54 protein-coding genes and 2 pseudogenes (1 of these 56 only partly in view) are annotated in these 57297 nt (G+C 63.4%); 32 read left to right on the forward strand and 24 right to left on the reverse strand.

Features of this window, described 5'->3' with window-relative positions; all coding sequences use genetic code 11:
- A pseudogene (locus tag AC1DWA_RS11800) lies at window positions 1-306 on the forward strand (ABC transporter ATP-binding protein); the annotation flags it as partial.
- Complete coding sequence (locus tag AC1DWA_RS11805; RefSeq protein ID WP_020908473.1) at window positions 306-1064, forward strand: ABC transporter permease; 759 nt, start codon at window positions 306-308, stop codon at window positions 1062-1064. The pseudogene AC1DWA_RS11800 and the gene AC1DWA_RS11805, both read left to right, overlap by 1 nt.
- A 9-nt stretch (window positions 1065-1073) precedes the next feature.
- Here the strand turns inward: AC1DWA_RS11805 and AC1DWA_RS11810 are convergent, their stop codons facing one another.
- Together AC1DWA_RS11810 and dapD are read right to left on the reverse strand one after the other, a co-directional pair.
- Complete coding sequence (locus AC1DWA_RS11810; RefSeq protein ID WP_020908472.1) at window positions 1074-2456, reverse strand: amino acid permease; 1383 nt, start codon at window positions 2454-2456, stop codon at window positions 1074-1076.
- Window positions 2456-3409, reverse strand: a complete 954-nt coding sequence (gene dapD / locus AC1DWA_RS11815; RefSeq protein ID WP_019749368.1) for a 2,3,4,5-tetrahydropyridine-2,6-dicarboxylate N-succinyltransferase — start codon at window positions 3407-3409, stop codon at window positions 2456-2458. Before dapD ends, AC1DWA_RS11810 begins: the two co-directional genes overlap by 1 nt.
- 49 nt (window positions 3410-3458) lie before the next feature.
- On the opposite strand from dapD, the gene dapE reads away from it, so the two are divergent.
- From dapE to AC1DWA_RS11865, 10 genes are all read left to right on the forward strand, one after another.
- On the forward strand, window positions 3459-4529 hold the full coding sequence (gene dapE, locus AC1DWA_RS11820; RefSeq protein ID WP_021332795.1) for a succinyl-diaminopimelate desuccinylase: 1071 nt from the start codon (window positions 3459-3461) through the stop codon (window positions 4527-4529).
- Between the two features lie 16 nt (window positions 4530-4545).
- Entirely contained in the window at window positions 4546-5349 is an 804-nt protein-coding gene (locus AC1DWA_RS11825; RefSeq protein WP_003945176.1) for an LOG family protein, read from the forward strand.
- The gene (locus tag AC1DWA_RS11830) at window positions 5343-5900 is read left to right on the forward strand and encodes an LOG family protein (protein WP_317830699.1); all 558 of its coding nucleotides are present in this window, start codon (window positions 5343-5345) and stop codon (window positions 5898-5900) included. Before AC1DWA_RS11825 ends, AC1DWA_RS11830 begins: the two co-directional genes overlap by 7 nt.
- A 112-nt stretch (window positions 5901-6012) precedes the next feature.
- The gene (locus AC1DWA_RS11835) at window positions 6013-7785 is read left to right on the forward strand and encodes a long-chain-acyl-CoA synthetase (protein ID WP_019749365.1); all 1773 of its coding nucleotides are present in this window, start codon (window positions 6013-6015) and stop codon (window positions 7783-7785) included.
- A 30-nt stretch (window positions 7786-7815) separates the two neighbouring features.
- Window positions 7816-8715 carry a dihydropteroate synthase gene (gene folP / locus AC1DWA_RS11840; protein WP_317830700.1) on the forward strand — a complete coding sequence of 300 codons (900 nt, stop codon included), beginning with the start codon at window positions 7816-7818 and terminating at the stop codon, window positions 8713-8715.
- Complete coding sequence (locus AC1DWA_RS11845) at window positions 8712-9653, forward strand: glucosyl-3-phosphoglycerate synthase (protein WP_019749363.1); 942 nt, start codon at window positions 8712-8714, stop codon at window positions 9651-9653. Before folP ends, AC1DWA_RS11845 begins: the two co-directional genes overlap by 4 nt.
- Before the next feature lie 32 nt (window positions 9654-9685).
- Window positions 9686-10063, forward strand: a complete 378-nt coding sequence (locus AC1DWA_RS11850; RefSeq protein WP_019749362.1) for a DivIVA domain-containing protein — start codon at window positions 9686-9688, stop codon at window positions 10061-10063.
- Window positions 10063-10632, forward strand: coding sequence for a DNA-3-methyladenine glycosylase I (locus AC1DWA_RS11855; protein WP_477845791.1), 570 nt, complete (start codon window positions 10063-10065; stop codon window positions 10630-10632). The genes AC1DWA_RS11850 and AC1DWA_RS11855 overlap by 1 nt, the downstream gene beginning before the upstream one ends.
- A gap of 151 nt (window positions 10633-10783) precedes the next feature.
- Window positions 10784-10951, forward strand: coding sequence for a DUF3117 domain-containing protein (locus AC1DWA_RS11860; protein ID WP_003945169.1), 168 nt, complete (start codon window positions 10784-10786; stop codon window positions 10949-10951).
- Window positions 10952-11066: 115 nt separating this feature from the next.
- Window positions 11067-11906 (forward strand): putative RNA methyltransferase, encoded by an 840-nt coding sequence (locus tag AC1DWA_RS11865; RefSeq protein WP_133727819.1) that lies wholly within the window; start codon window positions 11067-11069, stop codon window positions 11904-11906.
- A 6-nt stretch (window positions 11907-11912) separates the two neighbouring features.
- Here the strand turns inward: AC1DWA_RS11865 and glgA are convergent, their stop codons facing one another.
- Window positions 11913-13085, reverse strand: a complete 1173-nt coding sequence (gene glgA / locus AC1DWA_RS11870; protein WP_133727818.1) for a glycogen synthase — start codon at window positions 13083-13085, stop codon at window positions 11913-11915.
- 132 nt (window positions 13086-13217) lie between these two features.
- On the opposite strand from glgA, the gene glgC reads away from it, so the two are divergent.
- On the forward strand, window positions 13218-14432 hold the full coding sequence (gene glgC, locus AC1DWA_RS11875) for a glucose-1-phosphate adenylyltransferase (RefSeq protein WP_003945185.1): 1215 nt from the start codon (window positions 13218-13220) through the stop codon (window positions 14430-14432).
- Here the strand turns inward: glgC and AC1DWA_RS11880 are convergent.
- Window positions 14429-15064 (reverse strand): O-methyltransferase, encoded by a 636-nt coding sequence (locus tag AC1DWA_RS11880; protein ID WP_007736091.1) that lies wholly within the window; start codon window positions 15062-15064, stop codon window positions 14429-14431. The genes glgC and AC1DWA_RS11880 overlap by 4 nt on opposite strands.
- 330 nt (window positions 15065-15394) lie before the next feature.
- Between AC1DWA_RS11880 and sigE the strand changes: the two genes are divergently transcribed.
- The 4 genes from sigE (at window position 15395) to tatB (ending at window position 18446) form a co-directional block, all read left to right on the forward strand.
- Complete coding sequence (gene sigE, locus AC1DWA_RS11885) at window positions 15395-15991, forward strand: RNA polymerase sigma factor SigE (protein ID WP_029255812.1); 597 nt, start codon at window positions 15395-15397, stop codon at window positions 15989-15991.
- 52 nt (window positions 15992-16043) lie between these two features.
- On the forward strand, window positions 16044-16403 hold the full coding sequence (locus AC1DWA_RS11890) for a hypothetical protein (RefSeq protein WP_042952454.1): 360 nt from the start codon (window positions 16044-16046) through the stop codon (window positions 16401-16403).
- A gap of 97 nt (window positions 16404-16500) precedes the next feature.
- Entirely contained in the window at window positions 16501-17979 is a 1479-nt protein-coding gene (locus AC1DWA_RS11895; RefSeq protein WP_477916668.1) for a S1C family serine protease, read from the forward strand.
- A gap of 74 nt (window positions 17980-18053) precedes the next feature.
- Window positions 18054-18446 (forward strand): Sec-independent protein translocase protein TatB, encoded by a 393-nt coding sequence (tatB, locus tag AC1DWA_RS11900; protein ID WP_003945177.1) that lies wholly within the window; start codon window positions 18054-18056, stop codon window positions 18444-18446.
- 17 nt (window positions 18447-18463) lie between these two features.
- Here the strand turns inward: tatB and AC1DWA_RS11905 are convergent.
- From AC1DWA_RS11905 to AC1DWA_RS11925, 5 genes and pseudogenes are all read right to left on the reverse strand, one after another.
- Window positions 18464-19474, reverse strand: a pseudogene (locus AC1DWA_RS11905) (Mrp/NBP35 family ATP-binding protein); the annotation flags it as partial.
- A 24-nt stretch (window positions 19475-19498) separates the two neighbouring features.
- Window positions 19499-20350, reverse strand: a complete 852-nt coding sequence (locus AC1DWA_RS11910) for a lytic transglycosylase domain-containing protein (RefSeq protein ID WP_477845793.1) — start codon at window positions 20348-20350, stop codon at window positions 19499-19501.
- 145 nt (window positions 20351-20495) lie between these two features.
- Window positions 20496-21920 (reverse strand): lytic transglycosylase domain-containing protein, encoded by a 1425-nt coding sequence (locus AC1DWA_RS11915; protein ID WP_477916649.1) that lies wholly within the window; start codon window positions 21918-21920, stop codon window positions 20496-20498.
- A gap of 115 nt (window positions 21921-22035) precedes the next feature.
- Complete coding sequence (locus AC1DWA_RS11920) at window positions 22036-22578, reverse strand: DUF1003 domain-containing protein (RefSeq protein WP_003945067.1); 543 nt, start codon at window positions 22576-22578, stop codon at window positions 22036-22038.
- Window positions 22575-23861: a magnesium transporter MgtE N-terminal domain-containing protein gene (locus AC1DWA_RS11925; protein WP_019749352.1), complete on the reverse strand. Its 1287-nt coding sequence runs from the start codon at window positions 23859-23861 to the stop codon at window positions 22575-22577. Before AC1DWA_RS11925 ends, AC1DWA_RS11920 begins: the two co-directional genes overlap by 4 nt.
- Before the next feature lie 72 nt (window positions 23862-23933).
- Between AC1DWA_RS11925 and AC1DWA_RS11930 the strand changes: the two genes are divergently transcribed.
- From AC1DWA_RS11930 to AC1DWA_RS11955, 6 genes are all read left to right on the forward strand, one after another.
- Window positions 23934-24896: an HpcH/HpaI aldolase/citrate lyase family protein gene (locus tag AC1DWA_RS11930; protein ID WP_020908461.1), complete on the forward strand. Its 963-nt coding sequence runs from the start codon at window positions 23934-23936 to the stop codon at window positions 24894-24896.
- A 106-nt stretch (window positions 24897-25002) separates the two neighbouring features.
- Window positions 25003-25497, forward strand: a complete 495-nt coding sequence (locus AC1DWA_RS11935; protein ID WP_003945065.1) for a general stress protein — start codon at window positions 25003-25005, stop codon at window positions 25495-25497.
- 227 nt (window positions 25498-25724) lie between these two features.
- Window positions 25725-27062, forward strand: coding sequence for an ABC transporter substrate-binding protein (locus AC1DWA_RS11940; protein ID WP_264614592.1), 1338 nt, complete (start codon window positions 25725-25727; stop codon window positions 27060-27062).
- Window positions 27063-27142: 80 nt separating this feature from the next.
- Window positions 27143-28024: a carbohydrate ABC transporter permease gene (locus AC1DWA_RS11945; protein ID WP_044480569.1), complete on the forward strand. Its 882-nt coding sequence runs from the start codon at window positions 27143-27145 to the stop codon at window positions 28022-28024.
- Window position 28025: 1 nt separating this feature from the next.
- Complete coding sequence (locus AC1DWA_RS11950; protein WP_019749348.1) at window positions 28026-28856, forward strand: carbohydrate ABC transporter permease; 831 nt, start codon at window positions 28026-28028, stop codon at window positions 28854-28856.
- A gap of 4 nt (window positions 28857-28860) precedes the next feature.
- The gene (locus AC1DWA_RS11955; protein WP_019749347.1) at window positions 28861-30030 is read left to right on the forward strand and encodes an ABC transporter ATP-binding protein; all 1170 of its coding nucleotides are present in this window, start codon (window positions 28861-28863) and stop codon (window positions 30028-30030) included.
- 3 nt (window positions 30031-30033) lie between these two features.
- On the opposite strand, the gene AC1DWA_RS11960 is transcribed toward AC1DWA_RS11955, so the two are convergent.
- Window positions 30034-30270: a hypothetical protein gene (locus tag AC1DWA_RS11960; RefSeq protein ID WP_477845794.1), complete on the reverse strand. Its 237-nt coding sequence runs from the start codon at window positions 30268-30270 to the stop codon at window positions 30034-30036.
- A gap of 126 nt (window positions 30271-30396) precedes the next feature.
- Here AC1DWA_RS11960 and AC1DWA_RS11965 point away from each other — a divergent pair, with 126 nt between their 5' ends.
- Window positions 30397-31650, forward strand: coding sequence for a sensor histidine kinase (locus tag AC1DWA_RS11965; RefSeq protein ID WP_477845795.1), 1254 nt, complete (start codon window positions 30397-30399; stop codon window positions 31648-31650).
- 23 nt (window positions 31651-31673) lie between these two features.
- The gene (locus tag AC1DWA_RS11970) at window positions 31674-32780 is read left to right on the forward strand and encodes a winged helix DNA-binding domain-containing protein (protein ID WP_069146316.1); all 1107 of its coding nucleotides are present in this window, start codon (window positions 31674-31676) and stop codon (window positions 32778-32780) included.
- Here AC1DWA_RS11970 and AC1DWA_RS11975 read toward each other — a convergent pair.
- Entirely contained in the window at window positions 32773-33636 is an 864-nt protein-coding gene (locus AC1DWA_RS11975; RefSeq protein ID WP_003945080.1) for a hypothetical protein, read from the reverse strand. The genes AC1DWA_RS11970 and AC1DWA_RS11975 overlap by 8 nt on opposite strands.
- Window positions 33626-34324, reverse strand: a complete 699-nt coding sequence (locus tag AC1DWA_RS11980) for a metallophosphoesterase family protein (RefSeq protein WP_003945097.1) — start codon at window positions 34322-34324, stop codon at window positions 33626-33628. Before AC1DWA_RS11980 ends, AC1DWA_RS11975 begins: the two co-directional genes overlap by 11 nt.
- Window positions 34325-34395: 71 nt before the next feature.
- Here AC1DWA_RS11980 and AC1DWA_RS11985 point away from each other — a divergent pair, with 71 nt between their 5' ends.
- Window positions 34396-34980 carry a suppressor of fused domain protein gene (locus AC1DWA_RS11985; RefSeq protein WP_019749342.1) on the forward strand — a complete coding sequence of 195 codons (585 nt, stop codon included), beginning with the start codon at window positions 34396-34398 and terminating at the stop codon, window positions 34978-34980.
- A 25-nt stretch (window positions 34981-35005) separates the two neighbouring features.
- On the opposite strand, the gene AC1DWA_RS11990 is transcribed toward AC1DWA_RS11985, so the two are convergent.
- Both AC1DWA_RS11990 and AC1DWA_RS11995 read right to left on the reverse strand, forming a co-directional pair.
- Entirely contained in the window at window positions 35006-35452 is a 447-nt protein-coding gene (locus AC1DWA_RS11990) for an SRPBCC family protein (RefSeq protein ID WP_007736117.1), read from the reverse strand.
- Between the two features lie 133 nt (window positions 35453-35585).
- Window positions 35586-36656 carry a magnesium and cobalt transport protein CorA gene (locus AC1DWA_RS11995; protein WP_019749341.1) on the reverse strand — a complete coding sequence of 357 codons (1071 nt, stop codon included), beginning with the start codon at window positions 36654-36656 and terminating at the stop codon, window positions 35586-35588.
- A 158-nt stretch (window positions 36657-36814) separates the two neighbouring features.
- Between AC1DWA_RS11995 and AC1DWA_RS12000 the strand changes: the two genes are divergently transcribed.
- The 4 genes from AC1DWA_RS12000 to AC1DWA_RS12015 all read left to right on the forward strand — a co-directional run bounded on the left by AC1DWA_RS12000 (window position 36815) and on the right by AC1DWA_RS12015 (window position 40244).
- Window positions 36815-37669, forward strand: a complete 855-nt coding sequence (locus AC1DWA_RS12000) for a PHP domain-containing protein (RefSeq protein WP_019749340.1) — start codon at window positions 36815-36817, stop codon at window positions 37667-37669.
- Window positions 37666-38280, forward strand: coding sequence for a MarC family protein (locus tag AC1DWA_RS12005; protein WP_164490628.1), 615 nt, complete (start codon window positions 37666-37668; stop codon window positions 38278-38280). Before AC1DWA_RS12000 ends, AC1DWA_RS12005 begins: the two co-directional genes overlap by 4 nt.
- Window positions 38281-38283: 3 nt before the next feature.
- Complete coding sequence (locus tag AC1DWA_RS12010; RefSeq protein ID WP_020908450.1) at window positions 38284-38658, forward strand: hypothetical protein; 375 nt, start codon at window positions 38284-38286, stop codon at window positions 38656-38658.
- A 392-nt stretch (window positions 38659-39050) separates the two neighbouring features.
- On the forward strand, window positions 39051-40244 hold the full coding sequence (locus tag AC1DWA_RS12015; RefSeq protein WP_003945072.1) for an NAD(P)-dependent malic enzyme: 1194 nt from the start codon (window positions 39051-39053) through the stop codon (window positions 40242-40244).
- 70 nt (window positions 40245-40314) lie between these two features.
- On the opposite strand, the gene AC1DWA_RS12020 is transcribed toward AC1DWA_RS12015, so the two are convergent.
- From AC1DWA_RS12020 to AC1DWA_RS12035, 4 genes are read right to left on the reverse strand one after another with little or no spacing between them, the layout of a single operon-like run.
- Window positions 40315-41004: an ABC transporter permease gene (locus AC1DWA_RS12020; RefSeq protein ID WP_003945081.1), complete on the reverse strand. Its 690-nt coding sequence runs from the start codon at window positions 41002-41004 to the stop codon at window positions 40315-40317.
- Window positions 41001-41684, reverse strand: coding sequence for an ABC transporter permease (locus AC1DWA_RS12025; RefSeq protein ID WP_019749338.1), 684 nt, complete (start codon window positions 41682-41684; stop codon window positions 41001-41003). Before AC1DWA_RS12025 ends, AC1DWA_RS12020 begins: the two co-directional genes overlap by 4 nt.
- A 4-nt stretch (window positions 41685-41688) precedes the next feature.
- The gene (locus AC1DWA_RS12030; protein ID WP_020908449.1) at window positions 41689-42834 is read right to left on the reverse strand and encodes an ABC transporter ATP-binding protein; all 1146 of its coding nucleotides are present in this window, start codon (window positions 42832-42834) and stop codon (window positions 41689-41691) included.
- A gap of 4 nt (window positions 42835-42838) precedes the next feature.
- Complete coding sequence (locus AC1DWA_RS12035) at window positions 42839-43777, reverse strand: ABC transporter substrate-binding protein (RefSeq protein ID WP_019749336.1); 939 nt, start codon at window positions 43775-43777, stop codon at window positions 42839-42841.
- 203 nt (window positions 43778-43980) lie between these two features.
- Here AC1DWA_RS12035 and AC1DWA_RS12040 point away from each other — a divergent pair, with 203 nt between their 5' ends.
- Window positions 43981-44865 carry an ABC transporter substrate-binding protein gene (locus AC1DWA_RS12040; RefSeq protein WP_477845796.1) on the forward strand — a complete coding sequence of 295 codons (885 nt, stop codon included), beginning with the start codon at window positions 43981-43983 and terminating at the stop codon, window positions 44863-44865.
- Window positions 44866-44942: 77 nt separating this feature from the next.
- Here AC1DWA_RS12040 and AC1DWA_RS12045 read toward each other — a convergent pair whose 3' ends face one another.
- From AC1DWA_RS12045 to AC1DWA_RS12055, 3 genes are all read right to left on the reverse strand, one after another.
- Window positions 44943-45884, reverse strand: coding sequence for an alpha/beta hydrolase fold domain-containing protein (locus tag AC1DWA_RS12045; protein ID WP_195790697.1), 942 nt, complete (start codon window positions 45882-45884; stop codon window positions 44943-44945).
- A gap of 63 nt (window positions 45885-45947) precedes the next feature.
- On the reverse strand, window positions 45948-46778 hold the full coding sequence (locus tag AC1DWA_RS12050) for an SDR family NAD(P)-dependent oxidoreductase (protein ID WP_019749333.1): 831 nt from the start codon (window positions 46776-46778) through the stop codon (window positions 45948-45950).
- Window positions 46775-48349, reverse strand: a complete 1575-nt coding sequence (locus AC1DWA_RS12055) for a flavin-containing monooxygenase (protein WP_113683135.1) — start codon at window positions 48347-48349, stop codon at window positions 46775-46777. The genes AC1DWA_RS12050 and AC1DWA_RS12055 overlap by 4 nt, the downstream gene beginning before the upstream one ends.
- Window positions 48350-48420: 71 nt before the next feature.
- Between AC1DWA_RS12055 and AC1DWA_RS12060 the strand changes: the two genes are divergently transcribed.
- A complete protein-coding gene (locus AC1DWA_RS12060) occupies window positions 48421-49050 on the forward strand; it encodes a TetR/AcrR family transcriptional regulator (protein ID WP_477916651.1) in 630 nt (209 codons plus the stop codon).
- Between the two features lie 99 nt (window positions 49051-49149).
- Here the strand turns inward: AC1DWA_RS12060 and AC1DWA_RS12065 are convergent, their stop codons facing one another.
- The 3 genes from AC1DWA_RS12065 to AC1DWA_RS12075 form a co-directional block, all read right to left on the reverse strand.
- Entirely contained in the window at window positions 49150-52911 is a 3762-nt protein-coding gene (locus AC1DWA_RS12065; protein WP_019749330.1) for a multifunctional oxoglutarate decarboxylase/oxoglutarate dehydrogenase thiamine pyrophosphate-binding subunit/dihydrolipoyllysine-residue succinyltransferase subunit, read from the reverse strand.
- A gap of 175 nt (window positions 52912-53086) precedes the next feature.
- Entirely contained in the window at window positions 53087-56896 is a 3810-nt protein-coding gene (locus AC1DWA_RS12070; RefSeq protein ID WP_069146310.1) for an ABC transporter ATP-binding protein, read from the reverse strand.
- Between the two features lie 36 nt (window positions 56897-56932).
- A protein-coding gene (locus AC1DWA_RS12075) for an ABC transporter permease (protein ID WP_477845798.1) crosses the window boundary here: on the reverse strand, window positions 56933-57297 show its final stretch. Its footprint extends 409 nt past the window's final position; 365 of the gene's 774 nt are visible here — the last part of the coding sequence; the start codon falls outside the window, past its right edge; it ends in the stop codon at window positions 56933-56935.

A 57297-nucleotide genomic window follows, 5' to 3' on the forward strand; every position in this document is an offset into this window, starting at 1 on the left:
TGCGTGCGTAGTCCTCAGCTCGATGCGTTGCGCAGTGTGTTGCTCTCGCAGGGGTTGACGGTGCGTGAGGACGGTTCCGGTGTTGCGCCGGCGTTGGTGGTCGTGGATTCGACGACTGATGTGATCGGTGGTTTGGCTGGTTCGCAGGGAATCGTGTTGTACGAGTTGGCGTCCCAGCAGGGGTCGCTCGAGGATGCGTTCATGAAGTTGACCGGAGACGATGTCCAGTACCACGCATCCGGTATCGAAGCAGTCCCCGAAACTCAGAACGCATACACACAGAAGGCTATGGGAGGTGCACTGTAATGGCTGTTCTCAGTGCTGAACGTATCAAGATCACCACGACCAAATCACCGTTGTGGTGCACGATCATCATCATCGTGCTCGGGTTGGGACTCGCTACGGTTTTCGGACTGAGCGCCAAGTCGTCGCTCAGCAGCCCCAATGGTGCAATGATGCCGACAGTGTCGGGGGCGCTCAGTGGAGTGACCGGCTTCGGTGTGTTGGTTCTGATGATCATGGCGGCTCTCGCGATCACCAGCGAATATCGCTTCGGGACCATCCGCACCACCTTCCAGGCAGTTCCGAACCGCGCTTCGGTGCTCATCGCCAAAGCGGGCCTCATCGGTGGTTTCGGAGCGGTACTGACTCTCGTATTGTCTTTCGGCGCTTTCGCTCTCACGAAGGCCACATCAGGTGACGCCGGAAGATTCCTGACTCTGTCTGGCGACGATAACTGGCGGGTCGTCTACGGAACACCGATCTACGCGTTCTTCTGCGTAGTTCTAGCCGTAGGAGTGGGTGCGTTGCTCCGGCAGTCTGCGGGTGCTATCGCATTACTGCTGTTGTGGCCCTTGCTGATCGAGAATCTGTTCAACCTGTTCGGAAGTATCGGCGAGAAGATCATGCCGTTCCTGCCGTTCATGAACGCCAACAACTTTCTCGGTTCCGGCGGTAGCGTCGACTTCCACTGGGGACCCTGGGGCAGCCTGGTCTACTTCGCCCTCTTCGTGCTCGTCGTATTCGGCCTCAGCATCGTCGTCGTGAACAGGCGGGATGCATAGGCGAACGGATCAGGCGGGCTGATTCTGCTTACGCCAACGGGCGTTCAGGAAACCCAATGCCGCGATCACGAGGAACAACACGGTGGTCGAGATCAACTGTGCACGGGCATCGGCGTCGAAGAGCATGAGGACGACGAAGACGCCAAGCATCGCGAGAGTCGCGTAGCTCAGATACGGGAACAGCCACATACGAACTGTCAGCTTGCCCGACGCTTCGAGTTGTTTACGCAGTCGCAGATGCGAGACGACGATGAAGATCCAGATGACGAGCAGCGCGGCGCCGACTGCGTTGAGCAGGATGCCGAGCAGGTCGTCGGGGAGCAGCCAGTTGAGCAGGACGCTGACGAAGCCGAAGAACACCGACAGCAGAACGGCATTGGTCGGAACTCCGGTGCTCGACAGTTTCGCCATGAAAGCGGGTCCGTCGCCGCGGCGCGAAAGTGAGAACGCCATCCGGGAGGTGCCGTAGATGTTGGCGTTGAAGGCTGAAAGCAACGCCACCACTACGACGAGTTCCATGAACCCGGCAACACCCGGAATGTTCGCCTTGTTCAAGACGGCCACAAACGGGCCGCTCTCGAGTTCGGGGTCGTTCCAGGGCAGCACCAGAACCATGATGGAGATGGCACCGATGTAGAAGACACTGATGCGCCACACGACGCTTCGCACAGCGACGGCGATGGAGCGTTCCGGATTCTCGGATTCGGCTGCCGCGATGGTGACGATCTCGATCCCACCGAAGGCGAACGCCACGACGAGCAGTCCTGCGGCAATGCCGGACAACCCATTGGGCATGAAGCCGCCCTGCCCGAACAGATTGCTGGTACCGACCGGATCGGTATCGGGGAGGATGCCGAACACCAGCAGGACGCCGATGACGAGGAAGGCGATGATGACGGTGACTTTGATTGCGGCGAACCAGAACTCGAACTCACCGAAGTTGCTGACCTTGGCCAGGTTCACCACGGCGAAGAACACCACGAATACCAGGGCGACAACCCATTGCGGGATCGACGGCACCCAGTCGTTCACGATCGCCGAGGCTCCGGTGATCTCGGCGCCAAGCACCATGATCAGCATGAACCAGTAGAGCCAGCCCATCACGAAGCCGGCCCACTCGCCGATCCCCAGGCGCGCGTAGTGAGAGAAGGAACCGCTGGCCGGGATCGCGGCTCCCATCTCACCGAGCATGCGCATCACGAACACCACGACGGCGCCCGCAAGGATGTAGGAGATCAGGACGGCCGGGCCGGCCTTGGCGATACCGACGCCGGTTCCGAGGAACAGGCCGGCGCCGATGGCCGAGCCCAGGCCCATCATCGTCAGATGGCGGACCTTGAGACCGTGGCCGAGAGCAGTGGTTGTTCCGTCGGAGACGTCGGTGTCAGTCATCAGTCGTTGGCGTGCAAAGCAGCGTTCAGTTCGACGCCGGTGCCCTTCCACGGCACGACCTCGACGGCACCCGAGACCGAGTTACGACGGAAGAGAAGGTTCGACTTGCCGCTGAGTTCCTTGGCCTTGACGACGGTTCCGTCCGGGCCGGTGACCTTCGTGCCCGCGGTGACGTAGAGGCCCGCTTCGAGGACGCAGTCGTCGCCGAGTGAAATACCGAGGCCGGCGTTGGCACCGAGGAGGCAGCGCTTGCCGAGGGAGATGGTTTCCTTGCCGCCGCCGGAGAGGGTGCCCATGATGGAGGCGCCGCCGCCAACATCGGATCCGTCGTCGACGACGACGCCCGCGGAGATGCGGCCTTCGACCATGGAGTTACCGAGGGTGCCGGCGTTGAAGTTGACGAAGCCTTCGTGCATGACGGTCGTTCCGCTGGCGAGGTGCGCACCGAGTCGGACACGGTCCGCGTCACCGATACGCACTCCGGACGGCACGACGTAGTCGACCATGCGGGGGAACTTGTCGACGCTGAACACGGTCACGACGCCGCGGATGCGCAGACGTGAGCGAACTTGCTCGAAGCCTTCGACGGCGCACGGGCCGAAGTTGGTCCACACGACGTTGCTGAGCAGGCCGAACTGGCCGTCGAGGTTGACGCCGTGGGGTGCGACGAGACGGTGCGAGAGGAGGTGGAGGCGCAGGTAGACGTCGTGTGCGTCGACCGGTGCCTTGGAGAGATCGGCGATGGTGGTGCGGACGACGACCTGCGAGACCTCGCGAGCGTCGTCAGTGCCTGCCAGCAGTGCAAGATCGGAAGGAATGTCTGTTCCCTCGACGTTCTCAGTACCGGTCTTGTCGAATGTTCCCAGCTCCGGTGCCGGGAACCAGGTGTCGAGGACGGTTCCGTCCGCGGTCACGTTGGCGATACCTACTGCTGTTGCTCCCTGTGCGCTCACGGGACTAGAGATTACTGGGTGGTGGGTGCACCGGCCTAGGCTGGTGCGTGTGAGCATCCTCGATCTTGCTTCGGACCCCATCGACTTGACGGCCGCCCTGGTCGACATCCCCAGCGTCTCGCACGACGAATCCGTCATCGCGCAGGCCGTCGAGGATGCGCTGCGTGAGCAGACTTCGGGCTTCGAGATCATCCGCAACGGCAACGCCGTGTTGGCGCGGACCTCGCGTGGTTTGCCCAGTCGCGTCATGCTCGCCGGACATCTGGATACGGTGCCCATCGCGGACAACGTTCCTTCGCGGCGTGACGGCGACATCCTGCACGGCTGCGGGACCGTGGACATGAAGTCGGGCGATGCGGTCTTTCTGCACCTGGCGGCCACCATCGAGAACCTGGCCCACGATCTGACCCTGGTTTTCTACGACTGCGAAGAGATCGCCGCAACCTTCAACGGCCTGGGACGGATCGAACGCGAGATCCCGGAATGGCTCGCGGCCGACGTCGCAATTCTCGGTGAGCCGACGGCCGGTTTCATCGAGGCCGGGTGCCAGGGCACGATGCGGGTTCGGTTGACGGCTTCGGGAACTCGCGCACATTCGGCCAGGTCCTGGCTGGGGGACAACGCCATTCACAAGTTCGGCGGTGCGTTGGAGCGGTTGTCGAGTTACCAGCCGCGCTCGGTCGACATCGACGGTTGCGGCTACCGCGAAGGTTTGTCGGCGGTGCGGATTTCTGGCGGGGTCGCCGGAAACGTCGTCCCGGACGAAGCCGAGATGGACGTCAACTTCCGATTCGCGCCCGATCGCAGCGAGGCGCAAGCCGAGTCGCACGTGCGCGAAGTGTTCGACGGTCTGGGCCTCGGATTCGAGGTCACCGACTCCTCACCCGGCGCGCTGCCTGGCTTGGCGAACCCGTCCGCTGCCGCCCTGATCGAGGCGGCCGGTGGTCAGTTCCGCGCGAAGTACGGGTGGACCGACGTGTCCAGGTTCTCGGCGCTCGGCATTCCTGCCGTGAACTACGGACCGGGTGATCCGAACCTCGCACACAAGCGCGACGAGCACGTTCCGGTGCAGCAGATCACCGACGTCGCGGCCGTGCTGAGGAAGTATCTGTCGGCCTGACCGTTAGCCTTGCCGCATGGCACCAGAGAAGAATTCGGCTTCGAAGAAGCAGAGCTCGTCGATCAAGCACCGCGGGCCCGTTCAGCTTCGACGCAAGCGCAAGGACGAGAAGACCACGACCGATCAGCGCTTGCTCGACAAGCGCGGACCCACGGACTGGGTACACACCGATCCGTGGCGTGTGCTGCGTATCCAGAGCGAATTCATCGAAGGTTTCGGCGCACTCGCCGAGGTCCCGCGTGCGGTGACGGTGTTCGGTTCGGCCCGCACCACGGTCGATCATCCCGAGTATCAATCCGGCCGTGAGCTGGGAACGGCGTTGGCCGAAGCCGGATACGCTGTCATCACCGGCGGTGGACCGGGAGTCATGGAAGCTGCCAACCGCGGTTGCAGCGAGGCCGGCGGATACTCGATCGGTCTGGGCATCGAGCTGCCGTTCGAGCAGGGACTCAACGAGTGGGTGGATCTCGGAATCAACTTCCGGTACTTCTTCGCACGCAAGACGATGTTCGTGAAGTACTCCCAGGCATTCATCTGCCTGCCGGGTGGCTTCGGAACACTCGACGAGCTGTTCGAGGCACTGACCCTGGTGCAGACCCACAAAGTCACGCGCTTCCCGATCGTCCTGTTCGGTACCGAGTACTGGTCCGGACTCGTCGACTGGATCCGCGGCACCCTCGAGCGCGACGGAAAGATTTCCGAAGGTGACGTGAACTTGCTGCACGTCACCGACAGTGTGGAAGAAGCAGTACGAATCGTCCTCAACGCCGACAAGGGCGTCGACGAGGCCGCAGATCTGGGGAAAGAAGAAGAATGGTGACCGATTCCGGCAAGAAGTACTCGATCTGCGTCTACTGCGCGTCCGGTCCGGTGGACGAATCGTTCCTGGCGTTGGCGTCAGAAGTGGGAACCGCGATCGGTCGACGCGGATGGCAGTTGGTCTCGGGCGGTGGCAACGTCTCGATGATGGGCGCTGTCGCCGAGTCCGCTCGCGCGGCGGGCGCATGGACCGTCGGCGTCATTCCGAAGGCCCTGGTGCACAAGGAAGTAGCCGACGTCGATGCCGACGAGCTGATCGTCACGGACACCATGCGCGAGCGCAAGAAGCTGATGGAAGATCACGCCGACGCGTTCATCACGCTGCCGGGCGGAATCGGGACGCTGGAAGAGCTGTTCGAGACGTGGACCGCCGGCTACCTCGGAATGCACGAGAAACCAGTGGTGATGCTCGATCCCGTCGGGCACTTCACCGGCCTGCTCGAGTGGTTGAACAAGCTCGACGGGACCGGCTTCGTCGGGCGTCAGGCGTTGGTCACTCTGTTGGTGCGGACGGACGTCGAGGCTGCGCTCGACGCGTGCGTCAGATCCTGATCAGACGCCTGCGTGAAACCCTGACCTGGGGCATGGCGGGCTTTATTACCGTGAAGTAAGGTGGCCGCAGACTGGGCGGCCGAATGGGCGCCGGATACGTGTTAGGGGAGCCATGAGTTCGGAAGCCCGTTCGACCGTCGGCCTGCTGGATCTGGCGGCAAAACTGCCGTCGATGATCACTGAGGTGCCGATCCTGGCGCGGGGGGCCGCCGGGCTCACCCGCAAGCCTTCGGCCAAGGAATCGATCGGGTTGATCTTCCAGAAGGCCGCGCACGCGCACCCGTCGCGCCCGTTCATCCGGTTCGAGGGCCACGCGACCAGTTACGCGGAGGCCAACGAACTGGTGAACCGCTACGCCGACGTCCTCCGCGGACGAGGAGTCGATCGCGGAGACGTCGTCGGAGTGCTGGCAAAGAACACCCCCGAAGCCCTGCTGATCGCGTTGGCCGCCGTCAAACTCGGCGCGGCTGCGGGCATGTTGAACTACAACCAGCGCGACGACGTTCTGGCACACAGCCTTACGCTGCTCGACGCGCGCGTCCTGGTGGTCGCCGACGAGTGCGAAGAGGCCCTCGAATCCTTGCCGGCGGGGTTTACCGGACCGAAGCAACTTCTCGTCAGTGAACTCGCGGATCTGGCGAAGACGGCTGATGCCGCCAACCCGGCGGTCACCGCCGAGGTGCTCGCGAAGGAGAAGGCGTTCTACATCTTCACCTCGGGTACCACGGGAATGCCCAAGGCCAGCTTGATGACTCACTTCCGTTGGCTGAAGTCGATGTCGGGCCTCGGGTTGATGGGCGTGCGCTTGCGCGGCTCGGACACTCTGTACTGCTGCCTGCCGCTCTACCACAACAACGCGTTGACGGTCTCGTTGTCCTCGGTGCTCGCGTCCGGTGCGACAATCGCGATCGGTCGTCAGTTCTCCGCCTCGCGGTTCTGGGACGACATCGCACTCAACAAGGCGACCGCGTTCACCTACATCGGCGAACTGTGCCGCTATCTGCTCAACCAGCCGGTCAAGCCGACCGACAGCGACAATGCTGTTCGGCTGATGGTGGGTAACGGTCTGCGCCCGGAGATCTGGGCCGAATTCACCCAGCGCTTCGGCATTCCCCGCGTCGCCGAGTTCTACGGTGCCAGCGAATGCAACATCGCGTTCGTCAACGCACTCAACGTCGACAAGACGGCCGGCATCTGTCCGTTGCCGCACGCCGTCGTGGAGTTCGACGAGGACACCGGAAAAGCGTTGCGTGGAGCCGACGGTCGCCTTCGCAAGGTGTCCACGGGTCAGGTCGGGCTCCTGCTGTCGAAGGTCACCGACCGAGCGCCTTTCGACGGTTACACCGACGAAGCCGCGAGCAACAGCAAGCTGGTGCGCGGCGGATTCAAGGACGACGACACCTGGTTCGATACCGGAGACCTGGTGCGCAAGCAGGGATGGGGCCAYGTCGCCTTCGTCGACCGTCTCGGCGACACCTTCCGTTGGAAGGGCGAGAACGTTGCCACCACGGAGGTCGAGGGCGCGCTGAGTTCGCACCCGGCCGTCGAGGAAGCAGTTGTCTACGGCGTCGAGATCCCGGGCACCGACGGTCGCGCGGGCATGGCGGCGGTGAAGCTACGGGACGGTCAGAGTTTCGAGGGCAGCGAAGTCGCGGCTCACCTCTACGGCAAGCTCCCCAACTACGCGGTCCCGCTGTTCATCCGCATCGTCGACTCACTCGAACACACCAGCACTTTCAAGTCGCGCAAGGTGGAATTGCGCAACGAGGGTTACGACGTCGGCGCCGACACTCTGCACGTTCTCGAAGGCCGCGAGGGTGGTTATGTGGACTCGTACGACGAATACGTCGGAAAGGTCGCGGCAGGCTCGGTACCCAAGGGCTAGACCGAGTTCCGTCATGCCAGTATGAGTGGCATGTCTTCACTCTCCGGTTCTACCGCGCAGCCAGGTCCGGCGCCCACCCTGTGTGGGCGTCCGGTCGCGGTCGACCGTGCACTGGTGATGGCGATCGTCAACCGCACTCCCGATTCCTTCTACGACCAGGGCGCGACGTTCTCGGATTCGGCAGCGATGGCCGCCGTCGACAGGGCCGTCGACGAGGGCGCCGATCTGGTGGACATCGGGGGAGTGAAAGCCGGGCCAGGTGACCTCGTCGACGCCGACGAGGAGGTCAGGCGAGTCGTTCCGTTTGTCGCCGCGATCAGAGCCAAGTACCCCGAGCTGATCATCAGCGTCGACACCTGGCGGAGCGGCGTCGCGAGGTTGGCACGCGACGAAGGCGCCGACCTGATCAACGACACGTGGGCGGGTGCGGATCCGGAACTCGTTGTGGTTGCCGCCGAGACTGGTGCCGGGATCGTCTGCTCGCACACGGGTGGCGCGGTTCCGCGCACCCGCCCGCACCGTGTCCGCTACGACGACGTCGTCACAGATGTGGTCACCGAGGTCGTGTCGGCGGCAGAACGCGCCCTGGCACTCGGAGTGCCGCGTGACGCGATTCTGATCGATCCCACTCACGATTTCGGTAAGAACACCTTCCACGGGCTCGAGTTGTTGCGAAAAGTGGACGTTCTTGTAAACACCGGGTGGCCAGTGCTGATGGCGCTGAGCAATAAGGACTTCATCGGGGAGACTCTTGGTGTGGAGCTTTCCGAGAGGTTGGAGGGAACATTGGCAGCGACAGCAATGGCCGCGGCTGGCGGCGCCCGGGTGTTCCGTGTTCACGAGGTGGCGTCCACCCGTCGAGTAGTCGACATGGTGGCCGCGATCCAAGGACGCCGTGCCCCGGTACGTACGGTTCGAGGTCTGGCATGAGCATCACCGGTGCGGGCCCGACCCGCGTATGGGCAGAAGCCAACAGTTGGGACCATCCGAGTTGGACGGTCGCCGAACTCGAACGGGCGAAGGGTGGCCGAACCGTCTCGGTGGTGTTGCCCGCGCTCAACGAAGAGGACACCGTTGCTGCGGTGGTCGACACCATTCATCCGTTGCTCGGTGGTTTGGTCGACGAGCTGATCGTTCTCGATTCCGGTTCGACCGACCGTACCGCCGAGCGTGCTCGCGCGGCGGGGGCGACGGTGATCAGTCGTGAGAGCGCAGTCCCGTCCATCCCGCCGACCGCGGGCAAGGGTGAGGTGCTGTGGCGTTCGGTCGCCGCAACGACCGGCGATCTGATCGCATTCGTCGACTCCGATCTCATCAATCCCGATCCGGCGTTCGTGCCCAAACTGCTGGGGCCGCTGCTCACGGTGGACGGCATCCATCTGGTGAAGGGCTACTACCGCCGTCCGCTGCGCGTGAGCGGCACGGAGGACGCCAACGGCGGCGGACGAGTCACGGAATTGGTTGCGCGGCCCATGTTGGCTGCGCTGCGGCCCGAACTCACGTCGGTACTGCAACCATTGGGCGGTGAATACGCGGGCACCCGTGAGCTGCTGTCCGCTGTCCCGTTTGCGCCCGGCTACGGCGTCGAGATCGGCCTTCTGCTCGACACGTACGACACGTTGGGGCTGGCGGCGATCGGTCAGGTCAATCTCGGTGTGCGCAAGCATCGCAACCGGCCGCTCGCCGACCTCGGCGTGATGAGCCGGCAGATCATCGGAACGATGCTCCGGCGGTGCGGGATCGAGGATTCGGGTGCCGGGTTGACCCAATTCCTGGTCGACGGCGATTCTTTCGTGCCCGAGACCACTGAGGTTTCGCTACTCGATCGACCCCCGATGAATTCGATAGTGCGCACCGCGGGGGTCTGACCGCTCACACTCGGGTATGGGAGTATCGGTTCATGATGACGATCCTCCTGTACCTGATTGTCATGGCACTGGTCGGCGCGATGATCTTCCTCGCCGCCAGCGCTGTGTTCGGGCGCTCGGAAGAGCTGCCGCCGCTGCCTCCTGGCACGACGGCGACCGTACTCCCGGCAGAGGACGTCACCGGGGCGGATGTCGACGCTCTGCGTTTTCAGCAGGTGTTGCGTGGATACAAGGCGAGTGAAGTGGATTGGGCCCTGCATCGCCTCGGGTTGGAAATCGATTCTCTGCGTGCACAACTGGGCCGTGACGAGAAGTCCGAGGTTCTGGTGAAGGCGGATGCTCCGGCCAAGGCCGAAGCAACGCAGGAGGCGCCTGAGACCGAATCCGAAGCGAAGGATTCCCAGGGCTGATGGCAGACGGACTGGTTCGGTGCGGCTGGGTGGTCGAGACGCCCGGTGACTCGCTGTACCGCGACTATCACGACGAGGAGTGGGGGCGTCCGCTGCACGGGCGCGACGAACTGTTCGAGCGGCTCGCCCTCGAAGCATTCCAATCGGGGCTTGCTTGGATCACGATTCTGCGCAAACGCGAGGCGTTCCGCGAAGCCTTCGACGGGTTCGATCCGGACAAGGTCGCAGCGTACGGAGTTGCGGATGTGGAGAGATTGCTCTCCGATGCCGCGATCGTCCGCAATCGCGCGAAGATCGAGGCGACGATTTCCAACGCCCGAGTGCTCGTGAATTCACCCGATCTGGACCTCGATTCGTTACTCTGGTCGTTCTCGCCGCCTCGACGCACCAGACGACTGACATCAATTGCAGAGGTTCCGGCGGTCACTCCCGAGTCGACTGCCATGGCTAAGGAACTCAAGCGACGCGGGTTCAAGTTTGTGGGTCCTACCACGGCTTATGCGCTCATGCAGGCTACCGGAATGGTCGACGATCACGTGGCTGATTGCTGGGTTCCGGCGCAGGTGTGACGGTCGACTGAACACCCCTAAATGTGACTCAGATTCCCGGTTCCTGCATCCATAGGGAACAATGGAGGGTACGAGCCTCGCTGATTGTTGGCGGGGCGCACCGTTAGTCGAGGCGCAGAGCAATGCAGCGCAGATCTGGAGGGAGCAGAGGATGGCGGCCATGAAGCCCCGGACCGGGGACGGTCCCCTCGAAGCAACCAAAGAGGGACGAGGAATCGTCATGCGGGTTCCACTCGAGGGTGGCGGACGCCTCGTCGTCGAGCTGACCCCGGATGAAGCTGCAGCGCTCGGTGTGGAACTCACGAACGTCACCAGCTAGTCGGGTCCAGGTTGTAGCAGTACGAACGACAGCACGTGATTGCACGCAGGCTCCGTATCCGTTTCGGTACGGGGCCTGAAGTGTGCGCACCGCCGGTAGCCGAAAGGACGGATCAATGCTTGCCGCCGTGGTCGATCTACTGTCCTGCCCGCAGTGCGCTGCTGAGTTGGAATTGGTGGACGGCGCCGCCGAGTGCGATCGCGGACATCGATTCGACGTGGCTCGCCAGGGTTACGTGAGCCTGATCAGTGGCGGTGCCACGAAGTTCACCGGCGACAGTGCCGAGATGATCGCCGCGCGTGCACGACTTCTCGGCGCCGGCCACTTCGGCCCGCTGATGGATGCCGTTTCCCGGGCCTGCGCGACGACGGCAGGGGCGGATCCTGCGCGGATCGTCGAAATCGGTGCAGGCACAGGACAATACCTCGCACACGTCGTGGATTCGCTGCCTGATTCTCGGGCAATAGCCTTGGACGTGTCCAAGTTCGCGGCACGGCGAGCGGCGAAGATCCACGAAAGGATCGGCTCGATCGTCGCGGAYGTCTGGCAACCACTTCCGATTCGAGACGGAGCGCTCTCCCACGTGCTCTGTGTGTTCGCTCCACGCAACGGTCCGCAGTCCCATCGAGTTCTCGCCGATGACGGCGTTCTGGTGGTCCTGACGCCCACCGACAGGCATCTGCGCGAGCTGATCGACATTCTCGAGATGGTCAAGGTCGACGATCGCAAGGTGGAACGTCTCGAATCGTCGATGGCCGGCTTGTTCGAGCGCGTGAGCAGCGACGAGGTCGAGTTCACGATGTCACTCTCACACCAGGACGTCCTCGACTTGGTGGGGATGGGACCGTCGGCGAGGCACCTGGCGCCGGCCGATCTGGCTGCCGCCGTGGCGAAGCTGCCGCAGCCGAGCACCGTCACCGCGTCGGCTACGGTCTCGACCTATCGCAAGATCTGACGCGGATCAGCGTCTCGTGACGGCGTCCGCGTAGACCTCGAGCGTCTGCTTGGCGATTTCGGCCCAGGAGAACTCGTCTATCGCACGGATTCTGCCCGCACGACCCATCGCGTCGGCGCCTTCTCGGTCGGCGACAACGGCATTGACGGTGGCAGCGAGTGATTCCTCGAATGCGTTCGGCTCGTAGGCATTGTAGTGCACGAGTCGTCCGGTGACGCCGTCGGCGACCACCTCGGGGATACCGCCGACATCGGAAGCGACCACGGCGGTCTCACACGCCATGGCTTCGAGATTGACGATTCCGAGGGGCTCGTACACCGAAGGACAGACGAATACCGTTGCTGCCGAGAGTATTTCCCTGATCTGCTCGGTCGGGAGCATCTCGCGTACCCAGTAGACATTGCCCCGATGTCTGGCGAGTTCGGCCACTGCCTTCTCCGTTTCGGCGGCGATCTCCGGGGTATCGGGAGCGCCGGCGCACAGCACGAGCTGAATCTCCGGGTCGAAGTGGTGCGCTGCCGCGACGAGGTGCCCGACGCCCTTCTGCCTCGTGATCCGTCCGACAAAGGCCACGATGGGTTTTGCGGGGTCGACGCCGATCGACGCGAGTGCGGACGGCGCTCCCGGCGCAGATCCCCCGGGATGCCATACCTCGGTGTCGATTCCGTTGCGCACTACGTGAACGCGACTCGGATCGACAGCGGGGTACGCGTCGAGGACGTCGAGTCGCATACCTGAACTGACGGCGATGATCGCGTCTGCGTGCTCGACGGCGTTGCGTTCGGACCACGACGAGATCCGATAGCCGCCGCCTAGCTGTTCGGCCTTCCACGGGCGTCTGGGCTCGAGTGAGTGCGCGGTGAGGATGTGCGGCACGTCGTAGAGAGCCGACGCGAGATGTCCGGCCAGTCCGGTGTACCAGGTGTGGGAGTGGACGATGTCGACACCGGCCGCGGCGTCCGCCATCCGCAGCTCGGTGGAGAGCGTCGTCAAGGCGGGGTTGGATCCGTCGAGAGCGGGGTCGGGAGAGTGGACGATCGCGCCTTCGCGCGGGGCGCCCATGCAGTGCACGTCGACTTCGCACAACCGCTTCATCTGAGCGACGAGCTCGGTTACGTGTACTCCTGCGCCGCCGTAGATCTCCGGCGGGTATTCCTTGGTCATCATTGCGACTCGCACGCGCTAAACCTAACCGCCCGTGGTCGATCCGGCTACCGATCGCGTCATCCCCGACCGTTCGGAGGGGGACACGATCGGACCTCTCGGACTGCTTCGCTAGCGGGAGTTCACCAGTGCGGATAGGTTAGCGGTGTGAGAAGCCAGCCGCATGTGCTTGGAATCGTGCTCGCCGGGGGCGAGGGCAAACGCTTGTATCCGCTGACCGCGGACAGAGCGAAGCCCGCAGTGCCCTTCGGAGGTGCATATCGACTTATCGACTTCGTGTTGAGCAACCTTGTCAACGCGGGATATCTGCGTATTTGTGTGTTGACGCAATACAAGTCACATTCACTCGACCGTCACATTTCGCAGACGTGGCGATTGTCCGGGTTTGCGGGTGAGTACATCACTCCGGTCCCGGCCCAGCAGCGTCTCGGGCCGCGCTGGTACACCGGCAGTGCCGACGCAATCCTGCAGTCGCTCAATCTCGTTTACGACGAGGACCCCGAGTACATCGTGGTTTTCGGTGCCGACCACGTGTACCGGATGGATCCGGAACAGATGGTGCAGCACCACATCGAATCCGGGGCAGGCGTGACGGTCGCGGGTATTCGTGTACCGCGAAGTGAGGCTTTCGCTTTCGGCTGCATCGACAGTGACGAGTCCGGACGCATCACGCAGTTCCTGGAAAAGCCCGCCCATCCTCCCGGCACACCGGACGACCCAAATTCCACGTTCGCGTCCATGGGTAACTATGTGTTCACCACCAAGGTGCTCGTGGACGCCATCCGCGCTGATTCCGAGAACTCCGATTCCGACCACGACATGGGCGGAGACATCATTCCCGCCTTGGTCGCCGCGGGTGAGGCGTCGGTCTACGACTTCAAGGACAACGTCGTTCCCGGCGCCACCGATCGAGACCGCGGTTACTGGCGTGACGTCGGTACCCTCGACGCCTTCTACGACGCTCATATGGACCTCGTGTCGGTGCACCCGATCTTCAATCTCTACAACCGTCGCTGGCCCATCCGCGGCGCCACCGAGAATCTCGCGCCCGCCAAGTTCGTGAAGGGTGGACTCGCGCAGGAATCGGTGGTCGGTGCGGGGTCGATCCTGTCCGCGGCGACCGTGCGCAATTCGGTACTCAGTTCCAACGTGATGATCGAGGACGGTGCGACCGTCGAGGGCAGCGTGCTGATGCCGGGTGTGCGCATCGGCAAGGGCGCCGTCGTGCGGCGCGCGATCCTCGACAAGAACGTCGTGGTCGGTGACGGCGAAATCATCGGCGTCGATCTCGAACGTGACCGCGAACGATTTGCCGTCAGTCAGGGTGGCGTCGTCGCCATCGGTAAGGGCGTCTGGATCTAGAGCTTGCTCGCGCAGAGGAGGCCGTCGCCGAGGGGGAGGAGGACTCGAATGAGTCGCTCGTCCTCGGTCACGGCCTTTGCTGCTTCTCGGACCGCAACCGTTGTCGCGTCGCGAGCGGAGCTGTCGGCAACGCGGCCGTCGGCCAGGGCGTTGTGCAGAACGATGACACCGCCGGAGCGCAGCAGGCGGACACCTTCGCGGACGTAGTGGGGGTGGTCGATCGCGGCGCAGTCGACGAACACCAGGTCGTAGCCGCCGTCTGCGAGCCGGGGAAGTACGTCGAGAGCCCGTCCGTTGATCAGGCGAGTGCGTGCCGGAGCGATTCCGCTTTCGCGGAAGGTCAGCTTGGCCGCCCGCTGGTGTTCGGGTTCACTGTCGATCGTGGTCAGGACGCCGTCGTCGCGCATTCCGTGCAGAAGCCACAGGCTGCTCACGCCGGCTCCGGTACCCACCTCGACGGCCGTCTTCGCGTCGAGCATCCTCGCGAACATCGCGAGCGTCGCACCGACGGCGGGCGTCACCGGATGGGCTCCGAGATCCAGCGCTCGATCTCGCGCCGCGGTCAAAATCTCGTCCTCGGAAACTACGTCCTCGACGTGGCGGAGTATCTGTTCGGCGTGGGTCACGCTCATGAGGTTATCGGGCGGTTCGGATTGTCGCTGCAAGGCGCGCAGTCACCAGGATTCTCAGGAATCCCTCAGGCTCCTCATATGGCGTGCACACCGCGATGAGAAAAGGTGTATACATCGCCGGATCGAAGATCGCACGGCGGTATCGATTTTTACCAAGTTGGTCTTTCGCAGCTCGGTGATCGGGAACAAATCACAGCAACGGCTGGTTCTCCCGAATATCGCGCATTACGTGATTCGGACAACGCGGTGATCGAACTACGCGATCCCGAGCAGGAGGATCAACTTATTTACCAGGTCAACGACGAGCCTCGCCCTCGAGAGTCGGAAGTTTTGACGACGGAATCGGCTGTGGATTCCGAATTGATCGGCACTGCTGTGTTCGATGCAACTGGTGAGAAGTCCTCCATGCCGTCTTGGGACGAACTCGTGCGTCAGCACGGTGACCGGGTGTACCGCCTGGCCTACCGGTTGTCAGGCGATGCCCAGGACGCCGAGGACTTGACGCAGGACACCTTCATTCGGGTGTTCCGCTCGCTCTCCGATTATCAGCCCGGAACTTTCGAGGGCTGGCTGCACCGCATCACCACAAACCTGTTCCTCGACATGGTTCGCCGACGCAACCGTATCCGTATGGAAGCGCTGCCCGAGGACTACGACCGCGTTCCCTCACCCGGTCCGGACCCCGAGCAGATCTACCACGACGCGCGCCTCGACGCAGGTCTGCAGGCCGCACTCGACTCACTCGCACCTGAATTTCGCGCCGCTGTTGTGCTCTGTGACATCGAAGGTCTGTCGTACGAGGAAATCGGTGCCACACTGGGAGTGAAGCTCGGAACGGTTCGTAGCCGTATCCATCGTGGGCGACAGGCGATTCGCGATCATCTGGCAGCGCAGCGCGCAGCCGAATCCGAACTCGTCGGTTTCTGACGGTCGGGTTCGAGCTACAGAGCGGGACGTGGTCAATCACCTGGAGGGACGAATGACGGAGGCGCGGGCACATCGCCAGTTCGGTTCGACCGAACATCTGGCCAGCGAGGCAATCGCTGCCTACGTCGACGGAGAACTCCGAATGCAGGCCTACTTGCGGGCCTCGCATCACATCTCGATCTGCGCCGAGTGCGCTGCGGCCGTCGATGCTCAGCAGCAGGCACGTGGTGCGCTGCGTCGAAGCGGCGAGATGACGATGCCGTTGTCCCTGGTGGGACTTCTCAGTCAGATTCCCTCGTGCAACAGTCCGACCACCGGACCCAATTCGGAAAACACCGACGGTTCCGTCGGCAATCAGCCCGCAGGCTTTTCCACCATCAGCAAGCGGTTGTCCCGTCGCTGGCGCAAATGACACCGCGCGCTGGCGCAAATGACGCCGCGCGCCAGCTTCCCGGCACGGATCAGTGATACTGGACAACGTGACTGACGGAAAGAGGGGGCACTCCGGAGTGAGCTCGGATTCTTCGGCAAGCGGTTCGGCGGATCGACCGGCAGATGCGCCGGTGCTCGACCCCCGGCCGGTGTACCGACCTCAGATCGATCCGGCCTCGCGCCAGGTGTTCGGTCGACCGAGTGGAGTCGAGGGCTCGTTCACTCCGATTGCCACGCGATCGACCCCGTCTTCCGACGTCGTGATCGGGAATCCGGACCCGGTTCTGGCCGAAGCGTTCGGTCGACCCGCAGACGCCACCGAGTCGATCGGTCGCGATCCCGAGGCGTCGGCGAACAACACACCCGACGAAGAACCCCCGCGTGATCCGTGGCGCGATCMTGAATCCGAGGTCTCGCTGGGCAAGCCTGCAGAGTCCGAGGCGCCGGTGCAGTTGCCTCCCGCCCAGAAGCTCGACGTGCGTGAGCTGTTGTTCGGTCGCAAGGTCGCCCCCTCAGCACTGGCCGCGCTTGCGGGCATGGCACTTGTCATCGCTCTTGTCGGTGGCTTGCTCGCCACTGTCATCACCGCCGATCGCAGTTCACTCACCAGCTCACGTGTCACGCTCGTTCAATCCGGCGGCGGTGAACAGCCGGAGTCGCAGGTGGCGAAGGTCGCCGACGCAGTGCTGCCTTCCGTGGTGTCGATTCAGGTCGCCGTCGGTGACCAGGGAAGTACCGGCTCCGGTGTGGTCATCTCGGGTGAGGGGTACATCGTCACCAACAACCACGTGATCTCCTCGGCAGTACCGCCCGCTCAGGACGCGAAGATCCAGGTGATCTTCTCCGACGGAACCAAGACCGATGCCCAGATCGTCGGACGTGACGTCAAGACAGACCTCGCGGTGCTCAAGGTGTCGGCCAACAATCTGACGGTCGCTCAGCTCGGAAAATCCGAGGATGTTCAGGTCGGCGACGACGTCGTCGCCGTCGGCTCACCGCTCGGATTGAGCAAGACTGTCACCCGCGGAATTGTCAGTGCGCTGAACCGGCCTCTGCGTTTGTCGGGTGAAGGCACCGACACCAACGCCGTCATCGACGCCGTACAGACCGATGCGGCGATCAACCACGGCAACTCGGGTGGTGCACTCGTCGACGACGAAGCCCGCGTCATCGGTATCAACACGGCCATGCTCAGCGAGTCCGGTGGTTCGGTCGGGCTCGGCTTCGCGATTCCGATCGATACGGTCACCGAGGTGGCGCAGACCATCATTCGCGACGGCAAGGTTCATCACCCCGACATCGGCGTGAATGCCCGCACCGCGGTCAACGACGCGACCAGCGGTGCTGCGGTGGCCAACGTCCGCGACGGCAGCCCAGCTCAGCGTGCGGGGATCGTCGAGGGTGACGTCATCGTCAAGGTCGGTGACCGACCGGTGACGAGTGCCGACGAACTGGTGGTTGCGGTCAACGCGACGACCGTCGATCAGCCGGTCAACGTCCAGTTGATCCGCGACGGACGGCAGGTCGACATTTCGGTCACGCCTGTGTCCGACTGATCGGACCCTGCGATCTTCCTGTGAGGTTGATCCGGACATGCGCGCACCGAGCGAGCACACAGTAGGCTGACCCTGTGTTTGGCAACATCGGTTGGGGCGAGTTCATGATCCTCCTCGTAGCGGCTCTGGTCATCTTGGGACCTGAGCGGCTTCCTGGTGCGGTCTCCTGGGTCACGAAGTCCCTGAGGCAGGTGCGCGAATATGCTTCGGGCGCTTCCAATCAGCTCAAGGAAGAACTGGGCACCGATTTCGAGGATCTGCGTAAACCACTCGCAGATCTGAACAAGCTGCGCGGAATGACGCCGCGCGCCGTGATCACCCAGCACCTTCTCGACGGCGACGACTCCATCTTCACGGGCAACTTCGACAAGAAGCCGCAGAGTGGAGTGCAGGAGCCGAAGACGCTGTCGAAGGACAAGCCACTCACCGCGGGCGAACGTCCTCCTGTGGACTTCGACGCAACCTAGATTCGACATACGAAAGGGGGGGGGGCGGCGTCGCCTGCCTCGCGGACGGACGGGTCCAGCGGAATCTGTCCGAGAAGCGGAACCTTGGCGCCGACGGCCTTCGTGAGGCGATCGGAGACGGTCTGCCCGCCGCCTTCGCCGAACACGTCCATGCGGGTGCCGTCGGGAAGTTCGAGCCACGACATGTTCTCGACGACGCCGGCGACGCGCTGGCGGGTCTGCAGGGCGATGGCGCCCGCTCGCTCGGCGACCTCGGCAGCGGCCTGCTGCGGTGTGGTGACGACCAGGATCTCGGCGCTCGGGATGAGCTGAGCCACCGAGATGGCGATGTCACCGGTGCCGGGCGGCAGATCGAGCAGCAGCACGTCCAGATCGCCCCAGAACACGTCGGCGAGGAACTGCTGGAGCGCGCGGTGAAGCATCGGTCCGCGCCAGACGACAGGAGTGTTGCCCTGGGTGAACTGCGCGATGGAGATCATCTTCACGTCGTGTGCAACCGGCGGCATGATCATGCGCTCGACCTGAGTGGGCTTGGCGTCGGTGCCGAGCATGCGGGGGATCGAGTGACCGTAGATATCCGCGTCGAGTACGCCGACAGACAGTCCGCGCGCGGCCATTGCTGCCGCGAGATTGACTGTCACACTGGACTTTCCGACGCCACCCTTGCCGGAGGCTACGGCGTAGACGCGGGTGAGTGAACCCGGCTGGGCGAACGGGATGACGGGTTCGGCGGAATCGCCGCGAAGCGACTTGCGGAGCTCGGTCCGCTGGGCGTCGTCCATGACGTCGAGTTCGACGCGGATCGCACCGACCCCGGCGACGTCGGCGACGGCCTTGGTGACGCGTTCGGTGATCTCGGTGCGCATCGGGCAACCGGCGGTCGTGAGATAGATGCCGATGTCGACGCTGTTGTCACTGGAGAGGGAGATCCCCTTGACCATCCCCAGCTCGGTGATGGGTTTGCGGATCTCTGGGTCCAGAACTCGCGCGAGCGCGGAGCGAACGTCGGACTCGGTCAGTACAGACATGACTCCATGGTAAGTCCAGGTAGGTCAGTGGATGCGCGGCAGGTCCGATGCGGCGGGCACGATGCCGGTGGAGTACCCGAGCGACCAGGCCAGAACGTTGGCAACGTAGGCGGCCGAGTTGTTGTAGCGGTGGATCGCGGAGGCAACCTGGGTTACGTCCTGCATGTTGAGTCCGCCGTCGCACAGGTACTTGCCGGTGGTCAGTGCGGAGTCGAAAAGGTTCTGGGGGTCGGCGATTCCGTCACCGTTGCCGTCGCCGGCGTACTGGTTCCAGGTGGACGGGATGAACTGCATCGGGCCGACCGCGCGGTCGTAGACGGTGTCGCCGTCGAGGGCGCCGCCGTCGGTGTCCATGATGACGGCCTGGCCGGGAAGGCTGCCGTTGAGTGGCAGGCCGATCACGGGCTTGTAGAGGTTGCCGTTCGCGTCGGCGTCCTTGCCGTCGTTGGCGTGGCCGGATTCGACGCGGCCGATACCGGCGAGGAGTGTCCAGTGCATGTTGCAGTTGGGCTTTTCGACGGCGAGGATCCGCTCGGCGTTCTGGTATGCGGCGACGCTCACGCTCGGGATTCCGAGTGCACCCTCGGCCATGGAGGCTGGGAGCGGGGGAGTCGCCTGCACGGGAGCCAACGGCGCGGGGGCGGGAGCGGGCTCGGCGATTGCTTCGACGGCGGGCAGAATCTGCGCTTGCGGTTCCTGCGTGGCTTGCGCGGCAGTGTCCACCGTTTCGGCGGAGCTGGTGTTGAAGAACGGAACCTTGGGAGCGGCGCCGGCCGTGTTGGCTGCGGTGACGAGTCCGATAGGGATGAGTCCGGTGAGCGCGATGACCGAATTTCGACGGATGTGCGAATCTGTCTTCTTGCTGTGCCGACCCACTGTGTATGCCTCCTGAACCTCCGCGAGGAGGTTTTCCGTTCAACTGACGGAGTCGAGGCTACCTGATTTGTTGCGCTTCCGTTATTCAACCGTGATCTGGAAGGGCAGTTTGGGGCATATGCACTGTTCTTTCGTGATTTTTTGGTTACAGAGCGGGCATGCCGGGAAGGCCCGGGAAGAACGGCGCGAATGCCGGAGCCGGGGCCGGTTCCGGTGCGGGGGCCGGTGCGGGTGACGGAGCGGGCTCAGGCGACGGGGCAGCCGGCGGCGAAGATTCCGCGGGCGCTGCGTCGGTGGTGGCGGGTGCCGTGGCGGCTACTGCCATTCCTGGGACCGTGCACGGCAGAAGGATGCCGTCCTGCAAGGCGTCGAGTGCTGCTGGATCCGGAAGGATCACGCACATGTCGTCGGGCCAGCGCCATCCCTCAGCCGTCAGAATCGGCCAGACGAGACCCCGTGAGGTGAGGACGGGGAGCGGGATGATCGGACCGGGAGCCGCGTTCCGGGCGGCGTTGGGTCCCGGAGTGGGGCTGGTCGGCGTTACTCCCGGCGGGATCAGTGCCTGGATCTCGGGTGAGAGCGCGGGCATGTCGGGCAGACCTGGGAAGAGAGGGGTGGTGGTCGGAGTCGGCGTCGTCGACGCAGATTCCTTGTCGCCTGCCGCCGGGTCGGTAGCTGCAGCAGCGGCGAGAACGGCCGAAGCGGCGGAGTCTGCCGAGGCGGCGGCGTTGATCGCCGAGCTGCCGGTGTTGATGCCGGTGGTGTACGGGAGCTGGCCGGAAGGAATGACACCGTTCTTGTATGCCGTCGACCACATGATCACGTTTGCCGCGTAGGCGGCCGAGTTGTTGTACCGCAGAACAGCTTTGGTCTCCTGGGCGACATCGCGCAGGTTGAGGCCGCCGCTGCAGAGGTACTTCGCTGCCGAGAGCGCCGCATCGAAGACGTTGTTGGGGTCCTTGATTCCGTCCCCGTTGCCGTCGCTGGCATAACCGGCCCAGGTGGCCGGAATGAACTGCATCGGCCCGACAGCGCGGTCGTGGGTCGGGTCTCCGTCGATCGCGCCCTTGTCGGTGTCCCGAATGACTTCGTTGCCTGCCAGCCGTCCGTCGAGGACAGGGCCGAGGATCGGGGTGACCGTCGTACCCACCGACGTCGTCTTGCCGCCGTTGGCGTGACCGGATTCGATGCGTCCGATGCCGGCCAGGAGATGCCAGGGGATGCCGCAGCCCGGCGCCTCGGTCATCATCACCAGTTCGGCGGAGCGGTACGCGTTCAGAACGATCTCGGGGATGCCCAGAGAGGTGAGGACGACGGCCGCAGCGTTGGGCGCTGCCGGAGCGCCGGCGACCGTATCGCTGGGTKGGGCCGATCGTTGCGTTCGGACGGTGCGGGGCGTCGGGAGGAAGTCGACAGAGTCCGGCTGCGCAACGGAGGCGGAGCCTGCGAGGGCGATGGGGACCTGCGACCCGCCGGATGGTGCGCTTCCGGCCGTGAGGGCTGCTGGACCTGTTACGACAAGCAGTCCCCCCACCAGTGTGGATGCTGCAATCATTCCGCGTACTCGCACGATTCCCCTTTGCTGGTGCTCCCGCCTCGGAGTACCCACCGTGATAATCCATCCTGCTGTGACTTACGTTACATATCGGTCACGGTGCGTGCAGCAAAACTCAGCGAACGCTCAGCTAGTTGTGACTTTGTTTCGCAGTATTCGAGTCACGGTGCTTCTTCTTCGGGGTCGGTTCGCCGTCGGCGGCAAGGATCGACTTGATCTCCTCGAGCTCCCGCCGCAGGTAGTCGCGGGTGGCGACCTCGCCGACGGCGATGCGCAGCGCTGCGAGTTCGCGAGCGAGGAATTCAGTGTCCGCTTTGGTTTGCTCGGCGCGTGAGCGGTCCTCCTCGAGCGAGACCCGGTCGCGATTCTCCTGACGATTCTGGGCCAGGAGGATCAGCGGCGCCGCGTAGGCGGCCTGGGTGGAGAAGGCGAGGTTGAGCAGGATGAACGGATACGGGTCCCACTGCAGCGCCACCGCGAACACGTTGATCAGGATCCAGACGATCACGATGATCGTCTGGATCGCGAGATAACGCCCGGTACCGAGGAAGCGGGCGATGCGTTCACTGACGCGTCCGACAGCTTCGACGTCGAAATCGAGATTGAACCGGCGGCTTCCGCGAGGCGTTTCCAGTCGTTGCCGTGCGGTCGTGCTCGACGCCCGTTCGCTCATCGGAGTAGTTCCTCGTCGTCGGAGTAATCCTCACGCCAGTCTTCCGGCAGGAGGTGATCGAGCACGTCGTCGACTGTCACGGCCCCGATCAGGTGGTTCTCGTCGTCCACGACCGGCCCGCACACCAAGTTGTAGGTCGCGAAGTATCGGGTGACCGACGCCAGCGAGTCGTCCGGCGCCAACCGGGGCATGTCGGTGTCGAGTATTCCGCCCACAAGGCTGGCGGGAGGCTCGCGGAGAAGCTTCTGCAAGTGGACGCAGCCGAGATACCGCCCGGTCGGAGTCGCCGTCGGCGGACGTACGACGAAGACCATGCTCGACAGCGCCGGGGTCACGTCGTAGTTGCGGGCGCGGGCAAGGGCCTCGGCGACGGTCGTCGAGGCCGTCAGTACCACCGGTTCGGGCGTCATCAGACCACCGGCAGTGTCCGGGGAGTGCTCGAGCAGGCGTCGAACAGGTTCGGAATCCTGCGGGTCCATCAACTGCAACAGTGATTCGGCTTCGGTCTCGGGCAGCTCGCCCAACAGGTCGGCGGCGTCGTCGGGATCCATCGCTTCGAGTAGATCGGCGGCACGTTCGACTTCCAGGTGCATCAGCAGATCGGTCTGATCGTCCGCCGGCAGTTCCTGCACGACGTCGGCGAGGCGTTCGTCGTCGAGCGCCACGGCCAGTTCGTGGCGGCGCTTCTCCGGCAGTTCGCGCATGGCGTTGGCCACATCGGCGGGTCGCATGCCTTCGTACTGCAAGAGGAGGTGAGCTACGCCCTGGCCGGGGAGCGAGAGATCGCTCTGGGTGAGGCCGGCGACGTGCTGCCAGTCGACGATGTGAATCGCGGCGCGTCGACCGAGGCGTCCGCGATGGCCGCGAACCGCGACCTTCGAGACGACCCAGTCTCGCGTTCGCGTCGATTCGATCCCGAGGTCGACGACTATCGTGTCGACGCCGTGAAGCTCCTCGAGTTCCGGGTCGTCCACGCGCACATGCGAATCGAGTACCTGCGCCAGCGCGAGTACTTCACCCGGCCGCTGGTTGAAGCGCCGCAAACTGACGTTGCCCGTGGTCAGGGTGACCGCACTCGGCTCGATGGCTGTCACCCGGAGCATCGGAACGAAAATGCGTTTGCGCGTGAACATTTCGATCACCAGACCGAGAACCCGCGGTTGCTGGCGTCCGATACGGACCGTGATGACGACGTCGCGCACACGACCGATCGATTCGCCGTCCGGGCCGAGTACAACCAGGCCGGCAAGCCTGGCTGCAAATACCTTGCCTGCTGCTGCCATGATTGCAAGGCTAATTCGTCCAGCGTCAAAATCTGCAACGGCGCCACCGAAAATCGAGAAGGGCAGTCCGCAATGACTTCACGCAACCGTTCCCGTCGATCGGTATTGGCAGTTCCCGGCAGCAGTCGGAAGATGATCGACAAGGCGAAGGGATTGCCCGCCGACGAGATCTTCCTCGACCTCGAAGACGCGGTGGCGCCGTTGGCGAAGCAGGCGGCACGAGAGTCGATCGGCGACGCGTTGGCCGAGGACGGGTGGGGCAAACAGGTCAAGGTCGTCCGGGTCAACGACTGGACGACCGAATGGACGTATGCCGACGTAGTGGAGGTGGTCGGCCGCGCCGGAGCGCATCTGGACGCCATTCTGCTGCCCAAGGTTCCCGACGCGAGTCACGTCCAGGCACTCGACTTGTTGTTGACGCAGGTCGAGAAGGCCAACGGTCTCGAGGTCGGCAAGATCGGAATCGAGCCGCAGATCGAGAACGCGATCGGCTTGACCAACATCGACGCGATCGCCACCGCGAGTCCCCGCGTCGAGGCACTCGTGTTCGGCCCGGCCGACTTCATGGCGAGCTTGAACATGCGAACTCTGGTCGTCGGTGAGCAACCGGACGGCTACGACCGCGGTGACGCGTATCACCACATCTTGATGACCATCTTGATGGCCGCACGTGCACACGGCGTCCAGGCGATCGACGGTCCGTACCTCCAGATTCGCGACGTCGAGGCTTTCACTCGGTCGGCGGCGCGGACGGCAGCGCTCGGCTTCGACGGCAAGTGGGTTCTGCATCCCACGCAGATCGAGGCGGCCAACGAGGTGTTCAGTCCGCGCCAATCCGATTACGACCGTGCAGAACTCATCTTGGACGCGTACGCGTTCCACACCTCGGCCGCCGGAGGAGGGCGGGGCGCCGTCATGCTCGGCGACGAGATGATCGACGAGGCGAGTCGCAAGATGGCACTGGTGATTTCGGCCAAGGGCCGCGCAGCGGGGATGACGCGCACGTCGGAATTCACGCCGCCCGAACACGCCTGACGCTCGCATAGCCGAACGAATCAGGTCTGTAAAGGGCACAATAGGGGTAGATGTACTTGCGTCGTCCGCGTGGATGACGTGCCCGAAAAGAGGAGCGCAGCCAGCCATGTCCAATCCGCTCGGTCAATCGTCGAATGGGTCGCGCCGTGGAGCGTTGCCGACACCGCCTTCGGGATGGCCCATCGGGTCGTACCCCACCTACGCCGAGGCGCAGCGCGCAGTCGATTACCTCTCCGATCAAGAATTCCCGGTTCAGGACGTCACGATCGTCGGCGTGAACCTGATGCAGGTCGAGCGAGTTCTCGGCCGGTTGACGTGGGCCAAGGTGATCGGTGGTGGCATCGTCTCCGGTGCCTGGCTGGGTGTCTTCTTCGGCCTGGTGCTCGGAATCGTCACCGGCGGGTTCCTCGCTCCGCTGATCGCGGGCATCGTGGGCGGCATCATCTTCGGTGTCATCTCCACGACCATCCCGTACGCCGCGACGCGTGGGCAGCGGGACTTCGCCTCGACGATGCAGTTGGTCGCCGGACGTTACGACGTACTGTGTGAGCCCAAGACGGCGGAGTCGGCGCGCGACCTGCTCGCCAAGCTCGCCATCTGACATTCTCGCTCGGGCTGCCAACTTGTGTGATCTCGGTTACTTTATGTACACGCGGGCGAGGTAGTACTCGCTTCCCGTGACCGTTTGCCGGACAAGGAAATAGGTCCCTTCTCCGGGAAAAGTGCCGATGTGTGGTGCGTCGGCCAGCCGAATCGACTGTGCCGTCTCGCCGCCCGAGGAGGACGGCTGTGCAGAACAAGAGATTGCAGGCGGGGCAGAAGAAGAAATTGAGGGTGGGGCTGCTCAGCGCGGCGACATTGTTGTTGGCGCCCTTGCTCAGTGCGTGTGGATCAGACAATGACGACGGCGTGGTGCTGTCCTTCTACACCGCCGCCGACGGCGCCGAGCAGTATGCGGAGGCCGCCGCCAATTGTTCGGCGGCGTCGAACGGCGCGTACCGGGTCGAGCAGAAAACTCTGCCCAAGGGTGCCGACGACCAGCGACTTCAGTTGGCCCGGCGTCTGACCGGCAATGACAAGTCACTCGATCTGATGACGCTCGACGTGGTGTGGACTGCCGAATTCGCCGAAGCCGGATGGGCATTGCCGCTTCCTGACGACGTGGCGGCCGAGGTCAGCAACGGGACTCTCGCGGGTCCGCTGGAGTCGGCGAAGTGGCAGGACCAGCTCTATGCGGCGCCATTGAACACCAACACCCAATTGCTCTGGTATCGAAAGGATTTGATGCCGGACGGGCAACCACCCCCAACCTGGGATCAGATGATCGACATCTCCGAAGGCCTGGCCGCGGAGGGGCGCCCCAGCTGGATCGGTGTGCAGGGCAAGCAGTACGAAGGATTGATGGTCTGGTTCAACACCCTTCTCGCCAGTGCCGGCGGATCGGTGGTGGGGCCCGACGGAACAACCGTGACGGTGGCCGACGGTGATGCTGCCCAGCAGGCGCTGACCGTCATGAAGCGCGTCGCTACCGCGAAGGGTGCGGATCCCTCGATCTCGCAGGGGGATGAAGCGTCGTCGCGACTGGGTATGGAGAGCGGCAAATCTGCCTTCCAGGTCAACTGGCCGTTCGTGCTGCCCGGCATCATGGAGAACGCCGAGAAGGGCGATCTGCCGTACATCGACGACAAGGGCAACGTCACCAGTGAGAACACCGGAAACACGGTGCTCACGGTGAACGGAGAACGGAATTTCCTTGCCGCTCCGTATCCCTCGGTGATCGAGGGTAAGCCGGCCGAGGTCACGATCGGCGGCTTCAACGTAGCGGTGGCCAAGACCAGCCAGCATCCGGACCTCGCGTTCGAGGCGCTCACCTGTCTGCGTAACGAGGAGAATCAGCGCAACAACGCGGTAGCCGGTGGCGTTCCGCCGACTCTCGAGAGCCTGTACGACGACCCGGCGTTCCAGGAGGCGTACCCGGCGTGGCGTGAGGTTCGCGACAGCCTGGACACCGCTTCGGTTCGTCCGGTTTCTCCTGCCTATCAGAGTATTTCGACGCTCATCACTGCCACGCTGAACCCTGTGGGAAACATCGATCCGGAATCGACCGTGAACGATCTTGCCGAGCAGGTACGTAAGGCAGTCAATTCCGAGGGGCTGATTCCGTGACGATCGACAGCGAAAATTCGGGAGCTGCACCAACAGTCGCGACGCCCTCGCCGGAGCCGAAGCACTCCGCGAAGTCGAAGATGTCGGACGGAAAGGCGGCCGAGCGTCGCCTCGGTCTCTGGCTGGTGGCCCCGGCCGCGATTCTCATGATCGCGGTGACCGCATATCCGGTGGTCTACGCCGTTTGGCTGAGTTTGCAGCGCTACGACCTGCGCTTCCCGGATCAACGAAAGTTCGTGTGGTTCGACAACTACGTGTCGGTGCTGACCGACGGTTACTGGTGGCAAGCGTTCGCGGTGACGACGTCGATCACTGTCGTCTCGGTCGTCATCGAGTTCGTTCTCGGACTGACCATCGCACTGGTGATGCACCGAACGATCGTGGGTAAGGGGCTCGTCCGCACCGTTGTGCTCATCCCGTACGGCATCGTCACCGTCGCGGCGGCATACAGCTGGTACTACGCGTGGACGCCGGGGACCGGCTACCTCGCCAATCTCCTGCCCGACGGCAGTGCGCCGCTCACCGACCAGATCCCGTCGCTCGCGATCATCGTCCTTGCCGAGGTCTGGAAGACGACGCCGTTCATGGCGCTGCTCCTGCTGGCCGGCTTGGCGCTCGTGCCCGATGACCTTCTCAAGGCGGCTCAGGTGGACGGCGCCGGCGCGTGGACCCGGTTGGTACGCATCATCCTTCCGCTGATGAAGCCCGCCATCCTCGTCGCTCTGCTGTTCCGCACACTCGACGCATTCCGCATCTTCGACAACATCTACGTGCTGACGAAGGGAGCGAACGACACCGGGTCGGTGTCGATTCTGGGTTACGACAATCTGTTCAAGGCATTCAACTTGGGCATCGGATCCGCGATCAGCGTGCTGATCTTCGTGTGTGTGGCCGTGATCGCGTTCATCTTCATCAAACTTTTCGGTGCTTCGGCTCCCGGATCCGATACGGAAGGACGCTGACATGACCGTGACTCCCAGACTCAAGATCAGCTGGTCCGTCGTCAACCTTCTGGTCTTGCTGTACGCGCTGGTTCCCGTCCTGTGGATCGCCAGCCTGTCCTTCAAACCGGCCGGAACCATCAAGGACGGCAAGTTCATTCCGGAGAAGTGGACCCTGGACAACTACCGAGGAATCTTCGACACCAGCGCCTTCACCAGTGCTCTGATCAACTCCATCGGTATCGGACTCATCTCGACGGTCATCGCCGTGGTGATCGGGACCATGGCGGCGTACGCCATTGCGCGCCTGGATTTCCCGGGCAAGAAGCTGCTGGTGGGTGTTGCACTGCTGATCGCGATGTTCCCGCAGATTTCATTGGTGAGCCCGCTGTTCGACATCGAACGACGGCTCGGACTCTTCGACACCTGGGCCGGACTCATCCTGCCGTACATCACCTTTGCGTTGCCGTTGGCGATCTACACGCTCTCGGCGTTCTTCAAAGAGATTCCGTGGGAACTCGAGAAGGCGGCTCAGATGGACGGCGCGACGCCGGGTCAGGCGTTCCGGAAGGTGGTGGCTCCTCTCGCCGCGCCCGGCATCGTCACTGCGGGCATCTTGGTTTTCATCTTCTGCTGGAACGATCTGTTGTTCGCGATCTCGTTGACGTCGACCGAACGCTCAATCACCGCCCCTGCGGCCATCGCGAACTTCACCGGCGCTTCACAATTCGAGGAGCCCACCGGGTCGATTGCCGCGGCCGCCATGGTCATCACCATTCCGATCATCATCTTTGTTCTGTTCTTCCAACGTCGTATCGTGGCCGGGCTAACTTCCGGCGCAGTGAAGGGATAAGCCTGTGGCCGAGATCGTGCTGGACAAGGTGACCAAGCTGTACCCGGACGGAGCCAAGGCGGTCAGTGATGTCGACATCACCATCGCCGACGGAGAATTCATCATTCTCGTGGGCCCGTCCGGTTGTGGAAAATCCACGACCCTCAACATGATTGCCGGGCTGGAAGACATTTCGACCGGCGAGCTGAGGATTGCGGGTGAACGCGTCAACGAACGCGCCCCCAAGGACCGCGACATCGCGATGGTGTTCCAGTCGTATGCTCTGTATCCGCACATGACGGTGCGCCAGAACATCGCGTTCCCACTGACATTGGCGAAGATGTCCAAGGACGAGATCAACGCCAAGGTCGACGACGCGGCGCGGGTGCTCGACCTCACCCAGCATCTCGATCGCAAACCGGCGAACCTGTCGGGCGGTCAGCGTCAGCGTGTCGCGATGGGACGCGCAATCGTGCGCAGCCCGAAGGCGTTTCTCATGGACGAGCCGCTTTCCAACCTGGACGCCAAACTGCGCGTGCAGATGCGGACGGAGATCGCCCGACTGCAGCAGCGACTCGGTACGACAACGATTTACGTGACCCACGACCAGACCGAGGCGATGACGCTCGGCGATCGGGTAGTCGTGCTGCGCGGCGGAATCGTGCAACAGATCGGTGCGCCGCAGGAACTCTACGATCGTCCGAACAATCTGTTCGTGGCGGGGTTCATCGGGTCCCCGTCCATGAACTTCTTCCCCGGACAGTTGACGGCGGACGGCGTCAGCACGCCGATCGGCGATGTTCGCCTGCCCGCGGCGGCGCAGTCGAAGATCTCGGGCAGCGGCTCGGGCAAGGACGTCGTGGTCGGTATCAGGCCGGAACATTTCGAGGACGTGGCGCTGGTCGATGCAGCGCAGAAGCCGCACGGTGGGACGTTCACCGTCGACGTCGACGTGCTGGAATCGATGGGTTCCGACAAGTACGCGTATTTCCTCGCTGGTGGCCCCGCCGTCAATTCTCGTGAACTCGAGGAACTCGCCGCCGATTCGGGAACGGCCGTCGCTGGTGGCGGTCAACTGGTTGCCAGGCTCTCGTCGGAGTCCACCGTGGCCCAGGGCAGGTCTATCGATCTGTGGTTCGATCCCGCCAAGATCGCAGTGTTCGACGGCGGTACGGGAGCCAATCTGCTGCTGTGACCTTTACCCGGGCAAGGTGACCGAATACGTCGCGCCCCAGGGGAGCGGTCCCTGTTCGGGGCCGGGCGCTGCGTCGGCCGGCTCGGGCAGGGGGACCAGGCGGCCGAATTGTTCGTGATGGGTGGAGGCCGGGGCGGCTTGCGCTGTCCCGGCGACCACGGCGATCGGCGCCGCTGCCAGGGCGCCGGCGACGGCAAATCGAGTGGCGATGCGGCGCTTGCTTGCTCGGGTCGAGATCATGAGCACTCCTGCGTGGTTTCGAGGTTCGGTGAATGCTGTGCCATTCACGGTATTGCGGGTTGATTGTGAAATCTCGTGTGCGAAGCTCATTCACAGGGAACTGGGATGGGCGGCACAGGAGGACAGATGAACGAATCCTCGGTACGAACCGAGCACCTGCCCGGCGGCCCGGACCTCGAACGGATCATGCGCGAACACGCCTACCGCGGTGCGTACCTCCAACTGACGGTGCGCGGCGCTCTGGTGCTGTTCATCGCCCTGACGCTGATCTTCGTCCCGCCGATGAACGACGCGGGATGGTGTTTCGCGATTCTGGGCGCCTATGCCCTCTGGTCGGCAGCCGTGGCGCTGTGGATCCGCAAAGGCGGCACCGGCCCGGTGACGATGATCTGGCTCGGCTTGTTCGTCGACCTCGCCGTGCTCGCAACTCTGACATTGCTGACCGGTCTCGCAGCCGAGCAGAGTTGGACCGCCGACATCTTGAGCAACGGGCTCTTCGTCATTCCGGTTCTTGCGTGTACGCAACTGCGGACGGACGTGTGTGTCGGCGTCGTTGCGTGCACGATCGGTGTGTTTTTTGCTTCCAGTTGGGCAACGATGACTTCGAATTCCGAGCCGTGGCCGTCGATCCTGCTGAGTACCATGGCCTTGGCCGGGGTGGGTGCGGGCGCAATCGGATTGACTCGGATTCAAAGATCACGAGTGTTGACCATCGGGCACCTCGTCGGGCATCGCACGAGCCTTCTGGCCGAACTCATGGGGCTCGAGCAGCGTGAGCGCACAGAACTGTCCGAGCAATTGCACGACGGGGCGCTCCAGTACGTTCTCGCGGCGCGGATGGATCTCGACGAATTGGCAGGCAGTGCGGAACCCGTCGCGTTGGCGCGAGCCGGGAAAGCGCTCGGTGAAGCGACAACGCTGCTGAGATCGTCCGTCTCGGAACTACATCCCACAGTTCTCGTCCACGTTGGCCTTGCCCGCGCGATCGGGGACCTCGCGCGCTCGGCGCAGGGACGCGGCGGAGTGGTGGTCGACGTCGACACTTCGGGCTGGAACGACGATTTACGCACGTCCGCGGACGAGGTCTTGTTCGGCGCCACCCGAGAGCTTCTGGGCAACGTCGTCAAACATGCCGGCGCGCAGAACGTCCGGATCGAGCTTGCGCGGCTGGACCACCGTGTGGTGCTCGTGGTCTCGGACGACGGTCGGGGGATCAGCGCCGATCGGATTGCCGAACGACGGGCCGCCGGGCACATCGGACTGCTCTCGCACGAACTGCGTGTGGTTGCCGCTGGTGGCTCGTTCTCGGTCGGACCGGGTGAAGAGTCCGGAACCCTCGCGCGAGTCGAGATACCGTTCGAGATCGTCACCGCCCCCTGACCACGATCGTTGAGGAGTTGTCGATGGCTGCACTGATCACAGATCGCGAGCTCAACCTGGCGACTCTGGCGCGGCAGTTCCTGCTGCGGCGGGCCGAGGTCAGCGCGTTGGATGCGATCGAGCACCTGGCAGGTCTGCAGGCCCAGGCGCCGAATCCGCCCTACCTGGCACTGTGGGCACGGCTGAAGAACTTTGCGGCAGAAGACCTCTCAACCCTTGTCGAGAAGCGCCAGGTGGTGCGGCTGGTTGCCATGCGGGGCACGGTCTTTGCCCTCTCGGCCGCCGATGCGGGTCCCTTCCGTGCCACGGTTCAGACGATCATGGAACGCGATCTCCACACCAACAGCACTCAGCGTGCGGCGCTCACCGGGTTGGATCTCGACGCGCTGGCGCAGGCGGGGCGTGACCTGGTAGCGGACGGGCCGCTCACTCAGATGCAGATGAGACCGATACTGGCAGAGCGCTTTCCCGGCCACGCGGCCGAGGGACTGGCGCACGGAGTTCGAGGGCTTCTGCCGATGGTGCAGGTGCCACCGCGAGGTCTGTGGGGACGATCCGGAGCGCCGGCACTGACGACCTTGGAGAATTGGCTTGGCGCAGAAGTGAGTTCATCTGCAGATCCCGACGCGATGGTGCTGCGCTATCTGGCTGCCTTCGGGCCCGCGAGCGTGAAGGATGCGCAAGCATGGTCGGGGCTCACGAGACTCGCCGAAGTCTTCGAGAGGCTACGTCCCGGCCTGATCAACTTTGTCAACGCGAAAGGGGCCGAGGTGTTCGACCTGCCGGATGCGCCACGACCGAACTCCGGAACACCGCCGGTCAGAATCCTTGCTCCGTTCGACAACATCCTGCTCTCGCACGCCGACCGCTCGCGAATCATGGACGAGCAGTATCGAACTCGCGTCTTCACCGTCAACGGCATCATCAAGCCCGCCATCCTGGTGCGCGGAAAGGTGGTGGGATTCGCGACGGTGACGCCGGCCAAGGAGACGGTCGAGTTGAGCGCGACTCTGTTTGCGCAGCAACCGAAGACCGCACTCGCGTCCATCGAGAAAGAAGCGCGTTCGTTGCTGAAGTTCATGCACCCGAAGATCCCGACCCGAGAGGTGCGGTTCGCTGTCGCTACGTAGCAGGCTTGTGCTTTCGCGGTGCTCGATCGCGTAGTTCGGCCACGATCTCGTCATTCCACATGTGCCGCCGCACCAGTCGGTACCGCTCCCGGGCGATCCACAAGTACGCTTCGGCGTCGGTGTGCTCGGGCAACATGTCGGCGCCCCTCAGCATTCGCACGACGGGGAGAAACTCCTCGCCGAACCAGCGCCGGGCGACCGTGTCTCGGCCGAGGAACTCGCCCTTTTCCTGCATGAGCCGAAAACCCCACGCCTCCACGCACTCACTGAGTTCGGCGTACTCCCACGGGTCGGTGACCTGGACAGCTTCGCGTTGTGAACCCTGCAGCGGAACGCGAGTGAGGAAGAGTCGGCGATGGTCCTTGATGAGCAGATCGGCGCGCTGAGTGATGCCTTCCGGCGAGATGCGCGTGATGATCTCGGTGACGTACGCGTCGATTGTCTTCTGGTGCATCGCACACGCAATGGACACTCGGTGGTGTCCGTCGATCACGAAATGCATGGAGCCGACACGGTACAACTGAACGGGTGGCACCGATTCGCCGCGTCGTTGCGCCACCGCAAGTCGCTCCCAACGAGCGCGCGAATGAGTGGACGTCGGACGGAAGTACCTGTCGAAATCACCTGTGCGGTCGACACTTCCGACTATCGATTCGATGGTGACGACCTGTAGACCCAGAGACTTCTCACCAACCTTGCCGAGCGCTGCGACAACCTCGTCGAACGGCAGGATCGCGTTGACGTCGTCCGGTTCGCGTCGTAGCCAACTGACCAGACGGGCAACGTCGGCGCGTCGACGCTGACGAGCGAAGTCGTTTTCCGCGTCGGCTGTGGGAAATCCGGTGTCACGAGCCATGTCGGCGCCTCACGATCGTCGGCGGAGTACCTGGGGAAATCTCCATCAGCGTGAAGCCGACGGTATTGAGCACGATAGTCCGGCCTACCTCCAGATCGAGAGGTGTTCGCCCGTGCGGGTGGATGTGTCCGTGAATCATGACCGTCGGATCGAGGGTGCGGATCAAGGGGGTGAAGCATTCGAACCCACGATGTGGCCGATCCTCGGCGTCGCCGACACCGCGGGCGGGGCTGTGGGTGAGCAGCACATCCACGCCCGCCCGGCCGCCGGGAAGCCGCGATTGCCAGGCGTTTCGCCAGGTGAGCGAGCGGGCGCGTCGGCTCTGCTGGCGCTCGGACCACTGATTGGGACCCGTGTTGTATCGGATGGAACCACCGAGGCCCGCGATCCGCAGACCGGCGACGGTCACGATGCGTCCGTCGGCGTTGACTGCGCCGGTCGGGCCGGGCCACTGCGCCGGCATACCTGCCCGCATCCAACCGGATCTCTTGTTCGAATATCCGGACAGATCGACGTCGTGGTTCCCGGGAACGAACACGCAGGGCGCATTCAGTTGGTCAGACAGGTACTCCAGATACGCAAACGGCAGATCGCCCGCGCCGAGGATCACGTCGACTCCGAGTGAACGAACTTGACTGCTCCACAGGAATTCGACGGTCTCGTCGCTGACAGCGAGAACGGAGACCATTTCGACGACGCTACCGCCACCGCGAGGTATCTGCGCTGCGAACCTCGCGGGCACGGTGTTTAGATGGACGAGTGTCAGACAGCGTCGTATCTTCCGTCCGGGCCCATCTCGTCAGCAGCATCGAGGGGCCGGACCCCACCGCGGCCTCAGTGACGTTCCTCGGTGTCGAACCGCTGGACGTGCTGCGTTTCGAATCACCCGACGGCCTGGTCCGCTACGTCACACTGGGGTGCTCGCGTCACCCGATGGGCGACCCCAATGAACTGGTCGCAGACCCCACACGCGGTCCTCGCGCCGAGTTGGTGCTCACCCTGCGCGGTGGCACGGGTGTCGCGTCGGGTGTGGCCAGGACGCTCGCGGTGCTGGCTGCGGCGCCGTCCGTCGAAGGCGTCGTGCTGCTCGAGGACGCACTGTTGGACCTGGGCGAGCCGCTGTGGAAGGACACTGCGTTCACGGCGGTGCTTCTCGGTGACAGCGGGATCGCCGACCTGACGCTGCCGGAGCCGTTCGATCCGGTGCGCTTCCTTGGTGTGGTCCCCCTGACCGGTACCGAAGCCGCCTGGGTGCGTCTGCGCGGCGCGGAGGCACTGCGGGAAGCGTGGACCGAGGCGGGGATCGACATTCGCGATCCGCACCGTTCCGCTGCCTCGCTCTAGCTGCGCCGGCGCTTTGTCCGTCAGATCATTCGGCGTGCACGAGGATGTCCGCCAAGTTCTCGAGACTTACCCGAACGGTCCGTGAAAATGCTTTCGTCACGATCGGGTCGGCCATCTTGCCGAATACGCCGCCGAGTCCGCTTTCGCTGTCGAGTCGGTAGGTGACCCGAGTGCCGTCACCGACTTCTTCGCAGGTCGTGGTCTGCGAGAAGCTGACCGGACTTTCGACGGACGTCGATTTCGACGATCTCGGTGGGTCGTACTCGGTGAATTCGGATGTCCACTCGAGGCGCTTGCCCAGGATTCTCGAGACACCGTGCCAACGGCTTCCCACGCCCATCGGGCCGTCGGTGATCTGTTTGCACTCGACCATCGAATTCTCCCAGTTGGGCCAGTTCTCGGCGACGGCGATGTACTCCCAGACGTCCTTGGGTGGCAACGCGATCTCTACAGACTGCTCGACTGTAGGCATGGTTGTTCCTCCATCTCTCCTGGATCTGAATTTGCTTGTCGCAAAATGAATTTCGGGAACGGAATGAAAATGCGTACCCATATCCATTGTCCGCCTGCGACGGTGGCAAGTACAGGGAGTCAGCGTGCGAGGTTCACAGCCAGTTGTTGCGACGGAAGAGAAAGAACAAGCCGACACACACCGACGCGATGAGGAACAGGATGGACTGATAGCCGTACTTGTAACCGAGTTCCGGCATGTTCTCGAAGTTCATTCCGTAGATACCGGCAACGCCCGTCGGCACGGCGGCGATTGCGACCCAAGCCGAGATCTTGCGCATGTCGGTGTTCTGTTGCACCGCGATCTTCGCGAGTGCGGCATCGACCAGAGAGCTCAACACCTCGTCGTATTCCGAGATACGTTCGGCCACGATCGTGTGGTGATCCCTTACGTCACGGAAGTATCGCCGGATCTCCTTCGGGACGAGGCCGCCCGCGGGCTGGGTCAGTTGGAGAAGTGGCAATCCGAGTGGAGTGACCGAGCGTCGTAGTTCGACGATTTCACGTTTGAGCAGGTAGATATGCTCGACGGCAACGGTGTTCCGCGGGTTGAACACCAACTCTTCCATGCTGTCGACGTCCTGCTCGACGAGTTGAATGACGGAGAGATAGCTGTCGACGACGTGGTCGGTGATCGCGTGCAACACCGCGAACGGGCCCATGGCGAGACGCTCGGGATTCTGCTCGAGTGACTTGCGCACGCTTGCCAGTTCGGAGTGATCCCCGTGACGGACGGTCACCACGAAGTCGGGACCGACGAACACCATGATCTCGCCGGTTTCGACGATCTCGCTCGCCGTCGCGACGGACTCGTGCGGTACGTAGACGACCGTGCGCAGCACCAGGAACATGACGTCGTCGTAGCGTTCGAGTTTCGGGCGCTCGTGTGCATGGACGGCATCCTCGACCATCAACTCGTGGAGTCCGAAAGTTGCTGCGACATCTTGCATCTGGCCTTCGTCGGGTGCATGCATGCCCACCCAGACGAACGCGTTGTCTCGACTACGGACCTCGGCCAACGCGGCGCGGTGCGTGTACTTGCCCGGCAACCGCACGCCGTCAACGTAGACCGCGCAGTCGACGATCGCGCGGGCTGCCGGAACGGGGATCTTGGGCGCATCGGCTTGCGTCGATTTGCCGTTCGACCAATTCGGCAGTGACGGCATGGTTGGCACGCTCGCTCCTTCTCGGTCTGTAGTGCAGGGGAACGGCACTGCGGCGACACGTGATCGAATTGCGCTGCCGCTGCGGCGTAATCGTACGTCAGCTTCCGGCTCGGCCACCGGAGCGCGATGAAGTTGCCGATTGCTGACACACTGGAACAGTGCGAATAGACCTTCACACCCACTCCAACGCATCGGACGGCACCGATACCCCGGCTGCCCTCATGCGCGCCGCAGCCGACGCCGGACTCGACGTCGTCGCCATCACCGATCACGACACGACTTCGGGCTGGGCCGAGGCGGCGCACGCCTTGCCGGCCGGCGTCAGCCTGGTTCGTGGGATGGAGATGTCGTGCGAAGGTCGAGGTGAGCGTGGTTGGCCGGTCGCTGTTCATCTGCTGGCGTACCTGTTCGATCCGACGCACCCCGAATTCGCCAAGGAACGTGAGCGACTGCGCGCCGAACGCGTCGAACGTATCCGGGTGATGACGACCATGATGGCGCGCGACGGTCTGCCCGTCGATCCCGATCAGATCTTGGCTGACGCCGGTCCGTCCGTCGGACGCCCGCACGTCGCAGCGGCCCTGATGCGAGCGGGAGTGGTGTCGAGCATCAGTGAGGCTTTCTCCGACCTGTTGTCCAGTCGAGGGAGATACGACGTTCCCAAGTACGACACTCCGCTCGAGTACGCCGTCGAACTGGTGGCAGCGGCCGGGGGAGTAACTGTCCTTGCGCATGGACGTGCCCGTTCGCGCGGCGGATTGCTTGCGCTCGACCACATCCGTGATCTGGCCGATCTGGGTCTCGGGGGTCTCGAAGTCGATCACCCGGACCATCGCAGCGACGATCGTGACGTCCTGCGCAGCCTGGCCGTCGACCTGGGCTTGGCAGTCACCGGATCCTCGGACTACCACGGCGAGAACAAGACGATCGGACTCGGCGACGAGCTGACGGACGAGGCCGAGTTCGACAAACTCGTCTCGGCTGCCACCGGCGTGGAGGTACTTGGGCGCTGATGCTCGACACCACGCTCTACCTCACCGTGTTCATCACGCTGTTCGTGATCATGGACCCGCCCGGAGTCATCCCGGTGTTCTTGTCACTGGTCGGCCGCAAGAGCCGTGAAGATCGCAACCGAGCGGCATGGCAGGCCCCCGCCGTCTCCCTTGCGGTCATCTCGGTCTTTGCCATCGGCGGTCAGGCGATACTCAACTACCTTCACATCGGCATTCCGGCGTTGCAGGGCGCAGGCGGATTACTGCTGCTTCTCATCGCACTCGAACTGCTGACCGGGAAGGCCTCCAACCGTCCGCAGGGAGCCGACGACGTCAACGTCGCACTCGTTCCGCTGGGAACGCCGATGATGGCCGGTCCCGGTGCAATTGCGGCTGTCATCGTCTTTGTCGCCCAGGCCGATGGTGAAGCGGCGTCGTATCTGGCGATCGCGTTGGCGATTCTGTCCATCCACCTCGTGCTGTTCGTGGTCCTGCGCTTCTCGACGGCACTGATCCGGATACTGGGTGAGGGTGGCATCAGCCTGCTGGCACGCATCGCCGGTCTTTTGCTCGCCGCCATCGCAGTTCAACTCATTGCGGAATCAGTCCGCGGATTCGTCGCGGGAGCGTAAGAGATGACATACGACGACAGGTACGAGGACGACTACCGGTACCAGGATTATCAGGATTATCAGTACGAAGACGATTACGACTATCCCGCCGACAAACGACAATGGCTGCTGGTTCGCGCTCTACGCGCCCTGAGCGGCACCGTGGCGGCCGGAATCGTGGTCTTGACACTCGTCATCATCGGTTCGGCATATCTGGGCGGCAACCGCGGATTCCCGGGTCCGGGAACAACGTCGATCACCGCGCACATTGCGGCCTCGGTGGTTGCTTTGGCCGCGCAGATCTGGTGCGACCGCAGGCGGGGTATCGCGGCGGTTGCCGGATCGGTGGTCGTGCTCGTGGTGGCGGGGCTGTTGTTGGTGACGCAGTGGTGGGGATGACTGGGTGGGGATGACTGGGTGGGAATGACGGCTCGGGTTCGAGTGTGGTGAGGAATCCGACCGCTTGGAGGATTTGATTGTGATCCGACTCTGGTGGCAAACTGGAGTTACTTCGAGGCGGCGCCACAGCCCGGCCCCGAAGTGCAGGTTTCGTCAGAATTTCTCCCGAAACCTAGATTGCATGGATACGCCAGGGCTCACCCGCCCCACACCATGACGCTTCGGATGTATTGCGGCCCACTTTCTCGCGCACGCCGAATGCTCTTCTTCTCAGTAGTCGTTCGCGGAAGAAATGATCTCTGACCGTTGTGAACGTAGTTTCGCAGCGGTCCGAAGGATTACTTCCCAGTAACCCAGCCCCGCTTGAGGCTGGACTAATCAGGAGTGTCATCGTGTCGCTCGTGACTGAAGCCATCAACGTACCCAAGGTCGAGTTGACCGACGAAGAAATCTTTGCCGCTCACGTCGGTGGCAAGCTCTCGGTCGAGACCACAGCACCGCTCGATACGCAGCGGGCCCTCTCGATCGCCTACACGCCGGGTGTTGCTCAGGTGAGCCGCGCCATCGCTGCAGACGAAACCCTCGCCGATCGATACACGTGGACCAACCGACTTGTCGTCGTGGTCAGCGACGGCACCGCGGTTCTCGGACTCGGCGACATCGGCCCCCGCGCGTCGCTGCCCGTCATGGAGGGCAAGTCGGCACTGTTCAAGAACTTCGCCGGACTGAACTCCATTCCGCTGGTTCTCGACACCAAGGATCCCGACGAGATCGTCGAGACGCTCATCCGTCTGCGCCCGAGCTTCGGCGCGGTCAACCTCGAGGACATTTCGGCGCCGCGTTGCTTCGAGATCGAGAAGCGCGTCATCGAAGCCCTCGACTGCCCCGTCATGCACGACGATCAGCACGGAACCGCCATCGTGGTCCTCGCTGCCCTCAAGGGCGCCGTGAAGGTTCAGAGCCGCGACATCACCACACTCAAGGTCGTCATCTCCGGCGCCGGTGCTGCGGGTGTTGCGTGCGCGAACATCCTGCTCGCCGCCGGAATCAGCGACGTCATCGTGCTGGACTCGAAGGGCATCATCTCGGGCGAGCGCAGCGACCTCAACGACGTGAAGGCAGAACTCGCGGCACGCACCAATCCCCGCGACCTGCACGGTGGTGCCATCGAGGCTCTCGAAGGTGCCGACGTGTTCCTCGGTGTCTCGGCGGGCAAGATCCCCGAGGAGCTCATCGCTTCGATGGCTCCCGAGTCGATCGTGTTCGCGCTCTCCAACCCGGACCCGGAGATTCACCCCGAAACCGCGTCGAAGTACGCGGCGATCGTGGCTACGGGTCGCAGTGATTTCCCGAACCAGATCAACAATGTTCTCGCCTTCCCCGGTGTGTTCAAGGGCGCGCTCGACGCCGGCGCCCGTCGCATCACCGAAGGTATGAAGCTCGCTGCCGCCGAGGCAATCCTGTCGGTGGTCGGCGACGAGTTGGCGGCGGACAAAATCGTCCCCAGCCCACTCGACCCTCGCGTGGCACCCGCAGTAGCGGAAGCCGTCGCGGCCGCAGCGCATGCTGAGGGCGTGACCAGCTAAGAGGGACTACGAAAGCCCCGATCGGGACCCGCACACAAGGTTCCGATCGGGGCTTTTCGTGTGTACCGATCTACAGACGAGTGAGGTCGGGTGTTCGGCGCAGCCTGCCGGTCCCGGGAACCGATGCCCAGACCACCAGCGCCAGTAAGCCGTCCACGACCAGAGCCACAACCGCGACCAGGATTGCGCCGACGACCACTCGGTCGTACTTGTAGAGCGCGAGACCGTCGAAGATGTACCGGCCGAGGCCGCCGAGGTTGACGTAGGCGGCGACCGTTGCCGTGGCAATCACCTGCAGTGTCGCGTTACGCAGTCCGCCGAGAATCAATGGCAGCGCATTGGGTATCTCGACGCGGAAGAGCACTTGGAGTTCGGTCATACCCATCGCCCGCGCGGCCTCGACGACGCCGCGGTCGACGCTGGCAATTCCGGCGTACGTGCCGGCGAGTAGTGGGGGAATACCAAGGATGACGAGGGCGAGAATCGGCGGCATCACTCCCAGGCCCATGAGAAGAACGAGGAAGGTGAGCAGGCCGAGAGTGGGCAGTGACCGCAGTGCGTTGACCAGACTGACGACCACGATCTCACCGCGACGCAGATGGCCGATGAGTAATCCGATGGGCACCGCGATCACAGCCGAAAGCGCCACGGCCAGAACGCTGTACCAGAGGTGCTGGAGGATGCGGGTGCCGATTCCGGTGTCGCCGCTCCAATTTCCGGGATCGACGATGAAGTCCCAGGCTCCGGTGAAGATGCTCATACGGGTTCCCCCTCGGCAGCCACGACGGCGGGGACCTTCGACGAGGTCGATGTTCTGGTCCACGGGGTCAGGAATCGGCCGATCAGATACAGGATCAGGTCGAGCGCCAGGGCCAGCACGACAATCGCGATGATGCCGGCAACGATCTGGTCCGGGTAGTCGCGGTCGTAGCCCTGTTTGAACAGAACTCCCAGCCCGCCGATTCCGATCAGCGATCCGACCGAAACCAGCGAAATATTGGTAACGGCAATAACTCTGATGTTCGCGATCATCACCGGCAGTGCCAACGGCAACTCGACCGTCAGGGCGCGTCGTAGCGGTGTGAACCCGACGGCGGTGGAAGCGTCGATGACGTTGTCCGGCACCGAATCGAGTGCTTCGGGCACGGCCCGGATGAGCAGTGCTGTCGCATAGACGCTCAGTGCGATCACGACGTTGAGCGGATCAAGGGTCTTGAGTCCGAACAGCTGGGGGATGGTGACGAACAGCGCGAGCGACGGAATCGTGAACGCAATGCTCGCCAGGGTCAACGTGATTCGGCGCAGCCATCTGACGTTGCGGATCGCTGTTCCGACCGGAACGGCAATCAGGAGACCGATCAGCAAGGGCAGCAGCGCCAGATACAGATGGGTCTTCGAGTAGTCCACGACCGTCGAGAAATTGTCGATGAGCCAGCGCATGCCGCTACGCCCCGAATCCCTCGGTGAAGGCGACTCGGTTGCGTTCCTCGTCCTCGCGTCGACGCTGATCTGCCAATTTCGCCACGACTTCGGAGCCAAGGATCCCGCCGATGACCGCGCCCTCGCCGTCGACGGCAACGCCGATACCGGAAGGGGACGAGATTGCCGCATCGAGTGCTTGGCGTAGATCACCGCCGGGGGAGAACAACGAACCACCGGCCGACGTCGACTGCGCGAGAGTGCGTCCCGAGCGCAGGCCTTCGACGCCGGTCACGTCGATCCATCCCTGTGGACTTCCGCTGTCCGTGACCACGAGAACCCACTCGCCCAATTCGAGACGCAGAGCCTTCAATTCGTTCTCGACGGCCGTGCGTACGGGGTGCAACGGAACCTCGTCGGCAGCGCGGAACGACAATCCCCGATATCCGCGATCGCGTCCGACAAATCCGGCGACAAAATCCGTTGCCGGTGCGGCCAACACGTCGCGAGGCGCCGCAACCTGCTGAAGCCGCCCGCCGGGACCGAAGACGGCAATGTGATCACCGAGTTTGACTGCCTCGTCGATGTCGTGGGTGACAAAGACGATCGTCTTCTTCAGTTCGCTTTGAAGACGGAGCATTTCGGTCTGCAGATCCTCACGCACCACCGGGTCGACGGCGCTGAACGGCTCGTCCATCAACAGGATCGGCGGATCGGCAGCCAATGCACGCGCGACTCCCACACGTTGTTGCTGCCCACCCGAGAGTTGCCCGGGATAGCGGGTGGCAAGGGAGATGTCCAGACCGACTCGTTCGAGTACCCCCAACGCGGCTTTGCGCGCTGCGCGGCGGGACTCACCGCGCAGTACCGGAACTGTTGCGACGTTGTCGATCACGGTGCGATGCGGAAGCAAGCCGGCGTTCTGGATGACGTACCCGATGCCGAGACGCAGCTTCACCGCGTCGGTCTGGGCGATGTCACGACCGTCGACGAAGATCTTGCCCGACGTCGGTGTGATCATCCGGTTGATCATGCGCATCGACGTCGTCTTGCCGCACCCGGACGGCCCCACGAACACCGTGAACGACTCGGCCTCGATGGTGAGATCGAGACGGTCGACGGCGGTGGTGCCGTCCGGATACTGCTTGGTGACGCCCTCGAATGTGATCACGTGACTACGAGACCGGCTTGTCGAGGCCTTGCGCCGTCACCCACGCCTTGGCCGCCGCTGCCGGCTCCGTCTTGGTGTCGCCGGACACCTGGACGTTGAGTGCCAACAACTCTTCGGTGGTGAGCTTGGCGGACACCGCATCGAGGACTGTCTTCAACTTGTCGGAAGACTTCGACGCGCGCAGCACCGGCACCACGTTCTGAGCCGGGAAATTGTTCTTCGGGTCCTCGAGAACCACGAAGTTGTTTGCCGGGATGGAGGCAGACGTCGTGAAGATGTTTGCCGCCGTGATGTCGCCGGACGAGAGAGCCTTCACTGTTGCCGGTCCACCGCCGTCGGCGATCGGGACGAAGTTGGCTGCCGAGATGTCGAGACCGTAATTGGACTTCAAACCGGGCAATCCGGCTGGACGTTCCTGGAACTCGGCCGGAGCGCCGAACTTGACCTCGGCGGAATGCGGAGCCAGATCGGCGATCGTCTTCAGGTTCCACTTGTCAGCGGTTTCCTTCGTGACGACCACGGCGTCCTTGTCCTCGGCGGATGCAGGCGTCGCAATGGCCAATTCCGACCCGAGAGCTGCGGGAAGAGCGGCGAGGACATCAGCGGAGCTGGTGGCCGTGCTGTCGGGATCCAAGTACTGCAGGAGATTTCCCGTGTAATCCGGAATGACGCTGATCGACCCGTCCTTGAGCGCCGGAATGTACGCCTCACGGCTGCCGACATTGAACGACGTGGACACATCGAACCCGTTGACACGCAGTGCTTCGGCGTAGATGTTGGCGATCGTCTCGGATTCGGTGAAGTTGGCGGAGCCGACGACAACCGCGTTGGGATCGCTGTTGGAGTCACCGTCACTGCTACCGCACGCTGTCAGTGCAGTCAGAGAGACAACGGTTGCCGCGGCTACGAGCCAACGGTTGGAACGAAATCGTGAGGTGCGCATGAGCGTCCTTCCGGTTTTTCGGGCGTCCCGTGTTTCGGGCGTCGGAAACCATCCCCTTGTGGCGAAGCCACCCGAGTGGCTTCGACGGCGCCGCCACCGAGTGGCTGCGTCAGGACTGGTTACCGCGCATCGCCCGACAAGTGTAACGATAGGTACCGACATGGCACGGTTTTCGATCCATGGGATTGGATGTGAGGATTTCGGTGAAGAGCACACGCACGAAGTATTCGACTGTTGTTGCAGCACTGATGGTCCTGCCAATTCTCAGCGGATGCGCAAACGGTGATTCGGTGGTAGAGAGCGCCGGAGCGGAGTCTCGTGACCAGATCGTGGTGGCTGCTGACGCATCAGTGGAGAGTTCGGTGTTGGCCGAGGTGTATTCGACGGTGCTCTCATCCTCCGGTCTGTCGGCTCGCGTCGAATCGGTGGGTGGAGGCAGAACCCAATCACTCGAGGCTCTGGACGCAGCGCGAGTCACCTTGGTGCCCGAGTTCACCGGTGCGCTGCTCGATCACTACGACCCGTCATCCCCGGCCCGCAAGGCCGACGACGTCTTCGAAGCCTTGAGTCGCTCTCTGCCGGAGGGTCTTTCGGTCTCAGACTATGCGATGGCCGAAGATCGTGCGGTCCTTGCGCTCGACACAGGATACGCACAGTCGTTGGGAGCGAAGACGATAGAAGCCTTTGCTCCTTCGTGTGCCGCGGCGACGCCGCTCGTCTCCGCGAGATTCGTCGAGGACGGGGCAGTGGAACAGTTGGCCGAGGGCGCCGAGTGTGTCTTCGCCGGTGTCGATCAGGCCACGCCGGCAGACGTACCCGGTGCACAGGTATTCGGAACCACGACGCTGTCAGCGCTGGCGCAATCCGATGCCGTCACAGTGCTCGCTGATTCGAATCACGTTCTGGTTGCGCAGAATGTCGTTCCGCTCTTCCGGGCGGGCGCACTGGGAGATTCGGCTGTCAAGGCGCTCAGCGTCGTTGCGGGTGAACTGTCCACCACCGATCTCGCCGCAATGATCGAGCAGGTGCGGAGCGGCAAGGCGTCAGCCTCGGAAGTGGCCCGAACCTGGTGGGACACCCGTCAGTGACATGGACGGAGTGGGCCACCCGTCAGTGACATGGACGGAGTGGGCCACCCGTCAGTGACATGGACGGAGTTGGCCCGTCAGTGACTGTTCGATCCCACTGCTGAACTCGAATCATCCTTGGCACGAATCAGTTTCGATGCGATGAACTGGCCGAGATCGGCAACGGCGTCTGCTGCTTCCTTCACCAGTGACGCCTGTGCGTGAGCCACATGCCACAGTCGTGCGTACTCCACCAGGGACACGTCGACGCCGGCAGCGGAGAGCTTGTCGGTGAACGTCATGATCTGCGGGTAGAGAACTTCCTCGGAACCGACGTGAATCCTGGTGGGCGGCAACCCGTCGAGCTTGCCGTGCATCGGCGCGTAGCCAGGATCAGTACGGTCGCCACCGGCAAGGTAAGCGTCGGCGGCATCGAAGGACCAAGCTGTGTTGACCACCAGGTCGGCCTTTTTGGTAGCACCCCGATCGCCGGGATCGATCCACGGCGAGATCAGTGCGAGCGCGCCGGGGGTCACGCCGTGACGCTCGATCAGCCGCAGAGCGGTCGCCGCGGCCAAACCGCCACCGGCCGAATCGCCGGCAATGGCAACGCGGTCTTCCGAATAGTCGAACTCGGTGACCAACTGCATGAAGGCTGAGACCGCGTCGTCGAGAGCGGCGGGATACGGATTCTCCGGCGCGAGACGGTAGTCCAAGGTGAAGACCGCACTGGACGACTCACGGGCGAGATGAGCTGCGAGAGAACGGTGTGTGGCCAGCGAACCCAGCGTGTACGCCCCGCCATGCAGGTAGAGAACTGCGGTGGGGCGCTCGGTTGCGCCGACGGTGATCTTCTCAGCCGGTCGGCAAGCCAGCTCCAGCGGGCGCACGACGGCGCCCGCTGGAACCTGCTGTAGCGGTGCCCCGGCCTCGAGCAGCAGACGTTGAATCCGATACGGCAGCCGCGAGTTGAAAGCCAGACGGAAGTACGGCTTCAACAAGAATGCGACCACGGGCAGCGGAAGGGTGAACGTGCTCACCGGCAGGGCTCCTGACTCTTTATGCGAACTGCGCTGTGAAACGAACGACGCTGTGAAACGAACTCAGCTGGACTTGGGCATCATTCGGCCGGCGACGATCGCGACGATGCGCTGGTAGCCCGATCCTACGAGGCGAACCCAGGCGTCGAGTGCGATTGCGTCCATCCCGATGAGAACTCGCGGCTTGCTCTTGCGAACACCGTTGACGATCGTCTTGGCGGCGTCCTCCGGAGTGGTGCGCGCGAGCTTGCGGTCGAAGAACTCGGAGAAGACCGCAAGATCTTCGCCCGGACCTGCGGTGGCGTTGCGTGCGATGGCGGTCTTGATTCCGCCCGGGTGCACACAGGTCACCTTCACCGGGTGCTTGGCGATCAGCATTTCCTGGCGAAGCGACTCGGTGAAACCGCGAACGGCGAACTTGGCCGAGTTGTAGGCGCTCTGACCCGGCATCGACAGCAGACCGAAGAGGCTCGACACGTTCACGATGTGCCCGTCACCGGAGGCGATGACGTGGGGAAGGAATGCCTTGGTGCCGTTGACAACTCCCCAGAAGTCGACGTCCATGACCCGTTCGAAGTCCTTGAACTCGGACTTCTCGAAGGTGCCGTGGTACGCGATTCCGGCGTTGTTGTAGATCTGGTTGACCTTGCCGAAATGGGCGACAACCGCGTCGGCGTACTCGAGAACCGCCTCGCGCTGGGTGACGTCGAGATGGTCCGACTTCACCTCGGCGCCGATGGCCTCCACCAGACGGGCTGTCTCGGCGAGCCCGACGGTGTCCACGTCGGAGATCGCCAACTTGGCGCCCTGGCCGGCCAGGTTCAGTGCGAGTGCGCGACCGATGCCCGATCCCGCTCCGGTGATGACTACGACCTTGCCTGCAAAATCACTCATTGTGCTACTGCCTTCTCGTCGTCGAGGTCGATCTGTGAAGTGGTCGCGGTGCCGACGGCGCCGAGATCCGAGGTGGCGACGCTGCGGTATGCCGCGAGGTCGAAATGCTTGGTGGCATTGCGGAACTGGAAGGTGAAGCCAGGCCACAGGGTGGTGTTGTTTCCGTGCTTGTCCATGTACCAGCTGGCGCAACCACCGTTGTTCCACACGCTCTTGGACATAGCTGCCTGCAGGTCCTTGTTGTACTTGTCCTGCTTGTCCTTGCGCACCTCGATGGTGCCGATGTCGTACTTGTCGATGGTGGCGATCGCGTCGACCAGGTAGTTGATCTGCGACTCGATCATGAAGACCATCGACGAATGTCCGAGGCCGGTGTTGGGGCCGACCAGGAAGAACATGTTGGGGAAGTTGGCAACTGCCGCGCCCTTGTATCCCTGCATGCCGGTCTCTTCGAAGACCTCGGCGAGCGAGCGTCCGTCCTTGCCGAAGATTCCCGCGAAGGTGGGGGAGTCGGTGACGTGGAATCCGGTCGCAACGACGATGGCATCGATCTCACGGGTGGTGCCGGTCTTCGAGACGATCCCGCTGGCGGTGACCTCCTCGATGCCTTCGGTCACCAGGTCGACATTGTCCTGGGCGAGGGTGGGGAAGTAGTTGTTCGAGATCAGCATGCGCTTGCAGCCGATCTGGAAGTTGGGCATGACCTTCTTACGAAGATCCTTGTCCTTGATCTGAGCCTTCAGGTGACGCTCGGCGGCGAACTGCAGCGGCTTCATGAAGACCGGCGCCTTGGCCAGGCCGACGACCTGCGTCTCTCGCATCCAGTAGATACCGGTGCGGCACAACTTCTGGAAGCCGGGGAGGTACTTGAACGCGAGATGCTCGATCTTGGTGTACTCGCGGTCTGCGCGGGGCAGGATCCACGGCGCCGTGCGCTGGTACACGTCGAGGTGTGAGACCTTCTTGCCGATAGCGGGCACGATCTGGATGGCGGAGGCGCCGGTTCCGATGACGGCCACGCGCTTGCCCGTCAGATCGGCATCGTGGTTCCAGCGCGAGGAGTGGAAGATCTCGCCCTTGAATCCGTCGATGCCCTTGATGTCCGGAAGTGAAGGCTCACACAGTGCGCCGACGGCCGAGACGACGATCTTTGCGACGAATTCACCCTTGTTGGTGCTGACGTGCCACTGAGCCGACGACTCGTCCCATCGGGCTGAGAGAACGTCGCAGTCGAAGATGTGCTTGTCGAGCACCTTGTGGCGGTTGGCCACCGACTGGATGTACTTGTAGATCTCGGGCTGGGTGGAGAAGGAGCGCGTCCACTCCGGATTGAGTGCAAAAGAGTACGAGTACAAATGCGACGGCACGTCACACGCGGCGCCCGGGTAGCTGTTGTCACGCCAGGTTCCACCGACGTCGTTGCCGCGCTCGAGAACGACATAGTCGGTGATGCCGGCCTGTGCCAGTTTGATCGCCGCACCGAGACCGGCGAAACCGCTGCCGATGATCAGTGTGCCGACGTGGCGAGTATCCGCGGCAGGTGCTGAGGTATCTGTAACTGGAAGACTCATGTAGGGAACGATATGCCTTTATTGAGTCATGGTCAATAGCTTATTGACGGATATTCAGTAGTCTATTGGGCATGGACGCAGTAAAGCGAACGCGGCTCGACCCTGCGCAACGCCGAGCGCAACTCATCGACCTCGGGGCGCGCATGCTGGCCGAACGGCCGCTCGAGCAGATTTCCGTCGAGGACATCGCCGATCAAGCGGGGGTGTCGCGTGGGCTTCTGTTCCACTACTTCGCGTCGAAAAGCGAGTTCCATCTCGCCATCGTCCGACACAGCAGTGAACAGATGCTCCAGCGCACGGAGCCGAGCGAGTCGGACGATCCGATGCTCACCCTCCGATCGGTGCTGGCGTCGTACGTCGACTACGTGACCGAGAACCGCAATACCTACGTCTCGCTGCTCCGGGGGACCGCCAGGGGGGATCCGCAGATGCGTGAGGTGTTCGAGCAGACTCGCGACATCATGGCCAAGAGAACCCTCGATCAGCTCCCCAAGATCGGCCTGACTCGAACGCCTCAGGTGGAGTTGGCCGTTCGAGGTTGGATCGCGTTTGTCGAGGAAGCCACCATCAGTTGGCTCCGCGCGCCCGCAATCACTCGCGAGGAACTGATCGACCTGACGGTTCAGTCGTTGCCCGCGTTGGCACTGGCCGCCGTCGGCTTCGATGCCGGGCCGGATCTGGGTCTGCTGCAATCGAATTGACGTGAACGCAGAAAGGCCGGGCCCCACACTCCTTGCGGAATGTGGGGCCCGGCCTTTGGGTACTGCCACTGCTTACTTGGTCGGCAGGAACGCCACTGCTCAGTTGGTCGGCAGGAACGCCTCGTCCAAGATCTCCTGCTGCTCCACCGCGTGCACCTTGCTCGATCCCGAAGAGGGAGCGGACATCGGACGACGCGAGATGCGCTTGATGCCGGTCAAGGTCTCCGGCAGAAGATCCGGCAGAGCCAGTCCGAGGAACGGCCACGCACCCTGGTTTGCGGGCTCTTCCTGAACCCAACGGAACTGATCCGCATTCGGGTAACGGTCCAGGGTCTCCTTGAGACGACGCTTCGGCACGGGGTAGAGCTGCTCCATGCGCACGATTGCGATGTCGTCACGCTCGTCCTTGTGCTTCTTCGCCAGAAGCTCCCAGTACAGCTTGCCGCTGACCAGCAGAACGCGCTTGACCGATTCGCGGGCGCTTTCGCCGCTCTCGAATGCAGGCTCCTCGAAGACGGAACGGAACTTGCCCGTCGTGAAGTCCTCGACGTTGCTGACTGCAGCCTTGTTACGCAGCATCGACTTGGGCGTGAAGACCACCAGCGGACGGCGGATGCCGTCGAGGTGATGGCGACGCAGCAGGTGGAAGTAGCTGGCCGGAGTCGACGGAACCGCGACGGTCATCGAGCCTTCTGCACACAGCTGAAGGAAACGCTCGATGCGACCAGAGGTGTGGTCCGGACCCTGACCCTCGTGACCGTGTGGCAGGAGCAGCACGACGTCGGAGAGCTGACCCCACTTGGCCTCACCCGAAGAGATGAACTCGTCGATGATGGTCTGCGCGCCGTTGACGAAGTCACCGAACTGCGCTTCCCACAGGACCAGAGCGTCGGGGTTACCCACCGAGTATCCGTACTCGAAGCCCAGACCTGCGTACTCGGTGAGTGCGGAGTCGTAGACCATGAACTTGCCGCCGTTTTCGGCGTCGGCAGCGATCTTGGCGATCGGGCTGTACTCGTTGCCGGTCTTGCGGTCGATGAGGACCGAGTGACGCTGCGTGAACGTTCCACGCTTGGAGTCCTGACCGGCGAGGCGGATCAAGGCACCCTGCTCGGCCAACGAGCCGAACGCGAGCAATTCTGCGAACGCCCAGTCGACATGTCCCTCACGGGCCATCTCTCGGCGCTTCTCGGCAACCGGCTTGACGCGCGGGTGAACGGTGAAGCCGTCGGGGACGTTGACGAACGCATCACCGATGCGCTCGAGAACCTCGGGAGCGACAGCCGTGGTCAGGCGAGCCGGGGGAGTCTGGTCGAGTTCGACGGACTCGGACGGTTCGGGCTGGAACTTCTCGAGTTCACGGACCTCGTTGAAGACCCGTTCGAGCTGGCCCTGGTAGTCGCGAAGTGCGTCTTCGGCTTCCTTGAGCGAGATGTCACCGCGGCCGATGAGGGACTCGGTGTAGCTCTTACGAACGCTGCGCTTGGTGTCGATGACGTCGTACATCGCCGGCTGGGTCATCGACGGATCGTCGCCCTCGTTGTGACCGCGGCGGCGGTAGCAGATGAGGTCGATGACGACGTCCTTGCCGAACTTCTCACGGAAGTCGACGGCCAGCTGAGCAACCCAGACGCACGCCTCGGGGTCGTCGCCGTTGACGTGGAAGACCGGTGCGGCGATCATCTTCGCGACGTCGGTGCAGTACTCGGACGAGCGTGAATGTTCCGGAGCGGTGGTGAAGCCGACCTGGTTGTTCACGACGATGTGTACGGTGCCGCCGGTGCGGTAGCCGCGAAGCAGCGAGAGGTTCAGCGTCTCGGCGACAACGCCCTGACCGGCGAATGCAGCGTCACCGTGCAGCATGAGCGGCAGGACGGTGAAGCCTTCTTCGCCCTTGTCGAGGATGTCCTGCTTTGCGCGGACCAGGCCTTCGAGAACCGGGTCGACGGCCTCGAGGTGAGACGGGTTGGCGGTCAAGGAGACAGCGATGTCGTTGTCACCGAACATCTGGATGTACGTTCCGCTGGCGCCCAGGTGGTACTTCACGTCGCCGGAGCCGTGAGCGGCTGCCGGGTTCATGTTGCCCTCGAACTCCGTGAAGATCTTGGAGTACGGCTTGCCGACGATGTTGGCAAGCACGTTGAGACGGCCACGGTGCGGCATTCCGATGACGACCTCGTCGAGCTGGTGCTCGGCGGCCTGGTCGATCACGGCGTCCATCATCGGGATGACGGCTTCGGCGCCTTCGAGCGAGAAGCGCTTCTGGCCGACGTACTTGGTCTGCAGGAACGTCTCGAAGGCCTCGGCGGCGTTGAGCTTGCTCAGGATGTACTTCTGCTGAGCGACCGAAGGCTTGGCGTGATGGCCCTCGACGCGGTCCTGGATCCACTGACGCTGATCCGTCTCGAGGATGTGCGTGTACTCGACGCCGACGTGGCGGCAGTACGCGTCGCGCAGCACGCTCAACACGTCGCGCAGCTTCATCTTCTCTTGGCCGTGGAAGCCGCCGACCTTGAACTCGCGGTCCAGATCCCACAACGTCAGGCCGTGGCTGATGACGTCGAGGTCGGGGTGGCTGTGGAACTTGTCCTTGACGAACTGCAACGGGTCCGTGTCGGCCATGAGGTGGCCGCGGTCACGGTATGCAGCGATCAGTTCGAGAACACGGGTGTTCTTGTCGACAGCGCCTTCCGGCACGTCCTTGCGCCAACGCACCGGCTCGTACGGGTTGCCGAGCGCGTGGAAGATCTCGTCGTAGAACTCGTCGCTGATCAGCAGGTTGTGGATCGTGCGCAGGAAATCGCCCGACTCGGCACCCTGGATGATGCGGTGATCGTAGGTCGAGGTGAGGGTCATCAACTTGCCGACGCCCATCTCGGCCAGCTTCTCGTCGCTGGCGCCCTGGAACTCGGCGGGGTATTCCATCGCGCCGGCACCGATGATGGCGCCCTGGCCCTTCATCAGGCGAGGAACGGAGTGAACCGTGCCGATGCCGCCCGGGTTCGTCAGCGAAATGGTGACGCCGGTGAAGTCTTCGCCGGTGAGCTTGCCTTCACGGGCGCGTCGGACGATGTCCTCGTACGCCGCGTGGAACTGGACGAAGTTCATCGACTCGGTGTTCCGGATGGCGGCAACAACCAGTGAGCGGTTGCCGTCCTTGCCGGGAAGGTCGATCGCGAGTCCGAGATTGGTGTGCTCGGGGGTGACCGCGTTCGGCTTGCCGTCGATTTCGGCGAAGTGCCGGTTCATGTTGGGGAACGCGTTGACTGCCTGGACGATCGCGTAACCCAGGAGGTGGGTGAACGAGATCTTGCCGCCGCGGGTACGCGCGAGGTGGTTGTTGATGACGATGCGGTTGTCGAACATCAGCTTCGCGGGGATGGCACGCACGCTGGTTGCTGTCGGAATCTCGAGCGAGAGTGACATGTTCTTGACGACTGCTGCTGCGGCGCCGCGGAGAACCTTGGTTTCCTCGGCTCCGCCGGCGGGAGCGGGCTTCGCGGGAGCGGCCGCAGGCTTGGCTGCTGCAGGCTTGGCGGGGGCGGCCTTCGCGGCGGGCGCTGCCGTCTTCGCGGGGGCCGGTGCGGCCGCCTTGGCAGGCGGCGCAGGAGGTGCGGTCTTGGGGGCGGGAGGCGTGGCCTTGGGAGCAGCAGGCGGAGCTACAACAGCGGCGGGTGCAGCCGCGTTGCCGTTCGAGGCAGTCCCGTTTCCACCTCCCGTGTTCGCCGAGTCCGGCGAGTAATCGGTCAAGAATTCGTGCCAACTGGGATCCACGGACGACGGATCGTCCTGGAAGCGTTGGTACATCTCGTCAACCAGCCACTGGTTCTGTCCGAATTGGGATGTAGAACTGCTGCTCACGGCAGGTGTTCGCCTCGTTTCTATTTCGGTACCCGATCAGAGCGCCTATATATATGAGATTAGCCCGAGCGTGTGACGAGCAATTGTGCGGCACACAATTTGTGAGCTGTCTCACGGAAGTCCGTGATCTTGCGATCGCGCACTACCTCTCGGCGGTACAAATCCGTGCCGACTGTCACGCGACGGGGTTGCCTTCGATGACAGTTCTCGACGTCAGATTATTCCCCTCACGCGCCTGCGATGCATCCCAGAGTCCCGAGTAGTGACCACCGGCATACCGCAGAACATCGTGCGGGCCGTATTCAACGATACGTCCCCGGTCAACTACGACAACGAGGTCCGCTCGGGCAGCTGTCGCGAGGCGGTGAGCTACGACGACGGAAGTCCGTTTCCGGGTGACCGACCGACTTGCTTCGAGCACCATTCGTTCGGTCGCGGGATCGAGCGTCGCGGTCGCCTCGTCGAGGAGCAGAAGGTCCGGGTCGACCAGTTCGGCACGGGCCAATGCGATCAGTTGGCGTTGGCCTGCCGAGAGCCCCTGACCGCGCTCGCCGACGGGATGATTCATGCCTCCACGCATGTCGGCTATCGAATTCAGTGCGCCGACGGAACGCGCCGCTTCCTCGATCTCCGCGTGCGACGCCGACGGCCTCCCGTACGCGATGTTGTCGGCGACCGTGCCGGTGAACAGATGCGCCTCTTGCGGGACCACGCCGAGGCGACGTCGGTACTGCGAGAGGTGGAAGTTCCGGATGTCGGTTCCGTCCACGTCGACGGATCCGGACGTCGGGTCGTAGAAGCGGGCGAGCAACTTCACCACCGTCGACTTCCCGGCACCGGTTCTGCCGACGAGGGCAACCGTCGTGCCCGGCGGAATCTGCAGATCGAAATCGGAGAGGGCGTCGACGTCCGCACCCGAGTACCGGAACCCGACCCCGTCGAGATGGACGGCGCCGTCGAGCCGTCCGGAGATCGCGATCAGATCCTCGCTGTCGGCTGTTTCGATCGAACTCCGAGTACGCAGAAGGTCACCGATTCGTTGCAATCCGACGTTTGCCTGTTGGTAACCATCGAACACTTGTGAGAGTTGCTGAATCGGTCCGAACAGCAGGCCGAGGTAGAGCACGAACGCGATCAGTACGCCGGGCGACGTCGACCCGTTGGCGATCTGGTGCGCGCCGACGAACACCACTGCGGCCAACGCGAGGTCGGACAGGAACGAGATGAACGGGAAGTAGATCGAAATGGCTCGCTGCGACCGCATCCGCGATCGGCGGTAGCTTTCGGAGCGTTCTGCGAACCGACGCGCCGCACCTTCTTCGCGGCGGTAGGCCTGAGCCGCTCGCAGACCGGCGATGTTCTCCTGGAAGTCGGCATTGACGAGCGAGATCCGTTCGCGGGACTGGCTGTAGGCAACCGAGGAGATCTTGCGGAAGATCACGGTCGCAACCACGAGCGGTGGGATGACGGCCAGCGCCACCAGTCCGAGCGTCACGTCGGTCGCCAGGAGTGCGATCGAAATGCCGCCGACGGTCAGGACGCTCACGATCGCCGTCGACATGCCGGTTTGGATGAACGACGACAGCGCGTCGACGTCGGTGGTCATGCGCGTCATGATGCGCCCGGACAATTCACGTTCGTAGTAGTCCAGGCCCAGACGCTGTAGGTGTGCATAGCTGCGTACGCGGAGCCCGAACAACACGCGTTCGCCGGCCCGGGCGGTGAGCACCGTCATGACCGCGACGACGACCCAGTCCGCTGCGACCAGGAGGGCGCCGAATGCCGTCGCTATCCAGAGCGTGCTGCTGTCCGCGGTCACGACTCCGTGGTCGATCGCGTATCTGACGAGGGAGGGAAATGCGATCGCCGCTGCGGAGTCCAGGGCAAGGCACACGACAACCGCCAGTAGAACCCAGCGGACCGGCGTCAAGATCTGTCGGAGTGAGAACTGTGGATTCGATTCGCGCAGGCTCTCAGGAGCGATTCCGGGGTCTTCGCGTGCGGGTGGGAGAGCGTCGACTGCTGCCCGCAGGGACGGCGTCACCGCGATTCCGCTGAGCGCTCCGGCCATCGGTCCGCCGGCACCCTGCGTCGTAGCGGCTGTGCTGTCGGCTTCGGATTCCGGTGCCTGCGGCCACAACTGCTCGGTTGTCGGCTCGCTGCGGTCACGTCCGAAAGCATCGGAGTCGACGTCGTCGAGTTCGGCCGGTAGTTCCGGCGGCGAGGAGAACAGGGCACGAAAGAGCGGACATCGCGCTTCCAGTTCGTCCACGGTTCCGGAGTCGATGATCCGTCCGCCGTCGAGAACCGCGACCCGGTCTGCGAGCGTCAGGGTGGACCGCCGGTGAGCGAGGATGAGCGTGGTCTGGCGCCGTCTGGCCCGGAACGCGTCGAAGATCGCGGCTTCGGTAGCCGCATCGACTGCGGAGGTCGCGTCGTCGAGGACCAGGATCCGTGGGTCGACGAGCAGTGCCCTGGCAAGTGCGATGCGCTGACGCTGGCCGCCCGACAGCGTCAGACCTCGTTCACCGACAACGGTGTCGTATCCGTCCGGGAGTGCCTCGATGAACGAATCTGCCTGTGCCAGTGCTGCTGCGTCGCGGATGTCCTCGTCGGAGGCGTCCTCGCGGCCAAGAGCGATGTTGGCGGCAATGGTGTCCGAGAACAGGAAGGGCTCGTCGAAGACGAGGCTGACGGCGGCACGAAGCTGCTCACTGCGCAGTTCGCCGATGGGGAACGTCTCGCCGGCGGTATCGACTGTCACCGCACCCGAAGTCGGTGCGTAGAACCGCGGGAGAAGCAAGGACAACGCGGTCTTGCCCGACGCGGCCGGACCCACGACGGCGACGGTCTCGCCCGGTTCTATGCGGAGGTTCAGCCCGGTCAGGACGTCGCGTTCGGTGTCGAATCCGAATGCCACGTCGTCGAAGGTGACTCCGAGAGGACCGTCGGGCAGGTCCACCGGATGGTCTGGATCGGCGATGTCCGGCTGAGCGTTGATGACGTCGTAGACACGCTCTACAGCGGCGCGCGCCAGCTGCGCCATGACGATGACCGACGACAGAGTTCGGGTGACTCCGGTCATCGTCACGATGTAGGTGGCGAACGCGAGAAACGTTCCCACGGTGATCTTGTCGTGCAGTGCGAGATACCCGCCGAGAGCGATCACTCCCACCTGCCCGAGCTGGGGCAAGGCGGCCATGGTTGGCGCGAATTTCGCGTTCAACCACGCGGCGCGAAGGCGCTCGGAGTACAGCGTGCGGCTATGTTTCTCCAGCTGGTCGACGGCTCGTTGTTCCTGCCCGAATCCCTTGACGACGCGAACGCCGGTGACGGTTTCCTCGACGTGTTGGGCGAGGTCGGCGGCACGCTGCTGCGCGGACCATGTTGCGGCGAAGAGCATCGGTCGCATCAGGAACACCACCAGCCCTACTGCTGGGATGACGGCGACAGCGACGAGAGTCAACAGCGGCGAGAGCCACGCCATGATGCCGATCGCCAGCACGAATTGCAGGAGCGCTCCCGCGGACATCGGCACCATCGCGAGCAAACCCTGGACGAGCTGCAGATCCGTGATGGACCGGGAGACCACCTGGCCTGTGCGGATCTGATCCTGCCCGCGTCCGTCGAGGCGTTGCAGCGAACCGAGCAGGGCGAGCCGCAAGTCGTGTTGAACGTCGAGCGAGAGTCGGCCGGCAAGCATCCGTCGGCCGTACTGGCACGCGAAGCGGACGATCGCGAGCAACGCGATCGCCAACGCGACGAACCCGATCACCTTGCCCGGGTTCTCCTGGCTTGCGGCGTCGAGCGCATAGCGGGTCAGGAGAGGAAACGAGATGTCGATCGCAGAGGCGATGACCGTAACGAGTAGCGCGCCGATCGCAACTCTTCGGTGCAACCAGCATGCGTGGGCCAAGCGGCGGATCCAGCCCGGAGCTCGATCCACCTCTCCAGCTACCGGACTGTCCGTGTTGATCGTGTTCATCGAGATCCACGGTAGACCCGGCCCCAGACAGCTTTTTCAGGTGATGTCGCGGGTCCTGGTCCGTAGCCAACCGAGCCCGCAGAACAGAACTACCCAAGCGGCCAGCATCATCGGGCCGCTCGGCCAGGACGCAAACGCGTCGACGTCGATCGACGGGGCCGCATTGACGATCGTGCCGATCGTGGCCGATACCGGAAGCGCGGCCCCGATCCCACCGAGATCCATCGCGAGCAGCACGGCGCGGACGATCCATTCACCGAGGACGAACCACAGGATGACCGAGAGGGCACCGGCCATCGACGAACCGGTGAGCAGGGCCACCCCGGCGCCGAGTAGTGCCCACAGCGCACACGCCAGAATGCCTGCGGCGCAGATGGCGAAGAGATCGGTGGTGAAGCTGA

It is taken from the genome of Rhodococcus sp. P4_F3_2, assembly GCF_056401335.1.

Bases quoted from the DNA above. Each gene is read 5' to 3' on its own strand.
- AC1DWA_RS11805 (WP_020908473.1), top strand. From the start codon at position 306: ATGGCTGTTCTCAGTGCTGAACGTATCAAGATCACCACGACCAAATCA.
- AC1DWA_RS11810 (WP_020908472.1), bottom strand. From the start codon at position 2,456: ATGACTGACACCGACGTCTCCGACGGAACAACCACTGCTCTCGGCCAC.
- AC1DWA_RS11825 (WP_003945176.1), top strand. From the start codon at position 4,546: ATGGCACCAGAGAAGAATTCGGCTTCGAAGAAGCAGAGCTCGTCGATC.
- AC1DWA_RS11830 (WP_317830699.1), top strand. From the start codon at position 5,343: ATGGTGACCGATTCCGGCAAGAAGTACTCGATCTGCGTCTACTGCGCG.
- folP (WP_317830700.1), top strand. From the start codon at position 7,816: ATGTCTTCACTCTCCGGTTCTACCGCGCAGCCAGGTCCGGCGCCCACC.
- AC1DWA_RS11845 (WP_019749363.1), top strand. From the start codon at position 8,712: ATGAGCATCACCGGTGCGGGCCCGACCCGCGTATGGGCAGAAGCCAAC.
- AC1DWA_RS11850 (WP_019749362.1), top strand. From the start codon at position 9,686: ATGATGACGATCCTCCTGTACCTGATTGTCATGGCACTGGTCGGCGCG.
- AC1DWA_RS11855 (WP_477845791.1), top strand. From the start codon at position 10,063: ATGGCAGACGGACTGGTTCGGTGCGGCTGGGTGGTCGAGACGCCCGGT.
- AC1DWA_RS11860 (WP_003945169.1), top strand. From the start codon at position 10,784: ATGGCGGCCATGAAGCCCCGGACCGGGGACGGTCCCCTCGAAGCAACC.
- AC1DWA_RS11880 (WP_007736091.1), bottom strand. From the start codon at position 15,064: ATGAGCGTGACCCACGCCGAACAGATACTCCGCCACGTCGAGGACGTA.
- AC1DWA_RS11890 (WP_042952454.1), top strand. From the start codon at position 16,044: ATGACGGAGGCGCGGGCACATCGCCAGTTCGGTTCGACCGAACATCTG.
- AC1DWA_RS11920 (WP_003945067.1), bottom strand. From the start codon at position 22,578: ATGAGCGAACGGGCGTCGAGCACGACCGCACGGCAACGACTGGAAACG.
- AC1DWA_RS11925 (WP_019749352.1), bottom strand. From the start codon at position 23,861: ATGGCAGCAGCAGGCAAGGTATTTGCAGCCAGGCTTGCCGGCCTGGTT.
- AC1DWA_RS11930 (WP_020908461.1), top strand. From the start codon at position 23,934: ATGACTTCACGCAACCGTTCCCGTCGATCGGTATTGGCAGTTCCCGGC.
- AC1DWA_RS11935 (WP_003945065.1), top strand. From the start codon at position 25,003: ATGTCCAATCCGCTCGGTCAATCGTCGAATGGGTCGCGCCGTGGAGCG.
- AC1DWA_RS11945 (WP_044480569.1), top strand. From the start codon at position 27,143: ATGTCGGACGGAAAGGCGGCCGAGCGTCGCCTCGGTCTCTGGCTGGTG.
- AC1DWA_RS11950 (WP_019749348.1), top strand. From the start codon at position 28,026: ATGACCGTGACTCCCAGACTCAAGATCAGCTGGTCCGTCGTCAACCTT.
- AC1DWA_RS11960 (WP_477845794.1), bottom strand. From the start codon at position 30,270: ATGATCTCGACCCGAGCAAGCAAGCGCCGCATCGCCACTCGATTTGCC.
- AC1DWA_RS11965 (WP_477845795.1), top strand. From the start codon at position 30,397: ATGAACGAATCCTCGGTACGAACCGAGCACCTGCCCGGCGGCCCGGAC.
- AC1DWA_RS11970 (WP_069146316.1), top strand. From the start codon at position 31,674: ATGGCTGCACTGATCACAGATCGCGAGCTCAACCTGGCGACTCTGGCG.
- AC1DWA_RS11975 (WP_003945080.1), bottom strand. From the start codon at position 33,636: ATGGCTCGTGACACCGGATTTCCCACAGCCGACGCGGAAAACGACTTC.
- AC1DWA_RS11980 (WP_003945097.1), bottom strand. From the start codon at position 34,324: ATGGTCTCCGTTCTCGCTGTCAGCGACGAGACCGTCGAATTCCTGTGG.
- AC1DWA_RS11990 (WP_007736117.1), bottom strand. From the start codon at position 35,452: ATGCCTACAGTCGAGCAGTCTGTAGAGATCGCGTTGCCACCCAAGGAC.
- AC1DWA_RS11995 (WP_019749341.1), bottom strand. From the start codon at position 36,656: ATGCCGTCACTGCCGAATTGGTCGAACGGCAAATCGACGCAAGCCGAT.
- AC1DWA_RS12010 (WP_020908450.1), top strand. From the start codon at position 38,284: ATGACATACGACGACAGGTACGAGGACGACTACCGGTACCAGGATTAT.
- AC1DWA_RS12020 (WP_003945081.1), bottom strand. From the start codon at position 41,004: ATGAGCATCTTCACCGGAGCCTGGGACTTCATCGTCGATCCCGGAAAT.
- AC1DWA_RS12025 (WP_019749338.1), bottom strand. From the start codon at position 41,684: ATGCGCTGGCTCATCGACAATTTCTCGACGGTCGTGGACTACTCGAAG.
- AC1DWA_RS12035 (WP_019749336.1), bottom strand. From the start codon at position 43,777: ATGCGCACCTCACGATTTCGTTCCAACCGTTGGCTCGTAGCCGCGGCA.
- AC1DWA_RS12050 (WP_019749333.1), bottom strand. From the start codon at position 46,778: ATGAGTGATTTTGCAGGCAAGGTCGTAGTCATCACCGGAGCGGGATCG.
- AC1DWA_RS12055 (WP_113683135.1), bottom strand. From the start codon at position 48,349: ATGAGTCTTCCAGTTACAGATACCTCAGCACCTGCCGCGGATACTCGC.
- AC1DWA_RS12060 (WP_477916651.1), top strand. From the start codon at position 48,421: ATGGACGCAGTAAAGCGAACGCGGCTCGACCCTGCGCAACGCCGAGCG.
- AC1DWA_RS12070 (WP_069146310.1), bottom strand. From the start codon at position 56,896: ATGAACACGATCAACACGGACAGTCCGGTAGCTGGAGAGGTGGATCGA.